This window comes from Burkholderiaceae bacterium (assembly GCA_024235995.1).
Classification (GTDB): Bacteria; Pseudomonadota; Gammaproteobacteria; order Burkholderiales; family Burkholderiaceae_C; genus Ottowia.
Genome location: JACKLI010000002.1, coordinates 112,072 through 155,346, shown reverse-complemented (window position 1 = coordinate 155,346; position 43,275 = coordinate 112,072). Strand labels below are relative to the sequence as shown.

The window sequence follows — 43,275 nt, the reverse complement described above, 5'->3', positions numbered from 1 at the left end:
CGACTCGGTGCGATTGGCAATATTTTCAACGGCAACAGCATCAATGCATCCGAAAAAGAATCGAAATATGCCGGCGTCGAGGGGTTGCCCTACATAGCAACCAAGGATGTTGGCTACGGTTTTGACCCGCTGGACTACGACAACGGTATTTGTATTCCTCCGGATGAGGGAAAATTCAGGATCGCACACCAGGGCGCTGTGCTTATTTGCGCTGAAGGTGGCAGCGCGGGAAAAAAGTGTGGTCTGACCGATCGCGATATCTGTTTTGGCAACAAGCTGTTTGCCAATGAGTTGTATGGGCAGATCCCGTCGCGATTCATCCTTTATGTTTATCTGTCCCCAGTCTTTCGTGCATCATTTACAGCCGCGATGACTGGAATCATCGGCGGCGTCTCCATTGCCAAGTTTGTCGAGATACCAATTCCGCTCCCACCGCTTGACGAGCAACATCGCATCGTCGCCCAAATCGACCGGTTGATGGCGCGTTGCGACGCGCTGGAAAATCTGCGAAATGAACGCGAAAAAAAGCGCTTGGCCACACACGCCGCCGCGCTCTCGCAACTGATCGACACCACCGGCAACCGCAGCACCAACGATGCTTGGGCCTTTATCACCCAACACTTCGGCGATTTATATTCAGTAAAAGAAAATGTCACCGAACTGCGTAAGGCCATTCTGCAGTTAGCCATATCGGGAAGGCTGACAGAATCGATAGATTCATCGTCAGCGCCAAAGTTAATATCCAAGTCGTCGGATAAGCCATTTCCCATACCTGCCCATTGGAGTTGGGTCCCACTTCAAGCAATATCGGATCAATCGAGAGGAATCACTTACGGAATCGTGAAGATGGAGAGCGAGCCATCTCATGGAGGGGTGTTCGCTCTTAGATGCAGTGATGTCAAATATCGCGAGCTTGATTTGTCTTCCGTTCGGAGAGTCTCGCCGGAAATATCTGATCAATATTCGCGCACCGTACTAAAGGGTGGCGAATTACTCTTAAATATCCGTGGAACGCTTGGCGGGTGCGCTGTGGTTCCGGAAAATATTGCTGGATACAACATCGCAAGAGAAATCGCGCTAATCCCACTAAATGACAAGGCAAATGCCGACTACATCCTAAATGTCATTAGTTCACCTTACTTTACAGAAGTTACCAATAGCAATCTTCGCGGCATTGCATATAAGGGGCTCAATCTTGGCACGCTCTCTAATTTTTTGGTTCCCCTTCCACCAAGAGATGAGCAGATGCTGATTGTCGAAAAGGTTAATCACTTGCTGGCTCTGTGCAATGTCTTAGAGACCAGAATTGATGCTGCCTCTGGCAAACAGGCCGAATTGCTCAGCGCAGTAATGGCACAGGTATGAAGGTGTCGGCATGCGCATGAAATCAGTCTTTATCGGCGACTACAAAAACCTGAAGAATTTCACGCTGGGTTTCGAAGGCACGAGCTTTATCGATGTATTCGTCGGTAAGAACGGAAGTGGCAAGTCGAATCTGTTCGAGGCTCTGGTGGAAATCTTTCGCCACATCTACGAGTTCGACAAGGAAAAGGGCGACCCCGGCTTCGACTACACCGTTAAGTACGAAGTCTCAGACAAGGAAACTGAGATCGTCTGGACGGCGGGCAAGCTCAGCATCAACGGCAAGATTCGCTCTACCATCGGCAAGACGCCGCTGCCAGACAATGTGCTGATCTACTATTCCGGCCACAACTACACCGTGGCCGGACTGGTGGAGAATTACGAAGCGAATTTCGGCAGACGCATCAAGAAGGCAGACTTTGATGAGAGTCGCCGCTTTATCGGGATCGGCCCTGAATACAAAGCCCTGCTGCTGGCCGTTTTGCTCATGCAAAAGCCGGAAAACAAGGCCAGATTGTTTATCCAGGAGAAGCTTGGCATCAAAACTGTCGCGCCAGAAGTGCGGCTGGAGCTTCGGCGCCCAGTTTATGCCACCGATGCGCGCTACAACATCGAAGACCTTTTGGCTGATCGCTACTGGAAGCCCGAAGGGATTACCAAGGTGTTTCTCGACCGGCTGTCGAACTGCATCAGCACGGCGAGCAGCGGGCCAATACGTTCCGAGGGTTACTTCGCCACCGATGACCGCTATACCCTGTACTTTGATATCGCCAAAATCCAACAGGAATTTGCCGACCTGAGCACCCAGGAACTGTTCCGGCAGTTGGACAACTTGAAAACCTTGGGCATGCTTGCGGATATTTCCATCCCACTCAAGCTAGCCAGCGGTCTCGACGCATCCATCGCCCATTTCAGCGACGGCCAGTTCCAGTCGGTTTACATCTATTCGATCGTTGAGCTATTCAAAGATCGTCACTGTCTCACACTGCTCGATGAGCCAGACGCGTTTCTTCATCCCGAATGGCAGTTCGCTTTTTTGAGGCAGGTAATAGAGATTACCGGCGCGGGCGCTACGAGCAATCATGTGCTTATGAGCAGCCATAGCGCGGCAACGTTGTGTAGCCTCGACGACCAGCAGATTAGTCTTTTCAAGATCGAAAATTCAGCTGTTTCCTGTTTCAAACGATCCAAGAAGGAAGTCATCCACGAGCTATCGGATAGTTTTATTCAATACACAGAGGACGAGAGCAAACTCCTAATTGATAACGTTATCCGGTCATCATTGAGACCCATTCTTTTTGTGGAAGGGCCTTCCGATGTCAGCATATTGAACACTGCCTATCGAAAACTGTACCCAGACGAGGACATTTCAATTTTGGTTCAGGATGCTTTTGACCGTGGATTTATTCGGACACTACTAGCACGCCAAGAAGTGTTCGCCACCTATCCCGATAAGCAGTTTTTTGCTCTATTTGATTTTGATGACGCCTATAACGATTGGCGTGATTTGGGAGGCGAATTTCAGATAACCGATATCAGTCTTGGGTTGTGTCGAAAGCTTGAAGGAAAGAATGCACATACCTTTTTACTCCCGGTTCCGCATAATGATTTGAAGAAACAGGTTTGGGACGAAAGCAACCCAACCGAAAAGATCAGGCCAAAGCCACACTTTTGCGTAGAGCATATTTTCTGGGGCATCGCAGGGTTGGACAACTGGTTTCGAACAGATGACAGCAGCGGTCTTATCAAATTCAAAAATGACAAGCACAAGGTCAAATTTGCCAAAGAGATTGTGCCAACCTTGGATGCCGCCTGCTTCGAACCATTCAGGCCAATTTTTGAGTTCATCAAATCCAAGTGTGCTGGAGCAGCTCCCGCATGAGCACCAAGCTTCCCATCAACCTTACAGACCTGCTGCGCCAGCGAACCGTCGAGGGTGAGCGCATCGAGTACAAGGCCGGGTGGAATCCTGACCCTATCATCCGCACCGTGTGCGCCTTCGCCAACGACTTCGAAAACCTCGGCGGCGGTTATGTGGTGATCGGGCAGGATTGTGATGCCAACGGCCAGCCGGTGTTTCCGCCCGTGGGGTTGGCCGAAAACCAGCTCGACAAAATCCAGCGGGAACTGCTGGCACACTGCCAGTTGATCCAGCCACCGTACTTCCCGGTGTTGAGCATCGAGGAAGTCGAAGATCGCAAGTTGATCGTGCTATGGGCGCCGGGCGGGCAAACCCGGCCCTACAAAGCGCCGGAAGCCGTCACTGCCAACAAGAAGACCTGGCGCTATTACATCCGGCGCTACAGCAGTACGGTCGAGGCTAAGGGCGATACCGAGCAGGAGTTGTTGAGCCTCGCAGCCAAGGTGCCATTCGACGACCGCTACAACCAGCAGGCCCGGATCGATGATTTGTCCAAGCCTTTGATGCAGGCCTTTTTGCAGGAGGTGGGCAGCGAACTCGCGGCTGATGCGCCGGGCCTGTCGGTCGAAGCCTTAGCGCGGCAGATGAACGTAGCAGGCGGCCCCACCGAATCACCGTGGCCCAAGAACGTGGGCCTGCTGTTTTTCAATGAATCACCAGAGCGCTTCTTCCCCGCCGTGCAGATCGATGTGGTCTGGTTTCCCGAGGGCGCTGGCGGTGACCGCTTCGAGGAAAAGATCTTCAAGGGTCCGCTGGCGCGGATGACGCGCGAGGCATTGAGCTACATCCAGCGCAACTTCTTGCGCGAGACGGTCATCAAGCATCCCGACCGGGCCGAGGCCACGCGGGTCTGGAACTTTCCCTACGCAGCCATCGAGGAAGCCTTGGTCAACGCGGTGTATCACCGGTCTTACGAGGAACGCGAGCCCATCGAGGTGCGCATCAGCAACGAAGAGCTGGTCATCTTGAGCTTCCCCGGCCCGGACCGGTCGATCCGGCTGGAGGACTTCCAGGCCGGGCGTGCGGTCAGCCGCCGCTACCGCAACCGGCGTATCGGGGAGTTCCTGAAAGAACTGGATATGACCGAAGGGCGCTCCACCGGCATCCCGAAAATTCTGAAGGAAATGGCAGTCAACGGTTCGCCCGCGCCATTGTTCGAGACGGACGACGACCGCCTCTCGTTCGTGATTCGTCTGCCGCGCCATCCCTTGTCGCTTGTTCCTACCGTTGGTGGCGGGGAAGTCACAGGGGAAGTCACAGGGGAAGTCACAGGGGAAGTCACAGGGGAAGTTGAACGTCTGTTGCGCGCCGTGGACGGCGAGATGTCTCGGCAGCAAATCCAGTCAGCTCTTGGCCTCAAGGGCGAAGAACACTTTCGCACTGCGTATTTGAAACCAGCACTGATCGCGAAGGTGATTGAGATGACCCTGCCTGATGCGCCCCGAAGCAGCAAGCAGCGTTACCGGCGGACTCGCCTTGGGCAACGTTGGCTGGATGCGCATCCCGGAAGCAAATGCCCATGAATCCTCCCAGTATTTCCACCTTCGGCGCAGCAGGCTCGATGGTGGGCTATCTCTACCAAGTTCGGCTGGGCTTGCTCTGGGCTATCCGCCGCAGCCGCACCAGCGACTTCACTGTCAGCATCGAAACGCTAGACGATGTGAGCTTCGAAGTCGGTGGTCAGCCAGATGCCGTGCTGCAAACCAAACACTCGCTCAACGCGGCGGCCAACCTGACCGACCTCAGCCCCGAGGTGTGGAAAACCTTGCGGATCTGGCTCGTCGGTCTGGCCAGCGGAGAGATCCCACCCGAGACAGCGCGCTTCTTGATCTCGACGGCGGATGCCCCCGCAGGCAGTGCTTGCGCTGCGCTGTGTGTTGAGGAAGCGGGACGCGATGTGGCCGAAGCCGCTAAGCGGCTCAAACACGCCGCCACGAGTTCGACCAACAACGAACTTAAGGACGCCTTTGAAGCTTTTCTAGGCCTGGATGAGGTTAAGAGAGAGGCTCTACTGGCGCGCGTCTATGTCGTGCCATCCCAGCCCGATGCTGCCGCTATTGAGGCGCAGCTGCAGTCCGAACTCTACCATGTCTCACTACACCATCAGGCTCAGTCCGTTCAGATGCTCGAAGGCTGGTGGTACAGGCGCGTGCTCCACGAGCTGGTCCACCCTGGCATCGGCATCCCACGCGCAGAGATTGATGCCCAGATCACGGAAATCCAGGAGTGTTGATTCATTTCCAAAGCTGGGCCATTTCGGGACGCATTCACGTTGAAATTTGAGCCACGTTGCCGCTCTATCCTGCTGAATTTTTCAGCACGGGGGAGCAGGAGTGATCAACGTGAGCACATTGAGCAAGTTACGCCGCCTCGTGCTGAGGCAGGACGTGTCGGTGCGCGAGGCCAGCCGGCGCCTGGGCATCTCGCGCAACACAGCCACCAAGTGGCTCAAAGACGGGCAGATGGCCGAACCCCGATACCCGCAGCGGGTGTCGGGCCCCAGCATCCTGGATCCGTACAAGGAGCAGTTGAGCCAATGGCTCAAGGCCGATAGCCATCGCAGCAAACGCGATCGACGCGGGATCAAGGCCATGTTTGAGGCGCTGCGCGCGCAGGGCTACAGCGGCAGCCGAGGGCCGGTCTACGCCTTTGCCCAGCGCTGGCAGCAAGAGCAAGGCAACGCTGCGCGTGGTGCGGGGTTCGTGCCGCTGAGCTTCGAGTTGGGCGAGGCGTTCCAGTTCGACTGGAGCTGCGAGTACCTGTTCATCGGCGGGCTGCGCCGCCGCCTGGAAGTGGCACACACCAAGCTGGCGGCCAGTCGCGCCTTCTGCCTGGTGGCGTACTACAGCCAAGCGCACGAGATGCTGTTCGATGCGCACGCACGGGCGTTCGCCCTCTTCGGTGGCGTGCCCCGGCGGGGCATCTACGACAACATGAAGACCGCTGTGGACAAGGTCGGCCATGGCAAACAGCGCAGCGTCAATGCACGCTTCGAGGCGATGACCGGGCACTACCTGTTCGAGCCGGAGTTCTGCAACCGGGCCGCCGGCTGGGAGAAGGGGGTCGTGGAGAAGAACGTTCAGGATCGGCGCAAGGACATCTGGCGTGAGGCCAGCGAGCGGCGCTGGGGGACGCTTGGTGAACTCAACGACTGGTTGCAGCAGGCCTGCGTGAAGGCCTGGGCTGAGATGAGTCACCCGGAATGGACTCAGCTCACGGTGGCCGATGTCTGGCAGGACGAACGTGCTCGTCTCATGCCCAACCCCCGTGCGTTTGATGGCTACGTGGAGCAGCCGGTACGGGTCTCTGCGACCGCACTGATCCACTTCCAGCGCAACCGCTACAGCGTGCCGTGTGAATGGATTCATGCGGTGGTCAGTCTGCGGGCCTACGCGGATGGCCTGCTGGTGGTCGGGCCCGATGGGCGACAGGTGCGCCTGGCGCGCAGCTTCGAACGTGATCAGACGCTCTACGACTGGATGCATTACATCGCGCTCATCGAGCGAAAGCCCGGCGCGCTGCGCAACGGCGCGCCCTTCAAGACCATGCCCGAGCCACTGCAGGAAATGCAGCGCCAGTTGCTGCGCCACAGCGGTGGCGACAGGGTGATGGCGCAGGTGCTCATGGGGGTGAGCCTGCATGGACTGGAGGCCGTGGTGGTGGCGGTAGAGCTGGCGCTGCAGTCCGGGCGGGTGAGTGCCGAGCACGTGCTCAACGTGCTCTCGCGTCTGAAGGAGCAGCGCGTGCCCGAGCCACCGGTGGCCACGATGCTCAAGCTCAACACGCCGCCACTGGCCAACCTGCAGCGCTACGACGCACTGCGCAACGTCCAGCCTCATGAGGCATCACCGGAGTCCGACCATGCATGACGTCATTGATGCCCTCAAAGCGCTGGGCCTGCACGGCATGGCCAGTGCCTGGCCGGAGGTACTGGGCACCGCCCGCATGAAGTCGCTGGATCATGAGGCCGTGCTGCACCAGCTCATCAAGGCCGAGACCGCTCAGCGTGAGGTGCGTTCCATGGCTTACCAGATGCGCGTGGCGCGCTTCCCTTCGCACCGTGACCTCGCCGGCTTTGACTTCGCCCACGCGCAGCTCGACGAAGCACTGGTGCGCCAGTTGCACACCCTTCGCTTCGTGGAGTCGGCGCACAACGTGGTGCTGGTTGGTGGCCCCGGCACGGGTAAAACCCACCTGGCCACGAGCCTGGGGATCGAGGCCATTCGCATGCATGGCAAGCGGGTGCGCTTCTTCTCAACGGTGGAGCTGGTCAACGCCCTGGAGCTGGAGAAGGCGCAGAACAAGGCCGGGCAAATGGCGCACCGCCTGATGTACGTCGATCTGGTGATCCTGGATGAACTGGGCTACCTGCCATTCACGCAGTCGGGCGGCGCGATGCTGTTCCACCTGCTCTCCAAACTCTATGAGCGAACGAGCGTGGTGATCACCACCAACCTCACCTTCTCGGAGTGGAGCAGCGTCTTTGGAGACGCCAAGATGACCACGGCCTTGCTTGACCGGCTCACGCACCATTGCCACATCGTCGAGACGGGCAACGAGAGCTGGCGATTCAAGCACTCCAGTGCCGCTGGCGCGGCTCCCCCAAAGCAACGCCCAAAGAGCCAGAAAGGAGATCGAAAAACAGCAGACCCGATAGACTTATCCACAACCGAATAGTCAAAGAATCCATCAACCCAGTGGCTCAATATTCAACGTGATCACTGGCTCAGTTGTGCTGATGAATCAACAAAGACTTACCTGAAGCGTCGCAGGTGCCTTCGGTCAGCGATCTCCGCGCAGCACAGGGCTACATTGGCGAGCGTAGCGGTGCAATGGACTCAGCGACACCTCGCATCGCGACAGCCATTCAGGAAGTGGAAGCCAAGCTCGCCGACGTACGGCGACGCCTCGACGACAACCGTACCCTACTTACGGCTGTCAAGCGCGGCAACCAGCGCCTGCAGCTAGCCGCAGACTCCGAGGCGCGGCGTGCCATGGTCCTGGGACGTATCAGCCTCTACATGGAAAATATCCCGCAGGTGCCTGATGTGAGTGGACAGCAAATACGACTGGCCGAATTGCGGGAGCAAGAGGCTCAGCTCACTGAAGTTGTCAGCACCGAGACCATCCAAGCCAGGGTGGAGTCCTGCCTGTCCAACGTAAACAGGCACTTGTCCGACTATGCTAAGCAAATCGACCTGGAATACTCAGATTCGCCGCTGCGCCTCGATCCACGCAATCTGACTATCGTCGCCGACACTCCTGAACGGGGGGTATCCATGCGCGAGATCGGTAGCGGCGAGAATCACGTCGGCTACCACATCGTCGCACACTTAGCTCTGCACACTTGGTTCGCTAGCCGAGGACGGCCGGTGCCCTCATTCCTGCTACTGGACCAGCTGTCGCAGGCACATTTCTCGCCGGATACGTTGCCCGGCAATGGCGTGACTCAGGAAAAGATCGACGCAGACCGCCAAGCCGTCAAGCGCCTCTTCCGGCTGATCTTCGACGTTGTGGAGAAACTAGGAGGCAAGTTCCAAGTGCTCATCACCGATCACCCAGACTTCAGCGACGATGTGCGTTTCCAGGCAGCGCTTCGCGAACGCTGGCGCGATGGGCTGAAGCTCGTACCTGAGGATTGGCCGCGTTCTGTGTGAGTGATTTAAACAGACTTGCCCGCGTGGAAAGTACCGTAAACGGGGTGCTGGCACAGAGGTGGTTCATTCAGTTGTCGCTGAATCAAGATGCTTTTTGCCTTCCTTCAGCAGCCTCCGGCAATAGCTCCATTCGACGACCTGACCATTGTTGAAGAGAACCAGCATCGCGCAGAGCATGGCAAGTGTCATGCTCTGCGAAAGATCTGGCAGAAAGCGCTGTGCGCCCTCGCTTTTCTCGCGCTGCACTGCATCATCTTGATCGATTTTTTGAAAATCATTGTTGATCTTGCAGGTCACCCCCAGCTTGCCCAATTGCTTCAGCAAGCCCGCGCCCTGCAGTCGCAGTGAAAACCGTTCAGATGTGCCAGAGGGCGTCTGACACATAGCGCCTATCAGGCCATCAATATCAGCAGCCAGCTGTCGCATCAGTTTCTTTTGCTGTTGCAAAGGCATGCTGTGTTGAAAGGCATCATCGAGCAGCAGTTCATCTATTTCCGAAAGCAGTGCAATGCTATTGGCAACCCGGCGATAACTATCGGCCAGTTTTTCGAGCTTGCGTATCCTAGGGCTATGTGTCTCCACCGAACAGTTGTTGGTGCCGAAGAGGGTGAGTTCAGCTAATTCCTCAAAGAAGCTCGACTGAGTTTCTTGTGGCAGCGCCTTGAAATCGCGATGTTGCTGAATTTTTGCAATCAGGCGCTCTCTGAATAGTGAGCGTCCTGCCTCCGTGTCCGGCAGGTATTCACTGTGTTCTACTGACTTCACCTGTGCTCTCCCGCTTCCAGATTTCGAGCTTGTCTGCCCATGCCTGCATCATGTCTCGCCGCTCTTCGAGGTAGGTGGCATGGTTATAGGTGCGGCGTACCGAGTTGGGTTCCGCATGGGCAAGCTGCGCTTCGATGGCGTCGGCGCGATAGCCTATTTCATTCAGCCGGGTGCTGCCCGTGGATCTGGTGCCGTGCGGGCTGTAGGTGCCGCTCCAGCCCAGCACCTTGAGCGCCTGCCGGATCGAATGCACCGACATCGGCCTGTTGCGGTCATCCCTGCCGGGAAATAGGTGCGTCCGATCACCGCTGATGGCGTGCAGGCGGCGCAACATCTCTACGGCCTGCGTTGGCAACGGCACTACATGTTCACGGCGGGCTTTCATGCGCCGGGCTGGGATCGTCCAAAGCGCGGCATCGAGATCGAATTCAGCCCATTCCGCTTCTGCCGCTTCGCTGGGACGCGCCAGTGTCCACCACATCAACTGGATGCAGAAATTGACCTGATAGCCGCAACGGTGGTTGTCGAAGTCGTTGAGCAGCTTGCCGATCTGCGCGGTGGTCAGTGCCGTCTTGTGTTGCGTCTTGTTGGCGGGCAAAGCCTTGCGGACGGGCCAGACGGGATCGTTGTCTGCCCGCAAGGTGGCAACTGCCAGCTCGAAGACACCGGACATGGTGCGCTTGGCTTCCGCAGCGACAGTCGGCGCACCGCGTTTCACGGTCTTGGTAAGGATGTCGAGAACGTGCGCAGGGGTGATGTCGCGCACCGGGAGCTTGCCGATGCTGGGGAAGACCACCCGCTCCAGCATGTCCAGGCGGCGTTTCTTGGTGATGTCCTCCCAGTCCCGCAGAGCCAGCCACTCTTTGGCGACGGTCTCGAAGGTATTGGCGGAATCCTCTTCGCGCTTGAGGCGCTCAAGCTGCCGGTGCTGGACGGGGTTGATGCCCTGCTTGACCAGCTTCCGCGCTTCCTCGCACTTGTCCCGCGCTTCGGCAAGGCTGACGGCAGGGTAGTCGCCCAGCGCGAACCACGACCCCTTGCCGCCCAGCTTGAAGCGGTAGCGCCAAGCCTTCACCCCATTGGGCTTCACTTCAAGGTAAAGGCCGCGAAGGTCATTCAGGCGGTAGAGCTGCTCCTTCGGTTTGGCAGCACGGCAGTGAGCATCTGTAAGCATGGTGTCACGGGGTCGGCAAGAAGGGGTGATGGATGGATCATATACACCTTATTTTGCTAGGTCTAATTTTCGTATACACCTACGTAGTCACTTTCCGCGGGCAAGGCCGGGCAATCTCATGCAACCCATGGAAACGAAGAACCCCGGATTTTCCGGGGTTCTGTCGCTGCTTCAGGGCTTCAAAGTAATCTTGTGAAATCCTGAGAAATGGCTTGTTTGGGTCAGACGTTGAACAGGAAGTTCATCACGTCCCCATCCTTGACGACGTAGTCCTTGCCCTCGGCGCGCATCTTGCCGGCGTCCTTGGCGCCCTGCTCGCCCTTGTGGTGGATGAAGTCGTCGAAGGCGATGGTCTGCGCGCGGATGAAGCCGCGCTCGAAGTCGCCGTGGATCACGCCGGCCGCCTGCGGCGCGGTGTCGCCGATGTGGATGGTCCAGGCGCGCACCTCCTTCACCCCGGCGGTGAAGTAGGTCTGCAGGCCCAGCAGCTTGAAGGCGGCGCGGATCAGGCGGTTCAGGCCCGGCTCGCTCTGGCCCATCTCCTGCAGGAAGATGGCCTTGTCCTCGTCGCCCATCTCGGCCATGTCGGCCTCCAGCTTGGCGCAGATAGCCACCACCGGAGCATTCTGGCTGGCGGCGTAGTCCTGCAAGCGCGCCAGCAGGGGGTTGTTCTCGAAGCCGTCCTCCGACACGTTGCCCACGAACATCGCCGGCTTGGCGGTGATCAGGCACAGCGGCTTGAGCAGCGCCTGCTCTTCTTTCGTGAGCGACAGCGTGCGCACCGGCCGGGCCTCGTTCAACGCGGCCTGCACCGGGCCCAGCACCTTGAGCATGGCGGCGGCCTCCTTGTCGTTGCCGCTCTTGGCGGCCTTTCCGTAGCGCTGCACGGCCTTTTCCACGGTGCCCAGGTCGGCCAGGCACAGCTCGGTCTGGATCACCTCGATGTCGGCGATCGGATCGACCTTGCCGGCCACGTGGATGACGTTGGCATCTTCAAAGCAGCGCACCACGTTGACGATGGCGTCGGTCTCGCGGATGTGCGCCAGAAACTGGTTGCCCAGGCCTTCGCCCTTGCTGGCGCCGGCCACCAGGCCCGCGATGTCGACGAACTCGACGATGGCCGGCACGATGCGCTCGGGCGTGATGATGGCCGCCAGTTGCTGCAGGCGCGGGTCGGGCACCTCCACCACGCCGGTGTTGGGCTCGATGGTGCAGAAGGGGTAGTTTTCGGCGGCGATGCCGGCCTTGGTGAGGGCGTTGAAGAGGGTGGACTTGCCCACGTTGGGCAGGCCCACGATGCCGCATTGCAGGCTCATGGCGCAGGTCTCGTCTGGATTCCGGGAAAGCCTTGATTGTACCGGCGCGACGGGGGTGCGCCGGCTGGCGGTTTATGATTCAAATCGGCCTTTGGCCGGCATCCATCATGCGCGAATAGCTATTGATTTGATAGTTTCAGTCGAATCGCCAATCGGCCTGCACCGCATCGCCCACGCGCAGCGTGCGGTCCACGCCGCCGAGGACGATGGCGTTCATGCCGAAGCTCAGCTGCCCGTCCACGCGCGCATCGGCGCGGTACTGGCTCAACGTGGCCAGCACCTCGGGGCTGCTCTCGGCCGTCCGCGGGTCGATGTTGGGGATGGGGCAGCGCGCGCAGGGCTTGACGGGCCTGAGCACCACCGGGCCGTCGGCGGTGGCGATGCGCAGCTCGGCCAGGCGGTCCTCGTCGTGCGCCTCCACGCCGGCCAGCACCAGGTTGGGCCGCAGCCGCTCGATGCCCACCGGCGCGTGGCCAGCGGCCTGCAGGCGGCGGTTGAGCTCGGCCAGCGAGGCCTCGCTGGTGACCAGGAAGGGGTAGCCGTCGGCGAACTGGTTGACGGCCTCGATGCCGCCCGTCCACTTCAGGCTGGACAGGCGCCGCACCTGCGGGTCGAAGCGCGCCAGCCGCAGGCCCGGCTGGCCCAGGAAGTCGCTGAACCACTGGCCGGCGACGTCGCCCATGTCCCAGGCGTCGACCTCGTCCGCCCACACCCGCACGCGCAAGGGGCGCTCGACCTCGTCGATGCCCAGATGCAGCGCCAGCATGCCCGGCGCGCGCAGCACCACCTCGCTCGTGCGGATCTGCGGGCGCACCAGCGCCATGCGCGGCCACTCGCGCTGCGTCAGGAACCGGCCCTGCGCGTCCACCACCATCCAGCTGCGGTCCAGGTCCAGCCCGGTCTCGGCCAGCAGCGCCTCGCCCAGCTCCACGCCCGCGCAGGACTTGACGGGGTAGACAAACAGGCGCGCCACGCGGGCGCGGACATCGGGTTCGGGCTGCTGCATGATGAGAAACGGGGCAGGAAAGGCCGCCATTGTCCGCGCAACGGCGACCGGCCCCGCGCGCTACCATGGCCGCCCATGATCCGCAAACTGTCCTGGCTCGTCGCCATCGTGCTGCTGGCCCTGGCCGCCTACTGCGGCGGCATCGGCTGGCAGCTGTCCAGCGGCCTCAAGCAGATGGTGACGGTGGGTGGGCCGTTCACCGACCGCGCGCTGCAAACGCGCGACCCGCTGACGCTGGACTACGACGGCGACCCGCGGCGCGCCTTCGGCTGGCCCTTCGAGACCCTCGCCATCGCCTCCGAACTGGGCCCCCTGCCAGCCTGGGTGGTGCCGCCCGAAACCGGCGCGGGCGAGGTCTGGATGATCTACACCCACGGCATCGGCGGCCGGCGCGAGGACGGCTACCGCGTGACCAGCGTGGCGCGGCCGCTGGGCATCACCACGCTGCTGTACGCCTACCGCAACGACGCCGGCGCGCCGCGCTCGCCCGACGGCATCTACCGCTTCGGCCTGAGCGAGTGGCGCGACCTGGACGCCGCGGTCGAGACCGCGCGGCGCCACGGCGCCAAACGCATCATCCTGGCGGCGCAGTCCATGGGCGGCGCCATCCTGGGCCAGTACCTGCGCCACGCGCCCCATGTCGGCGACGTCATCGCGGCGGTGCTGGACGCGCCGGCGCTGGATTTGCGCGCCACGCTGCAGCATTTCGTCGCCGCCAAGCGCCTGCCGCTGAGCGGCGCGGTGACCTGGACGGCCACGCAGATCACGCCCTGGCGCGTGGGCATCCGGCTGGACGACACGCTGACCCTGCCCCTGTTCGCCCGGCGGCCCCGGTTCCTGTTCGACGCGCACGGCGACACCGACGCGCTGGTGCCCATCGTCATCAGCGACGAGCTGCACCGCCTGCGCCCCGACATGAGCTACCTGCGCACCCACGCGCGGCACGTCGAGTCCTGGTCGGAAGACCCGGCGCGCTACCGGGCCGCGCTGCGCGGCTTCCTGCAGCGGGTGCTCGCGGCCGGGCCGTAGCACGCCCGGCGCCTCCCTACAATCGATGCATGGCCTTCGAGCATGACCTTTGCATTCGTGGCGCCGGCATCGTCGGGCGCACGCTGGCGCTGCTGGCCGCGCGCGAGCGCCTGCGCGTGGCCCTGGTGGCGCCACCCGGCGGCACGCCCGCGGCGGCCGACGTGCGCGCCTACGCCATCGGCCCCGCCGTGCAGGCCCTGCTGCAGTCGCTGCGCTGCTGGCCCGAGGGCGTGGCCGCCACCCCCGTGCTGGCCATGCAGGTGCAGGCCGACCGGCAGGGCAGCGTGCGCTTCAGCGCCCAGCAGCAGGGCGTGGCCGCGCTCAACTGGATCGTCGACGTGCCGCGGCTCGAGCAGCTGCTGGCCGAGGCCGTGCGCTACCAGAGCGCCATCGACGTGATCGAGGCGCCCGTGGCCGCGCCCCTGACGGTGGTGTGCGAGGGCCGCGCCAGCGCCACGCGTGCCGAGCTGGGCATCGAATACGACAGCGTGCGCTACCCGCAGCACGCCCTGGCCACCCGGCTGGACTGCGAGCGCCCGCACGAACAGGTGGCGCGCCAGTGGTTCACCCCCGAGGGCGACATCCTGGCCTTTCTGCCCCTGGGCGGCCCGGACGGGCGCGAGGTGGCGGTGGTGTGGTCGCTGGCCAGCGAGCGCGCCGAGCAGGTCAAGGCCTGGGACGACGCCGCGCTGGCCGCGCACCTGCACGAGCTGAGCGGCGGCGCCCTGGGCGCGCTGCAGGTGCAGGGCGCGCGTGCCAGCTGGCCGCTGGTGCTGGCGCACGCCCGCCGCTGGGTCGGCGCCATGCCCGGGCGCGTGGGCGAGAGCTTTGCGCTGGCCGGCGACGCCGCCCACGCCATGCACCCGCTGGCCGGCCAGGGGCTGAACGTGGGCCTGGGCGACGCCGCCGAGCTGGCGCGCGTGCTGGCCGCGCGCGAGCGCTGGCGCAGCGTGGCCGACCTGCGCCTGCTGCGCCGCTACGAGCGCGCGCGCCAGGGCCACTGGCTGCGCATGCGCTGGGCCACCGACGGCCTGCAGCTGCTGTTCGGCCACCCCGCGCCGCTGGCCGGGCCACTGCGCAACTGGGGCATGACGCTGTTCGACCACAGCGGCCCGATCAAGTCGCGCCTGGCCCGCCTGGCGATGCAAGCTTGAGCGGGGAACCGTCCGCACCTTGGCGGTGTCCCAGTTTGTCACCCCTTTCGATTCACCTCTTGAAGAAAAACCATCCATGAACCTCACCCCCACCCCGCGCCGCTGGCTGGCCGTCCTGGCGCTGGCCCTGCTGCCCCTGCTGGCCGGCGCGCAGGAGGCGACCCTGCGCAAGACCCTGATGGACCGCATCCCGGGCCTGACGCAGATCGACGAGGTCAGCAAGACGCCCATGCCCGGCCTGTTCGAGGTGCGCATCGGCAACGACATCCTCTACACCGACGCCGAGGGCAACTACCTGATCCAGGGCACGCTGATCGACACCCGCTCGCGCAAGAACCTGACCGAGGAGCGCATCGACAAGCTCACCGCCATCAACTTCAAGGACCTGCAGCTCAAGAACGCCTTCACCGTCGTGCGCGGCAACGGCAAGCGCAAGCTGGCGGTGTTCGAAGACCCCAACTGCCCTTACTGCAAGCGCTTCGAGGCCGACCTGGAGAAGATCGACAACGTCACCGTCCACACCTTCCTGATCCCCATCCTGGGGGCCGATTCGGTCGAGAAGTCCAAACAGATCTGGTGCAGCGCCGACAAGGCCAAGACCTGGGACGACTGGATGCTGCGCCACGTCGCGCCCAAGGGCACGTCCAAATGCGACACCGCCGCGCTGGACGCCAACGTCGCGTTTGCGCGCAAGTACCACATCACCGGCACGCCCACCCTGGTGTTCGTCGACGGCCACCGCGTGCCCGGCGCCATCAACGCGCAGCAGATCGAGCAACTGCTCGCCCGCTGACCTGCGCCCATGCCGGCCCCCATCCACTACCGCGTCGAAGCGGCCGACCTGAACGGCCATCGCTACGCCGTCGAGTTGCGCATCGCCAGGCCGGCGGCCGAGCAGACGGTGTCGCTGCCGGTGTGGATTCCAGGCAGCTACCTGGTGCGCGAGTTCGCCCGCCACCTGAACGGCCTGACGGCGTGGCAGGGCGACACCGCCCGCGCGCCGCGCCAGCTCGACAAGTGCAGCTGGCTCATCGCCTGCGACCCGCGCCAGCCGCTGGTGCTGCGCTACGAGGTCTACGCCTTCGACGCCTCGGTGCGCACCGCCTGGCTGGACGCCGAGCGGGGCTTCTTCAACGGCACCAGCCTGCTGCTGCGCGTGCACGGGCAGGACGGCGCCCCGCACCGGCTGACGGTGCCCGCCCCCAAGGCCGCCCCGCACTGGCAGCTGGCCACCGCCATGACGCCGCGGCGCGTGGATGCGCGCGGCTTCGGCGACTACGTGGCGCGCGACTACGACGAGCTGGTCGACCACCCCGTCGAGCTGGGCGCGTTCTGGAGCGGCACCTTCGAGGCCCGCGGCGTGCCGCACCGCTTTGTCGTGGCCGGCGCGCCCGCCTCCTTCGACGGCGCACGCCTGCTGCGCGACGCGCAGACCGTGTGCGAGACGGCCATCCGCTTCTGGCACCCCGAGGGCGCGCCGCCGCACGAGCGCTACGTGTTCATGCTCAACGCCGTGGAGGACGCCTACGGCGGCCTGGAACACCGCGCCAGCACCGCCCTGATCTGCAAGCGCGCCGACCTGCCGCGCATCGGCGCGCCCGACAGCGCCTTTGCTGTGGGCGAGGGCTACGTCACCCTGCTGGGCCTGATCAGCCACGAGTACTTCCACACCTGGAACGTCAAGCGCCTCAAGCCTTCTGAATTCGCCCCCTACGACTACACGCGCGAGAACCCCACCGAGCTGCTGTGGTTCTTCGAGGGCTTCACCAGCTACTACGACGACCTGCTGCTGCGCCGCGCCGGCCTGATCGACGATGCGGCCTACTGCAAGCTGCTGACCAAAACCGCCAACCAGGTGCTACAGGCGCCGGGGCGGCGGGTGCAGTCGGTGGCGCAGGCCAGCTTCGACGCCTGGCTGCGCTACTACCGCCCGGACGAGAACACGCCCAACAGCACCATCAGCTACTACACCAAGGGCGCGCTGGTGGCGCTGTGCCTGGACCTCACGCTGCGCGGCGAAGGCCGGGCGACGCTGGACGACGTGATGCGCGCACTGTGGCGGCGCTGCCAGGGCGGCCCGCTGCGCGAGAGCGACGTGGCCGCCGTGCTGGCCGAGCTGGGCGGGCGCAGCTACGCGCCCGAGCTGGCGGCCTGGGTGCACGGCACCGACGAGCTGCCGCTGGAGCGGCTGCTGACGGCCCATGGCGTGCAGGTGCTGCAAGACCCCGCGCCGCTGGCGCAGGCGCTGGGCCTGCGCGTGAGCGAGCAGGCCGCCGGCATCACCGTCAAGGTGGTGCTCGACGGCAGCCCCGCCGCCGCCGCTGGCCTGGCCGCCGGCGACGAGTGGCTGGGCCTGGAGGTGCCAGGCCCCGTGCCACGCAGCGCACGCCCGGCCCGCAAGGGCCAGGCCGCCGCCGCGCCCGCGTGGCGCCTGCGCCGGCTGGACGACGTGCCCCTGTTTGCCGGCCCGCAGCGCCAGGTCACCGCCCTCGTCGCGCGCGGCCAGCGCCTGCTGCGCCTGCCGCTCGCCCTGCCCGCCCCCTCGACCACCTGGCGCCTGGCGCCGCGCCCCCCTGCCGACAGCGCCGCCCCATCGTGGCCCGGCGCCTGAGCGGTCACCCATCCCCCGCGGCGCCCGGCCTGGCGGAGCGCGGCCGCCGTGACCGCCGCACGCTCGGGCTCATCCTGATCGGGGTGCTGCTGGCGCACGCCCTGGTGCTGAGCTGGCTGCGCGGCCTGCTGCAGCCACCCAGCCTGCTGGCGCAGATGACCGCGCCCCTGTACACGCGCACCATCACCGTGCAGGCGCCGGCACCCACACCGGCGCCGGGCGAGCCCGCCCCGCAGCGTTCGGAGCCAAACAGGCCGACAGCCCGCATCCACCATGCGCCGTCAGCTACCAAAAACAAAGCAGCCAAGGCCCCGGTGCGGCCCGCCAGCGCCCCACGGCCGGCTGCCGCGCCCGAACCCGTGCCATCCACTCCGGACGAGGTGGCCGACACGCCCGGAACGGACCAAGCCGTCGCCGCGGCCGACGCGGCCAGCGCGCCGCAGGCGGCCGCCTCGGCGCCCACCCCGGCCGCAAGCGAGGCCGGCACCGCCGAGCCCGCCTTCCTGGCCGGCTGGCCCACCGACACGCGCCTGGCCTACACCCTGGGCGGCAACTACCGCGGCGAGCTGCACGGCAGCGCCCAGGTGCTGTGGCAGCACACCGGCACGCGCTACCAGGCGGCGGTGCAACTGGACGTCGGCATCCTGCTGTCCATGCGCTTCACCAGCCAGGGCGAGATCACCGCCCAGGGCCTGGCGCCCGAGGTGTACGAGGAGCAGGTGCGCCAGCGCCGGCGTGGCGTGCGCATCGGCGACGCGGTGCGCCTGAACGACGGCCGGAGCGTGCCGCGGCCCGAGGGCGTGCAGGACACGGCCAGCCAGTTCGTCGAGCTGGCGCACCGCTTTGCCAGCGGCCAGATCGCCCCGGCGCCCGGCGCCAGCATCCGCCTGTGGCTGGCGCGCCCCGGCGGCGTGGACGAATGGACCTACGACGTGGTGGGCGAGGACACGCTGCACCTGCCGCGCCTGGGCGCCGTGCCCGCGCTGCACCTCAAGCCCCGCCCGCTGGACAAGCCGCGCGGCCCGATCAGCGCCGAGATCTGGTTCGCCCCCACGCTGCAATACCTGCCGGTGCGCATCCACCTGACGCAGGGGCCGGACACCTGGATGGACCTGGTGGTGGAGACGATCGAGCAGCAGTGAGGCGCTACTTCTTGCGCAGGTCGATCACCCGCCGCGCCTTGCCCACGCTGCGCTCGATGCCGCCCTCGGGCTTGAGCTCGATCTCCACGCTGGAGCCCACGTAGATCTTGATCTCGTGCTGCAGCAGCTTGGCGGCCGCGCGCGCCTCGATGCCCTCGGGGCTCAGGCCCGGCGCGGTCTCCACCGCCACCTTCAGGTTGTCCAAGGCCCCCTCGCGCGTCAGCACGCACTGGTAGTTGGGCGACAGCTCGGGGCGCTTCAGGATCAGCTCCTCGATCTGCGTGGGGAACACGTTCACGCCCCGCACGATCATCATGTCGTCGCTGCGGCCCGTAATCTTCTGCATGCGGCGCATGGTGCGCGCGGTGCCGGGCAGCAGGCGCGTCAAGTCGCGCGTGCGGTAACGGATGATGGGCAATGCCTCTTTCGTCAGGCTGGTGAACACCAGCTCGCCCTCCTGGCCGTCGGGCAGCACCTCGCCCGTGTCGGGGTCGATGACCTCGGGGTAGAAGTGGTCCTCCCAGATGGTGGGGCCGTCCTTGGTCTCGATGCATTCGTTGGCCACGCCCGGGCCCATCACCTCCGACAGGCCGTAGATGTCCACCGCGTCGATGGCCATGCGCTGCTCGATGGCATGGCGCATCTCGTTGGTCCAGGGCTCGGCGCCAAACACGCCGATGCGCAGGCTGAGCTCGCGCGGGTCCAGTCCCATGCGTTCGACCTGCTCGGCAATCGCCAGCATGTAGCTGGGCGTGACGGTGATGATGTCGGGCTTGAAGTCCAGGATCAGCTGGATCTGCTTTTCGGTCTGGCCACCCCCAAAGGGCACCACCGCCAGGCCCAGCCGCTCGGCCCCGTAGTGCGCCCCCATGCCGCCCGTGAACAGGCCGTAGCCATAGCTCTGGTGCAGCATGTCGCCAGGGCGCGCGCCCGCGGCGCGGAACGAGCGCGCCACCACGTCGGCCCAGGTGTCGATGTCCTTGCGGGTATAGCCCACCACCGTGGGCTTGCCCGTGGTGCCACTGCTGGCGTGGATGCGCACGATTTGGTCGCGCGGCACGGCGAACATGCCGAACGGGTAGTTGTCGCGCAGATCGTGCTTGGTGGTGAACGGAAACTTGGCCAGGTCCGACAGCTGGCGCAGGTCGTCGGGGTGCACGCCGGCGGCGTCGAACTTGGCCTTGTACACCGGCGAATGCGCGTAGGCGTGCGCCAGCGACCACTTCATGCGCTGCAGCTGCAGGGTGCGCAACTCGTCGATGCTGGCCTTTTCGATCGGCTCCAGCGCAAAGGTCTTGGTGCTCGCGTTCATGCCTGCGTCTCCTGTGCTTCGTTGTCTTCGGGAATCACCTGGCCCTTGATCTGCGCGCTCTTGCCGCGAAACAGGGCGATCGCGTGGCCGTGCTGGTTGGTCACGCGCATGTCGTACACGCCGTGGCGGCCGCTCTGCGCCTGCTCCACGCCCTCGCAGGTCAGCACGTCGCCGGCGTGCGCGGGCTTCAAAAACTCGATGCTGCAGCCCGCCGCCACGGTGTTGTGGTTGCGGCTGTTGCAGGCAAAGGCAAAGGTGGAGTCGGCCAGCGTGAAGATGAAACCGCCGTGGCAGATCTGGTGGCCGTTCAGGTGCAGCGGCTGCACCGCCATGCGCATCACGGCGCGGCCGGGCTCGCAGGCCAGCAGCTGCATGCCCATGGTCTCGCGCGAGGCGCGGTCGGCGGCGAACATGGCCGCGCCCACGCGCTCGGCCAGGGCCCTGGCAGTATGGGTGTCGCTCATGCTCATTCGCCCTTGAACTGCGCCGGGCGTTTTTGCAAAAAGGCCGTCACGCCCTCGATGTAGTCGTGCGTGAAGCCCAGGCGCGACTGCACGTCGCGCTCGATGTCCAGCTGCTCGTCCAGGCTGTGCGTGTGCGCGCCGCGCAGCAGGTGGCGCGTGGCCACCAGCGCGCGCGTGGGCATGGCGGCCAGGCGCTCGGCCATGGCCTTGGCGGCGGCCAGCGCGTCGTCCTGCACGTCCCAGATCATGCCCATGGCCTTGGCGTCCTGCGCTGTCAGCTTGTCGCCCGTCAGGCACAGCGCCATGGCGCGCGCCAGGCCCACGCGCTGCGGCAAAAACCAGGTGCCGCCGCTGTCGGGCACCAGGCCGATCTTGCTGAAGGCCTGGATGAAGCTGGCCGTGGGCGCGGCAATGGTGATGTCGCAGGCCATGGCCACCGACGCGCCCGCGCCCGCCGCCACGCCGTTGACCGCGCACACCGTGGGCACGCGCACCTGCAGCAGGCGGCGCGTGGTGGGGTTGAAGGCCTGGTCGATCACCGGGCCCGGGTCGGCGCGCTTTTCGAGGTTGGGACCTTCGCTGAAGTCGAACTCCGACAGATCCGCGCCGGCGCAAAAGCCGCGCCCCGCCCCCGTCAGCACCAGGGCGCGGATGGCCTTGTTGGCCTCCACCTTGTCCAGCGCCGCCCACAGGTCGCGGTGCATCCGGCGCGTGAAGCTGTTGAGCGCGGCGGGACGGTTGAGCGTGAGGACGGCGACGGCGCCATGCTCCTCGTACAGGACGTCTTGGGAAGCGGTCTGATTCATGGGGTGGGTCTCCGGAACGTGGAATCTACCATTAACCAACCAACGGGTCGGTTAACCGATCGGTGCGGACAGGCGGGCTCGCTATAGTCGCTGATTTCATCGCATCGAACCACGAGGAACCGCCCATGGCCTACGAATTCATCCAGGTACGCACCGAAGGCGAACGCGTCGGCGTCATCATGCTCAACCGCCCCAAGCAGCTCAACGCCCTCAGCCCCGCGCTGATGGTGGAGCTGGGCCAGGCGCTGAAGGCCTTCGACGCCGACGACGCCATCGGCTGCATCGTCCTCACCGGCAGCGAAAAGGCCTTTGCCGCCGGCGCCGACATCGGCGCCATGGCCACCTACGGCTTTGCCGACGTGTACGGCGACGACTACATCACGCGCGACTGGGAAACCATCCGCTCCATCCGCAAGCCCGTGATCGCCGCCGTCAGCGGCTTCGCCCTGGGCGGCGGCTGCGAGCTGGCCATGATGTGCGACTTCATCATCGCCGCCGACAACGCGCGCTTCGGCCAGCCCGAGATCAAGCTGGGCATCATCCCCGGCGCCGGCGGCACCCAGCGCCTGCCGCGCGCCGTGGGCAAGGCCAAGGCGATGGACCTGGCGCTCACCGGCCGCATGATGAACGCCGACGAGGCCGAACGCGCCGGCCTGGTCAGCCGCGTGGTGCCGCTGGACAAGCTGATGGACGAAACCCTGGCCGCCGCGCTGAGCATCTGCGGCATGGGCCGCCTGGCCGTGATGGCCGCCAAGGAATGCGTCAACCGCGCCTTCGAGGGCACGCTGGCCGACGGCGTGATGTTCGAGCGGCGCATGTTCCACGCCCTGTTCGCCACCGAAGACCAGAAGGAAGGCATGGACGCCTTCGTCAACAAGCGCGCGCCGCAGTTCAAGCACCGTTGAGCCGAAGGCGTGCCGGTTTGCCCCTATAATGCTGGGCTTTCGGTGGTATAGCTCAGTCGGTTAGAGCGTGGGATTCATAACCCCAAGGTCGGTGGTTCGATTCCACCTACCACCACCAACCTTTCAAAATGCCAGCCCTTTGCGGCTGGCATTTTTTTGCCTGCTGGAAACTCCATGCCAGCCCTGCGCCCATCGGGATCACGCACCCGATGCGAACAAAACCGGATGTCTCAAAGCGCTCCACGGCATAAGGTTTTCCATATTCTCCCTATATGGACGAACACGGTGGTTCCCCGCGTTTTCCCGGGCGTTCACGACCCGTGACCGCGTGATACATTGCCCGCGGTTCAACGTCTGCCAGCCCTTCGCCAAAGCCTGCCCGTGCCCGAAGAAACCTCCACCCCGCCACGGCTCGAGCTGGTCGGCATCAGCAAGCGCTACCCCGGCGTGCTGGCCAACGACCAGGTTTCGCTGACGGTGCAGCCCGGCGAGATCCACGCCGTGCTGGGCGAGAACGGCGCCGGCAAGAGCACGCTGATGAAGATCATCTACGGCGCCGTCAAGCCCGACGCCGGCGAGGTGCGCGTCAACGGCCAGGCGGTGGCCGTGCGCAGCCCGCAGGAGGCGCGCCAGCTGGGCATCGCTATGGTGTTCCAGCACTTCAGCCTGTTCGAGACGCTCAGCGTGGCCGAGAACGTGTGGCTGGGCCTGGACAAGTCGCTGTCGCTGCCCGAGGTGGCGCGCCGCATTGCCGACACGGCCGCGGCCTACGGCCTGGACGTGGACCCCGAGCGCCCGGTGCACACCCTGGGCGTGGGCGAGATGCAGCGGGTGGAGATCATCCGCGCCCTGCTGGCCCACCCGCGCCTGCTGATCCTGGACGAGCCGACCTCGGTGCTGACGCCGCAGGCGGTCGACAAGCTGTTCGTCACGCTGCGCCAGCTGGCGGCCGAGGGCTGCTCCATCCTGTACATCAGCCACAAGCTGCACGAGATCCGCGCGCTGTGCACCGCCTGCACGGTGATGCGCGCCGGCCGCGTGACCGGCGTGTGCGACCCGCGGCAGGAGACCAACGCCTCGCTGTCGCGCCTGATGATCGGCGCCGAGCCGCCGCCGCTGGAGCACCACGCGCACACGCCGGGCCCGGTGGTGCTGGCCGTCAACGGCTTGAACCTGCCGCGCGAATCGCCCTTCGGCGTGGACCTGCAGGGCGTGTCGCTGCAGGTGCGCGCGGGCGAGGTGGTGGGCATTGCCGGCGTCTCGGGCAACGGCCAGCGCGAGCTGCTGTTTGCGCTGTCGGGCGAGGACCGGCGCGCGCCAGCAGCTTCCATAACCATAGCGAGCACCGCGGCCGGGGCACTGCGCCCGGCGCGCCGGCGCGCGCTGGGCCTGCACTTCGTGCCCGAGGAGCGCCTGGGCCGCGGCGCCGTGCCCGACATGAGCCTGGCGCACAACCTGCTGCTGACGCGGCGCGAGAGCGTGGGCCGCCTGGGCTGGCTGCGCGTGAAGGCGCTGCGCGCGCAGTCGGTGGGCATCATCGAGCGCTTTCGCGTCAAGGCCCATGGGCCGGACGCCCCCGCGCGCTCGCTGTCGGGCGGCAACCTGCAAAAGTACCTGATGGGCCGCGAGATCGACGCCAAGCCCCGGCTGCTGATCGTCTCGCAGCCGACCTGGGGCGTGGACGTGGGCGCCGCCGCGCAAATCCGCGCCGCGGTGCTGGCGCTGCGCGACGCCGGCTGCGCGGTGCTGGTGGTGAGCGAGGAGCTGGACGAGCTGTTCGAGATGAGCGACCGCCTGCACGTGATCGCCAGGGGCCAGCTGTCGCCCAGCCTGGCGCGCCAGGAGGCCACGGTCGAGCTGATCGGCCAATGGATGAGCGGGCTGTGGCCCGGCGCCGAAGCCGGCGCGGGCCCTGCGCAGGAGGTGGCCCATGCTGCGGCTTGAGCTGCGCCCCGCGCCCTCGCGCACCTGGGCCTGGGCCTCGCCCGTGCTGGCGCTGGCCATCACCGTGGTGCTGGGCGTGGCCCTGTTCTCGCTGATGGGCAAGGACCCGGTCAAGGGCCTGGGGGTGTTCTTCTGGGAGCCCGTCAAGTCGGTCTACGCGCTGGGCGAGCTGGGCGTCAAGGCCACGCCGCTGCTCATCATCGCGCTGGGGCTGGCGGTGTGCTTTCGCTCCAACATCTGGAACATCGGCGCCGAGGGCCAGTACATCATCGGCGCCATCTGCGCCGGCGGCATCGCCCTGCTGGCGGACAAGGACACGGGGCGCTGGATCGTGCTGGCCATCCTGCTGGCGGGCGTGCTGGGCGGCATGCTGTGGGCGGGCATCACGGCGCTGCTGCGCGACCGCTTCAACGCCGGCGAGATCCTGGTCAGCCTGATGCTGGTGTACGTGGCGGTGCAGGTGCTCAACTACTTCGTGTTCGGCCCCTGGAAGGACCCGGCGGGCTACAACTTTCCGCAGACGCGCACCTTCGAGGCCGTCACGCGCATTCCGCGCCTGATGGCGGGCTCGCGCGTGGGCATCGGCGCGCTGATCGGCCTGGCGGGCGCCGCGCTGCTGTGGCTGTACCTGTTTCGCACGCGCAGCGGCTTTGCCCTGCAGGTGGGCGGGCTGGCGCCGGCGGCGGCGCGCTACGCCGGCTTCTCGTCGCGCCGCGCGCTGTGGACGGCGCTGCTCATCTCCGGCGGCGCGGCCGGCCTGGCGGGCGCGCTGGAGGTGGCGGGCCCGTTGGGCCAGCTCACGCCCTTCGTGCCGGCCGGCTACGGCTTTGCCGCCATCATCGTCGCCTTCGTGGGCCGGCTGCACCCGCTGGGCATGGTGCTGGCGGCCATCCTGATGAGCATGTTCTACATCGGCGGCGAGCTGGCGCAGTCGCGCCTGGGCCTGCCCAAGTCGCTGACCGACGTGTTCCAGGGCCTGCTGCTGTTCTCGCTGATGGCCTGCGACACGCTGGTCAACTACCGCATCCGGCGCACGGCTGCGCGCCAAGGAGCCCGCTGATGGAGGCCTACCCGCTGCTGTTCGCGTCCACGCTGAGCGCCGGTACCGTGCTGGCGCTGGCCGCGCTGGGCCTGCTCGTCAACGAGAAGTCGGGCATCGTCAACCTGGGGGCCGAGGGCATGATGCTGTGCGCGGCCATCGCGGGCTTCGCCACCGTCATCCACACCGGCAGCGACTGGCTGGGCTTTGCCGCCGGCATGGCCGCCGGCGCGGTGCTGGCGGCGGCCTTCGGCGCCCTGGTGATCTGGCTCAACGCCAACCAGTACGCCACCGGTCTGGCGCTGACGCTGTTCGGCGCCGGCTTTTCGGCCTTTGTCGGCATCGGCTACGTGCAGGCCAAGATGCCCGAGCGCCCGCGCTTCAACTGGCTGGGCCTGGGCGACGTGCCCATCGTCGGCCCGGCGCTGCTGCGCCAGCACCCGCTGGTGTACGGCGCCATGCTGCTGTGCGTCGGGCTGATCTGGTTCCTGTACCGCACCCGCGCCGGGCTGGTGCTGCGCTCGGTGGGCGAGTCGCCCGAGTCGGCGCACGCGCTGGGCTACCCGGTGCGGCGCATCCGGCTGGCGGCCGTCGTCGCCGGCGGCGCGCTGTGCGGGCTGGCCGGCGCCTTCCTGTCCATCATCTACACGCCGCTGTGGGTGGAGGGCATGGTGGCCGGCAAGGGCTGGATCGCGCTGGCGCTGACCACCTTCGGCACCTGGCGGCCGGCGCGCGTGCTGCTGGGCGCCTACCTGTTCGGCGGCGTGACCATGCTGCAGTTCTACCTGCAGGGCCAGGGCGTGCAGATCACCAGCCAGCTGCTCACCGCCATGCCCTACCTGGCCACCATCGTGGTGCTGGCGCTGATCTCGCGCAACCCCACCTGGATCCGCGTGAACATGCCCGCCTCGCTGGGCAAGCCGTTTTACCCCGGCTGAACGGCGATCCCTAAAATGACCCCTTTTTCCACCCCCGTACCCGGAGGCTTTTCGATGATCGACCTGAACAAACGCACCGCCCTGCGCCTGGCGGCGCTGTCGGCCGCGGCCCTGACCCTGGCCGCCTGCGGCAAGAAGGAAGAGGCCGCGGCGCCCGCACCCGCCCCGGCGCCGGCGGCAGCGGCCGCCCCCGCCGCGGCCGAGCCGCTGAAGGCCGCCTGGATCTACGTCGGCCCGGTGGGCGACGGCGGCTGGAGCTTTGCGCACGACAACGCGCGCAAGGCGGTGCAAAAGGAGTTCGGCGACAAGATCGTCACCAGCTTCGTCGAGAACGTGCCCGAGGGCGCCGACACCGAGCGCGTGGCGCGCGACCTGGTGGCCCAGGGCAACAAGCTGATCTTCGGCACCAGCTTCGGCTTCATGGAGCCGATGGTGAAGGTCGCGGCCGACAACCCCGGCGTCAAGTTCGAGCACGCCACGGGCTACAAGTCCAGCGAGAACATGCGCACCTACGACAGCCGCACCTACGAGGGCGCGTACATGGCGGGCGTGATCGCCGGCGCCATGACCAAGTCCAACGTGCTGGGCGTGGTCGCCACGGTGCCGATCCCCGAGGTGGTGCGCAACGTCAACAGCTTCACGCTGGGCGCGCAGCTCACCAACCCCAACATCAAGACCAAGGTGGTCTGGATCAACGAATGGCACAACCCGCCCAAGGAGACCGAGGCCGCCACCTCGCTCATCAACGGCGGCGCCGACGTGCTGTTCCAGAACACCGACTCGCCCTCGGTGCTCAAGACCGCCGAGTCGATGGGCAAGCGCGCCTTCGGCTGGGACTCGGACATGACCGCCTACGGGCCCAAGGCGCACCTGGGCTCGGCCATCATCAACTGGGAGCCCTACTACAAGAAGTCCGTCTCCGAGGTACTGGACGGCACCTGGAAGACCGGCCCCAACCAGTGGTGGGGCGTCAAGGAAGGCGCCATCGACCTGGTGTCGGTGGCCGATGACGTGCCGGCCGAGACCAAGGCCAAGCTCGACGAGGTCAAGGCCGGCCTGAAGGCGGGCACCTACCACATCTGGAAGGGCCCGCTGCTGGACAACGACGGCAAGGAAGTGCTGGCCAAGGACCAGGTCGCCGACGACAAGTTCCTGGGCGGCGTCAACTTCTTCGTCAAGGGCGTCGAAGGCAAGGTGCCCGGCGCCAAGTAAGCGGCCAACGACCGGCTGGCATCCAGGCAACGGCGGGGCAACCCGCCGTTGCCTTTTGCGCCGCCGCCCGGCAACACCCATGGAGAACCCCGCATGAGCTGGAGCATGCCCCCCATCGCCCGCGCGCGGCTGCCCGCCCTGCTGGCCGCCATGCCCAAAGCCGAGCTGCACATCCACATCGAAGGCTCGCTCGAGCCCGAGATGGCCTTTGCCCTGGCCGCCCGCAACGGCATCACCCTGCCCCACGCCAACGCCCAGGCCCTGCGCCAGGCCTATGCCTTCGACGACCTGCAGAGCTTTCTCGACCTGTACTACCAGGGCGCCGGCGTGCTGCAGACCGAGCAGGATTTCTACGACCTGGCCCGCGCCTACCTTGCGCAAGCCGCTACCGATAACGTAGCAAATGCCGAAATCTTCTTCGACCCGCAGACGCACACTGCGCGCGGCGTGGCGATGGAGACGGTGATCCACGGCCTGGCCCGCGCCCGCGACGAGGCGCGGCGCGAGCGGGGCATCTCCAGCGCACTCATCCTGTGCTTTCTGCGCCACCTGAACGAGCGCGAGGCCTTCGAGACGCTGGAGCAGGCCCTGCCCTTTCGCGAGCAGTTCATCGGCGTCGGGCTGGACTCCAGCGAGCGCGGCCACCCGCCCGAGAAGTTCGCCCGCGTGTTTGCCCGCTGCCGCGAGCTGGGCCTGCACATCGTCGCCCACGCCGGCGAGGAAGGCCCGCCCGCCTACATCTGGCAGGCGCTGGACGTGCTGAAGGCCGAGCGCATCGACCACGGCGTGCAGGCCGTGCACGACGCGGCCCTGATGCAGCGCCTGGCCGCCGAGCGCATCCCGCTCACCGTCTGCCCACTGTCCAACCAGAAGCTGCAGGTGTTCCCCGACCTGTCCCGCCACAGCCTGCCGCAGTTGCTGGCCGGCGGGCTGTGCGCCATGGTCAACAGCGACGACCCGGCCTACTTCGGCGGCTACGTCAACGCCAACTTCCAGGCCGTGTTCGACGCCACCGGCCTGGATGCGCAAGCGGCGTACCAACTGGCTGCCAACAGCTTCGAGGCCAGTTTTGCCGACGCCGCGCAAAAGCAGCGCTGGATGCAGCAACTGCAGGAGTGCTTCGAGCGCGCGCACGACGCCGGCCGGTAAAATCGCCCATCGCAGCGCCGCCGCCCCGACGGCGCCGCGTCTTCATCCACTCGGGGCCATGTCGAGGACAACCATGTACAAAAACCTCGTGGCCGCGCTCGCGGCCGCCTGTTTTTTTGCTCCCCTGCACGCCCAGACGCCCACACGCGCGGCCTGGGTCTATGTCACCCCCATCCTGGACACCGGCTGGACGCACCAGCACGAGCTGGGACGGCTGGCGGTGCAAAAGGAATTCGGCCCCCAGGTCGTCACCACCCACGTGGACAACGTGGCCGAAGGGCCCGATGCCGAACGCGTGATCCGCGACCTGGCGCGCCAGGGCAACGACATCATCTTCACCACCAGCTTCGGCTACATGGAGCCGGCGCTGAAGGTGGCGCGGGAATTTCCGCAGGTGAAGTTCGAGGTCGTCACCGGCGTCAAGCGCGCGCCCAACGTGGCCACCGCCAACGCGCGCTATTACGAAGGGCGCTACCTGTCGGGCATCGCCGCAGGGCGCATGACGAAGACGGGCGTGGTGGGCTACGTGGCGGGTTTTCCCATCCCCGAGGTGCTGCAGGGCATCAACGCCTTCACGCTGGGCCTGCGCAGCGTCAACCCCAAGGCCAGCGTCAAGCTGGTGTGGCTCAACGAGTGGTTCAACCCGCCGCGCGAGCGCGACGCCGCCATGACCCTGATGGACCAGGGCGCCGACGTGCTGGCCTTCCACACCGCCTCCACCGCCGTCATGGCCGCCGCCGAGGAGCGCGGCAAGCTGGCCATCGCCTACCACTCCGACATGCGCGGCGTGGCCCCGCACGCGCAGCTGGCCGCCGTGACCCACCACTGGGAGGCCTACGACATCGCCCGCGTGCGCGCCATCCGCAACGGCAGCTGGAAAAGCGGTGACACCTGGGGCGGCGTGAAGGAGGGCATGGTGCGCATCGAGGCCTTCGGCCCCCAGGTACCGGCCAAGGTGCGCGACGAGGTGCTGGCGCGGCAAAAGGACATCGCCGCCGGCCTCCTGCATCCCTTTGCCGGACCCGTGACGGACAACACCGGCAAGCTGCAGGTGCCCAGGGGCCAGGTCCCCAGAGACGCGCAGATCCTGCAGATGAACTACCTGGTCGAGGGCGTGCAGGGCGCCCTGCCCAGGTGAGCGCCAGACTCAAGGCAAAATAGGCAGGTTGCGCACGGTGTTGCTGCGCAACCAGCTATCAATACATGAGTGAGGCCGCATGAGCATCAAGAGCGACAGGTGGATTCGCCGCATGGCGCAGGAGCACGGCATGATCGAGCCCTTCGAGCCCGGCCAGGTGCGCCAGGTGGATGGCCGCAAGATCGTCAGCTACGGCACCAGCAGCTACGGCTACGACATCCGCTGCGCGCCCGAGTTCAAGATCTTCACCAACATCCACAGCACGGTGGTGGACCCGAAGAACTTCGACGAAAAGAGCTTTGTCGACTTCACGGGCGACGTCTGCATCATCCCGCCCAACAGCTTTGCGCTGGCGCGCACGATGGAGTACTTCCGCATCCCGCGCAACGTGCTGACCATCTGCCTGGGCAAGAGCACCTACGCGCGCTGCGGCATCATCGTCAACGTCACGCCTTTCGAGCCGGAGTGGGAAGGCTACGTGACGCTGGAGTTCTCCAACACCACCCCGCTGCCGGCCAAGATCTACGCCGGCGAGGGCTGCGCGCAGGTGCTGTTCTTCGAGAGCGACGAGGTGTGCGAGACCAGCTACAAGGACCGCGGCGGCAAGTACCAGGGACAAGTCGGGGTGACCTTGCCCAAGACCTGAGTCACCCGCGCATCGCCAGCCGCGCGGCCGCCAGATCCCAGCCGGCCCAGCCGCAGCTCTTGAACAGCACCGGGCCCATCGATGCGCCGGGCGCCACGTCGGCCAGCGTGGGCATCGCCGCCACGTCCAGGCCGGCCTGCAGCAGATCGCCCGCCTCGTGCCCGGCATCGCGCGTATCCACCACGATGCGGCCCACCTCGGCCATGTGACGGCACAACTCCGGTGCCAGCTCCACCATCTGCGGCGTGAAGGCGCCCACGGCGGCGATGAACCCATCGGCACGCGGATGCGCGCGCAGCACCACGCCGCTGGCTGGCGTGCAGGTGACGGCCAGCGGGCAATCGGCCAGGGCGGCATCCGCATCGGGCGCCACCTCGGCCTGCAGGCCCAGCGTGCGCGCGTGATCGACCAGCGCCTGCGCGCTGGCGGCGCTGCGCGACGCGATCAGAAAGCGCCGCACCCCCAGCGCGGCGGCAAACGCCTGCAGGTGCGCGCGGCCCTGCACGCCTGCGCCCACGATCAGCATCGGCCCGGCTCGGTTGGGCGCCAGCCGGCGCGCGGCCAGGGCCGACACGGCGGCGGTGCGCCGCGCGGTGACGGTGGGGCCGTCCAGGATCAGGCGCCGCGCGCCGCTGGCCACGTCGAACACCGCCACGTCGCCCTGGATGGTGGGCGTGGCCGTGCCGACGTTGGCGGAGGTGAAGCTGATCAGCTTGGTCATGGCCACGCGCGCGTCGCGGGCCGGCATGACGAACAGCACGGCGCCGTGCGCGGTGGGCATGACGATGCGCTCGGGCACCCGCACGCTGGCGTCGCCCAGCAGCGCCTCGATCTCGTCCACCAGCGCGGGCCAGGGCAGGCGCTCGGCGGTTTCTTGCGCTGTCAAGGTACCGGCCATCAGTCCACCGCCCCCGCTCCGTGCCGCGCATCGTTCACCGTCGTCAGCGCCGTGCGGATGCCGATGCGCAAGCCCTCCACCATCTGCGCCAGCGGCATGCCGTGCGCGGTCTGCTCGGGCAGTGGCGGCACATGGATGAAGCCGCCGCGCGTGCGCGCAAAGCCGCGGGTGGTGGCCAGGTGGTGCATCAGTCCGTAGAAGACATGGTTGCAGACGAAGGTGCCGGCCGTCTGCGACACCTCCACCCCGATGCCGGACGCCTGGATGGCCGCGTGCATGGCCTTGATGGGCAGGCGCGAGAAGTAGGCCACGGGCGCATCGGCCACTACAGGGGTGTCGATGGGCCGTGCGCCCGCGTTGTCGGCGATGCGCGCGTCGTTGATGTTGATGGCCACGCGCTCCAGCGACAGCGCGCCGCGGCTGGCGGCCAGGCCCAGGCAGATCACCAGCGCCGGCCGGTGTTCGGCCAGCAGCGCGCGCAGGCGCGCCAGCGAGGCGCCGAACTGCGTGGGCAGCTGCGCCGCCACCACCGCGTGGCCGGCGATGCGCCGCCGGTGCAAGGCGCGCGCGGCCAGCCAGCTGGGGTTGATCGGGTCGCCGCCGAAGGGGTCGAAGCCCGTGAGTAACACCGGCTTGCATTCGACGGTCTTTTTTGGCGGGGTGCGGGATGAAGATGGCGCTACCATCACGCCAATTTAGCGCAAGCCGCGCGAGTGGGAGCCTGGCATGAGATGGGAAGGTCAACGCGAGTCGGACAACGTCGAGGACCGCCGCAGCGGCGGGGGCGGTGGCTTCGGCATTGGCGGGCGCAGCATCGGCATCGGCACCATCGTGCTGGCGCTGATCGGCTGGGGCGTGTTCGGCATCAACCCGCTAACCACCATCGGCGTGCTCTCGGGCGGCGGCGGCACGTCGCAGCAGCAACAAGGACCGGCCCAGGCCCCGCCCGCCAACGACAGGAACGCCGCCTTCGTCTCCACCGTGCTGGCCTCCACCGAGGACGTGTGGGGCCAGATCTTCCAGCAGGCCGGCCAGCGCTACCCGGCGCCCAAGCTGGTGCTGTACCGCGGCGCCACGCCCACGGCCTGCGGCACCGGGCAGTCGGCGATGGGGCCGTTCTACTGCCCGGGCGACCAGAAGGTGTACCTGGACATGGACTTCTTCGACACCATGACGCGCCAGCTGGGCGCGCCGGGCGAGTTTGCCCGCGCCTACGTGGTGGCGCACGAGGTGGGCCACCACATCCAGAACCTGCAGGGCATCACCGACAAGGTGGACAGCATGCGCGGGCGCACCAGCGCGGCGCAGCAGAACGCCCTGTCGGTGCGGCTGGAATTGCAGGCCGACTGCTACGCCGGCATCTGGGCCAACCGCTCCAACCAGGCCAAGCAGTGGCTGGACGCGGGCGACATCGAGTCCGCCATCAACGCCGCGCAGCAGATCGGCGACGACACGCTGCAAAAGCGCAGCCAGGGCTACGCCGTGCCCGACAGCTTCACCCACGGCTCCAGCGCCCAGCGTGTGCGCTGGTTCACGCAGGGCTACAAGACCGGCAGCGTGCAAAGCTGCGATACCTTCAACGCGCAGGGCCTGTGATGGCGCCGCGGCGAGATTAGAGCGCGCCGTCAGGCCCGAAACAGGCCGAAGTGCGACAATAGAAGGTTAATGACAAGCAAATACTCCGATCTGGCGCTGGCCGAGCCGCTCAAGCGCGCCGTGGCCGACATGGGCTACGAGACCATGACCCCCATCCAGGCGCAGGCCATTCCGGTGGTGCTGGCGGGCCAGGACGTGATGGGCGCGGCGCAAACCGGCACCGGCAAGACGGCGGCCTTTTCGCTGCCGCTGCTGCAGCGCCTGCTCAAGCACGAGACCGCCTCGCTCTCGCCCGCGCGCCACCCGGTGCGCGCGCTGGTGCTGCTGCCCACGCGCGAGCTGGCGGTGCAGGTGGCCGACCAGGTCAAGCAGTACGCCAAATACACGCAGCTGCGCAGCGCCGTGGTGTTTGGCGGCATGGACATGAAGCCGCAGACCGCCGAGCTGCGCCAGGGCGTGGAGGTGCTGGTGGCCACGCCGGGGCGCCTGCTGGACCACATCGAGGCCAAGACCGCCGTCCTCAACCAGGTCGAATACGTGGTGCTGGACGAGGCCGACCGCATGCTGGACATCGGCTTTCTGCCCGATTTGCAGCGCATCCTCAGCCACCTGCCCAAGAGCCGCACCACCCTGCTGTTTTCGGCCACCTTCTCGCCCGAGATCAAGCGCCTGGCCGAAAGCTATCTGCACGACCCCATCACCATCGAGGTGGCGCGCCCCAATGCCACCGCCTCCACCGTCGACCAGCACTTCTACCTGCTGGACGACGAGGACAAGCGCCGCGCCATCCGCCAGGTGCTGAAGGACAAGGAACTGCGCCAGGCCTTCGTGTTCTGCAACAGCAAGCTGGGCACGGCGCGGCTGGCGCGCGCGCTGGAGCGCGACGGCCTGAAGACCACCGCCCTGCACGGCGACAAGAGCCAGGACGAGCGTCTGAAGTCGCTCGAGGCCTTCAAGCAGGGTGAGGTCGACCTGCTGGTGGCCACCGACGTGGCCGCGCGCGGGCTGGACATCAAGGACGTGCCCGCCGTCTTCAACTACGACGTGCCCTTCAACCCCGAGGACTACGTGCACCGCATCGGCCGCACCGGCCGCGCCGGCGCCTCAGGCCTGGCCGTCACCCTGGTCACCCGGGGCGACCAGCGCCTGATGGGCGAGCTGGAAAAGCTGCTCAAGACCAAGATCGAGCTGGAGCACCTGGAGTTCGAGGGCGAGCGCCCGCACGGCCGCGCCAACGACGGCCGCCGCCGCTGGCAAGGCGAGGAAACCGGCGACAGCCGCGACGACGCCCGGCGCGCCCGCGGCGAGCGGCGCGGCACCACCCCGCGCGGCGCCCCCAGCGCCCCCGCCGACCCCTTCTTCAACCAGCCCTACACCGCCGAGGCCAGCGCCGAGCAGGCCCCGCCGGCCTGGGACACCCCCCAGCGCCCGCGCGCCGGCCGCTCGGCCAACATCAAGCCCAAGCGCGCCGTGGCAGCCCTGTTCAAGGCGCCCGAGCCGAGCACCGAGCCGGCGTCCTGAACGCCTGCCTGTTTCAAACCAAATAGGGCTACGGCCCGTATGCACAGAGCGCGAGCAGCTATATAAAAAATAGCTCACGCAGCCATGCCGTCATGGGCAGGGCCAGCGCGGCGTGCTTCATGCCCGGCCCGGCGCCTGCGCCTGCGCGCAGCGCACCTGGATGCGCTCGGCCACGCGGCCAGCGCCGTCCAGCCGCGCGGCGCTCAGGCATCCGCCCCACACGCAGCCGGTGTCCAGCGCAATCAGCCCGGGCCGCTCGATGGCGCCCAGCGTGGACCAATGGCCGAAGGCGATCGACTCGCCCGCCGTACGGCGCGCCGGCACGTCGAACCAGGGCAGGTAGCCGGGAGGCGCCGCCGCCGCCCCGCCCTCCTTGGTGGCGAACTCCATGCGGCCCTCGGGCGTGCAAAAGCGCAGCCGTGTGAGGGCGTTGACGATCACGCGCAGGCGCTCGGCGCCCTGCAGCTCGTCATGCCACCGGTCGGGCTGGTTGCCGTACATCTGCTGCAAGAACACCATCCAGTCGGCGCCGCGCAGCACCGCCTGCACCTCGCCAGCCAGGGCCAGGGTCTGCTCGGCCGTCCACTGCGGCAGCACGCCGGCGTGCACCAGCAGCACGCCCTGCTCGCGCTGCGCCAGCGGGCGCTGGCGCAGCCAGTCCAGCAGCGCGGCGCGGTCGGGCGCGGCCAGGACGTCGCCCACGGTGTCCAGCCGGTGCGGCGCGCGCGCGCCGCTGGCCAGCGCCAGCAGGTGCAGGTCGTGGTTGCCCAGCAGGCTCTGCCCGGCGGCGCCCAGCGCCACCAGCCGGCGCAGCACGGCCAGCGAGGCCGGCCCCCGGTTGACCAGGTCGCCCAGCACGATCAGCCGGTCGCGGCTGGGAGAAAACGCCGCCGCCGCCAGCAGCCGGCCCAGGGCGTCGTCGCAACCCTGCACGTCGCCGATAAGATAAAGTGCCATGGCCCAATTTTCCACCGGGCTCGCTCCCGGCCGGCATGGACTTCTTCCTGATCGTTTTTCTCACCCTGCTCAACGGCCTGTTCGCCATGTCCGAGCTGGCCGTGGCCTCCAGCCGCAAGGCCCGGTTGGCCGCCATGGAGGAAAGCGGCGACGCCGGCGCCACGGCCGCCCTGGCGCTGATGGAGCGCCCCACGCAGTTCCTGTCCACGGTGCAGGTGGGCATCACCTCGATCGGCATGCTCAACGGCATCGTGGGCGAGGCGGCCTTCAGCGGCCCGGTGGCGGCGTGGCTGGCCGAGCTGGGCCTGAGCCCGGGCGTGGCCTCGTTTGCCGGCACGGCGCTGGTGGTGGCGATCATCACCTTCACCACCATCGTGTTCGGCGAGCTGGTGCCCAAGCGCATCGGCCAGATGTTTCCCGAGGCGGTGGCGCGCTGGATCGCCCGGCCCATGACCTGGCTGGCGCGCCTGGCCAAGCCCTTCGTGTGGTTGCTGTCGGTGTGCACGCAGGGCATGCTCAAGCTACTGCGCATCGACGAAACACAGGGCCGGCGCGTGACCGAGGAGGAAATATCGGCCAGCCTGGAAGAAGGCGTGGACGCCGGCCTGATCGAGGCGCACGAGCACCAGATGGTGCGCAACGTGTTTCACCTCGACGACCGCCCTTTGACCTCGCTGATGGTGGCGCGCGGCGACATCGACTGGCTGGACGCCGGCCTGAGCGTGGCGCAGGCGCTCGATTATGTGGCGCGCCACGGTGAAAACAGCGTCCATTCCTGGTATCCGGTTTGCCGCAATGGCCTGGACGAGGTCAAGGGCGTGATATCCGTGGCGCGTCTGCTCGCCTTGGGCCCGCATGTCGACGGCCCCATCGATACCCATGCCGAGCCGGCCCGATTCCTGCCAGAAACCCTGAGCGGGCTGGAAATGCTGGAGCAATTGCGCGCCAGGTCAGGGCGGCTGGCCTTTGTGGTGGATGAATATGGCGTGGTGCAGGGCATGATGACGCCACACGATTTGCTGGAAGCCATTACGGGGGAATTGAAGCCGGACGCCGATGTCGAAGCCTGGGCCACGCCCACGCCCGATGGCAGCTGGCTGCTGGACGGGCTGATGCCGATCAGCGAACTGAAAGCCCGGCTGGATATCGATGAATTGCCGGCAGAAGACAAAAACCGCTACAACACCCTGGGCGGCCTGCTGATGTCGGTGCTGGGCCGCATGCCGCAGGCCGGCGAGCAAATCGAATGCGCGGGCTGGATTTTCGAGATTCGCCGGATGCAGGGCCGGCGGATTGATAAAATCAAGGCTCACCCTGCGTTGGTGGCCGATACCGAAATATGAAAATGTTACTGATCGTTTGGCCTTGAATATCGCCCTTGCGGTGATATATTCTGGCTCCTTTCATTTCACGGGATTCAATGATTATGGCGAGTTACAAGGAACTGCTGCAAAAGCAGAAAGAACTGGCTGTTCAAATCGAGGAAGCGCGCAAGCGCGAGATTGCCGACGCCGTGCACAAGGTGCGCGAACTGGTGGCCGAATATGGCCTGACGGCGCAGGACGTGTTTCCGAGCCGCCGCAGCGGCAAGGCCGCATCCGCCGGCAAGGTGGCGCCCAAATACCGCGATCCGGCCACCGGCGTGACCTGGACCGGCCGCGGCAAGCCCCCGCGCTGGATCGAGGGCAAGGACCGCAGCGCTTTCGCGATTGCCTGACCCCGGTTCGCTGTACCGATGGCAGGGCGCCTAGTCCAGTGAAACGGTGAAATCGGGTGTGCGTGAATGCCTGGCAGGGCCGCAATCGAGGCGTCGGGCGCAGCCGGGTTGGACACCCGGCGAGCACGGCAACGACGAGTGCGGCCCTGCCAGGCATTCACCCGAAGGGCTGGAGCCGCAACAGGCGCATGCCGGCGTTGCGCACCTTGCCAAGGCAGCCAGCCTTGGCTGCGGCGCGCGCCTTGTCCTGCACCTGTTGCGGTTCCAGCGCACAGCCGATTTCACCGTTTCACTGGACTAGGGGCGCCCTTGTTTTTCATCCAGCCTCGCGCCCCATGGGGTTGCGCCCGAAATGGGATAATTCACACTTCGCGCAACAGGAAGCACCATGACGGATTCAAACACCCAGCAACGCATCGAGCAGCTCGTCAAAGGTCATGACCTCGTACTGTTCATGAAGGGCGACGCCCATTTTCCGATGTGCGGCTTTTCGGGCCGCGCCGTCCAGATCCTGAAGGCCGTCGGCGTCGACACCGGCGCGCTCACCACCGTGAACGTGCTGGAGGACGAAGCCATCCGCCAGGGCATCAAGGACTACAGCCGCTGGCCCACCATTCCCCAGCTCTACGTCAAGGGCGAATTCATCGGTGGCGCCGACATCATGATGGAGATGTACGAGTCGGGCGAGCTGCAGCAGCTGGTGGGCGCCAACGCCGCCTGACACCACCCTCTCGCTGAGCCCAAAAGCAAAACGGACGCCTGAGGCGTCCGTTTTTCATGGCCGCCGCGCCGCCTCAGGCGCGCGTGTCGCCCGAGACCACCGCCGATGCGGGCGTCTCGGGCTCGGATGCAGCAGGTGCTGCCGCCGCCGGCACCGCTCCTTCGGAAGCGGGTGAGGCTGGCTCGGACGCGGCCGGTGCCGCTGCCGGCGCTGCGGGTGCCGCCTCGGCGGGCGCCGATGCCGGCGCGGAGGCCGCCGGCGGGGTGGCGCTGCCCTTGTCCTTGCCGCAGTAGCTCAGGCCAAACAGCGCGGCCAGCACCACCACCACCCAGGGCAGCCAGCTGAGCAGGCCGCCGCCGATGCCGCCGGAGGTCAGCTCCGCCGGGGCCGGCGCCGCCAGCAGCTGCTGACCGGCCTCGGCCAGGCTCTGCACCTCGGGCGGCAGGCTGGAGGGCATGCTGCCACCCGGCGTGAGTTTGCCCACCAGGGCCGGCAGCAGGTAGCCCAGGGCCGAGGTCACGTTGTCGCGCCCCAGTTCCAGCTTGCCGCTGATCAGCGACAGCAGGCCGCCGCTGGAGCCCAGCACCGTCTCGAGCTGGCTGTTGCCGATCGGCTGGGCGCTGGGCCCGCCGCCCAGCCAGGACTGGATGACCGGCCCCAGCCCGGCAGCCTTGAATTTTTCGAGAAAGCCAACCAGCCCCCCGCTGTCTTTGGCCGTCATGTAGGCCAGCAGCATCTGCAGCACCGGCAGCGCCTTGTCACCCAGGCCAAAACGCACGGCCGCCTCGCGGATCAGCACCTCATACATCACGAACCTCGCTCGTCAGCAGTTATGGAAAGGGGCGGCGCCCCGGAACCCCGGCGCGGCCGCACCCCCGAAAAAATTATAGTCAGCCCCTCACGCCACCCCGAACGGCCTGCCTGGCGCGCGATTGCCCCTACACTGGCCCGGCGTGCCCGCCGCATCCTGCGCGGGGCAGCCAACTCCCCATCGTCCCTGCCCTCATGAGCTTCACGCAGAGCCTGCTGCTGATTGTGCTGCTGATCGTGGTCAGCGCCTTTTTCGCGCTGGCCGAGATCGCGCTGGCGGCCTCGCGCCGGCTGCGGCTGCGCTCGCTGGCCGACGCGGGCAACGCGCGGGCGCTGCGCGTGCTGCAGGTGCAGGAGCAGCCGGGCGACTATTTCACCACGGTGCAGATCGGCGTCAACGCGGTGGCCATTCTGGGCGGCATCGTGGGCGAGGGCCTGTTCGGCCCGCCGCTGGCGCGCCTGCTGGCGCTGTGGCTGCCGGTGGAGCTGGCGGGCGACGTGGCCTTTGCCGCGTCGGTGCTGGTGGTGACCTCGATGTTCGTCGTGTTTGCCGACCTGCTGCCCAAGCGCCTGGGCATGGCCGAGCCCGAGCGCGTGGCCATGGCCCTGATCGGCCCCATGCACGCGGTGCGGCTGGCGCTGCGGCCGCTGGTGTGGCTGTACGCGCGCTGCACCGACGCGCTGATGCGCGCCCTGGGCCTGCCGCTGCGGCGCGACGAGCGCATCACGCCCGACGACATCCTGGCGCTGGCCGAGGCCGGCACGCAGGCCGGCGCCATCGACCGCCCCGAGCAGCAGGTGATCGAGAACCTGCTGGAGCTGGAGACGCGTGCCGTCAGCAGCGCCATGACGCCGCGCGACCGCATCGCCTGGCTGCACCACGACGACCCCGCCGAGGTGGTGCGCGCGCGCATCGCCGCCGAGCCCTACTCGACCTACCCGGTGTGCCGCGGCGAGCTGGACCAGACCCTCGGCTACGTGGACGCCAAGGAGCTGTTCCAGCGCGTGCTCAACGGCCAGCCGATCCGCCTGACCGACGACACCCTGCTGCACAAGCTGGTGGTGGTGCCCGACCGCCTGAGCCTGTCGGAGGTGCTGCACCAGTTTCGCCAGCAGCGCGAGGACTTTGCGCTGATCGTCAACGAATACAGCACGGTGGTGGGCCTGGTCACGCTCAACGACGTGATGAGCACGGTGATGGGCGAGCTGGTGACGCAGGAGGACGAGGAGATGATCGTGCGGCGCGAGGACGGCAGTTGGCTGATCGACGGCCTGACGCCGATGTCCGACGTGCTGCGCGCGCTCGAGCTGAACGAGCCGCCGCACATGGGCGAGTACGACACCCTGGCCGGCTTCCTGATGGTGATGCTGCGCCGCGTGCCGCGCCGCACCGACCGGCTGACGTGGGACGGGCACCGCTTCGAGGTGATGGACGTGGACAACCACCGCATCGACCAGGTGCTGGTCACGCGCGAGGCGCCGGCGCCCCACGTTGCAGCGGGCGATTGACTACTGTTTTTATAGCTTGCTGGGCATGATCGACGCCGGCTGGCGGTCGAAATGCCAGTTTTTTTGCGCCCCGAACACCGCATTCGGATACGGCGCCTGCCCACGCGAGCCGTTGTAGCGCCCCAGCGCCAGGTACAGGTTGCCCTGCTCGCGGTCCAGGTAGTGGCGCAGGATGACGCAGCCGAAGCGCAGGTTGGTCTGCATGTGAAACAGCTTGCCCGGATCGCCGTCGCCGATCACCCGGCTCCAGAAGGGCATGACCTGCATGTAGCCGCGCGCGCCCACGCTGGAGACGGCGTATTTGCGAAACGCGCTCTCGACCTGCACCAGGCCCAGCACCAGCGAGGTGTCCAGCCCGGCGCGGTGGGTCTCGTACCACAGGGTCTGCAGGAACCCGATGCGCGTGTCGAAGTCCTTCATGCGCCCGTACAGCCGGTCGCTCATGTGCGAGAGCCAGCGCAGGTAGGCCAGCCGCGCCTCGGTGTTGTCGAACACCGGCACCGGCGGCGCGTCGTTGGCGATGGCCGCGCTCAGCGCCGTGCGCACGGCGTCGGCCAGGGGCTCCTCCAGCTGTCCGCCGGCCTGGGCGCCGCGTGGCCCCAGCAGCGCGCCGCCGGGCAGCGCCAGCAGGGTGCGCAGCAGGGCGCGGCGGCTTCGGGCGGGCATCGTCACCCGGCCAGACGGCCCTTCACGAAGGCGGCGATGTCGGCCAGCGGCACCCGCGTGGCCGCCGTGTCGCGGCGGTGCTGGTATTCGAGCTGGCCGTCCTTCAGGCCCTTGTCGCCAATGGTCACGCGGTGCGGCACGCCGATCAGCTCCCAGTCGGCAAACATGGCGCCGGGGCGCTCGCCGCGGTCGTCCAGGATCACGTCCACGCCCGCGGCCCGCAGATCGGCGTAGAGCGCCTCGGCGGCGGCCTTGACGGCCTCGCTGCGGTCCATGCCCACCGGGCAGATGACCACGGTGAAGGGGGCGATGGCGTCGGGCCAGATGATGCCGCGCTCGTCGTGGTTCTGCTCGATGGCCGCGGCGGGCAGGCGCGTGACGCCGATGCCGTAGCAGCCCATCTCGAAGGGCTTGGGCTTGCCGTCCTCGTCCAGGAAGGTGGCGTTCATCGCGCGGCTGTACTTGGTGCCCAGGTAGAACACGTGGCCGATCTCGATGCCGCGCTCGATCGCCAGTTGCCCACGGCCGTCGGGCGCGGCGTCGCCCGCCACCACGTTGCGGATGTCGGCCACCACGTCCGGCTCGGGCAGATCGCGTCCCCAGTTGGTGCCGGTGAAGTGAAAGTCCTCGGCGTTGGCGCCGCACACCCAGTCGGCCATCAGCGCCACCTCGCGGTCGGCCACCACCTTGACCGGCTTTTTCAGGCCGATGGGGCCCAGGTAGCCGGGCCTGGAGCCGAAGTGCGCCTCGATCTCGGGCAGGCTGGCAAAGCGGAAACCGGCGTCCAGCCCCGGCACCTTGCTCACCTTGACTTCGTTCATGTCGTGGTCGCCGCGCAGCAGCAGCAGCCACACCTGCGACTGGGTGACGACACCCTGCTCGTCCAGCGTGTCGGTGGCCAGCACCAGCGATTTCACCGTCTGCGTCAACGGCAGATTCAACAGCGCGGCCACGTTGGCGCAGGTGCTCTTGCCGGGCGTCGGCATCTTGACCAGGGCCTGCGCGGGCGCGGGGCGTGGGCCTTGCGGCGCAGCCGCCTCGGCCTTTTCCAGGTTGGCCGCGTAGTCGCTGCCGGTGGCATACACGATGGCGTCCTCACCGGTGGCGGCGATGACCTGGAACTCCTCGCTTAAATCGCCCCCGATGGCGCCCGAGTCGGCCGCCACGGCGCGGTAGCTCAGGCCAAAGCGGTCGAAGATGGCGCGGTAGGCCTTGGCCATCACCTGGTAGCTGCGCTTGGCGCCGGCCTCGTCGCGGTCGAAGCTGTAGGCGTCCTTCATGATGAACTCGCGCCCGCGCATCAGGCCGAAGCGCGGGCGGCGCTCGTCGCGGAACTTGGTCTGGATCTGGTACAGGTTCTTGGGCAACTGCTTGTAGCTCTTGAACTCCTGGCGCGCGATGTCGGTCACCGCCTCCTCGCTGGTGGGCTGCACCACGTAGTCGCGCTCGTGGCGGTCCTTCACGCGCATCAGCTCGGGGCCCATTTTCTCGAAGCGCCCGCTCTCGTTCCACAGCTCGGCCGGCTGGATCACGGGCATGGTGCATTCGATGGCGCCGGCGCGGTTCATCTCCTCGCGCACGATGGCCTCGACCTTGCGGATCACGCGCAGGCCCATGGGCATGTAGGTGTAGATGCCGGCCGACAGGCGCTTGATCATGCCGGCGCGCATCATCAGCCGGTGGCTGACCACTTCGGCATCGGCGGGCGCCTCTTTGAGGGTGGAAATCAGGAACTGGGAGGCTTTCATGGACACCCGGCGCCCGCGGGGCGCCGCACAGGGGGTTTGTGCCCACTTGCCCAGCGTTTCATGCCGTGCATAATGGTCACAACTTATTGAATTTGAGGTTTGATTATGCTTGACCGGGAAGGCTTTCGCCCGAACGTCGGCATCGTCTTGCTCAACCAGAAAAATCAGGTATTTTGGGGCAAGCGCATCCGCACCCACTCCTGGCAGTTTCCGCAGGGCGGCATCGATCGGGGCGAATCGCCCGAGCAGGCCATGTTCCGCGAACTGCACGAGGAAGTGGGCCTGCTGCCGGAGCATGTGCGCATCGTGGCCCGAACCCGTGACTGGTTGCGCTACGAGGTGCCCGACCGGTTCATCCGCCGCGACGCGCGCGGCCATTACAAGGGCCAGAAGCAGATCTGGTACCTGCTGCAGCTGGTGGCGCAGGACTGGCAGCTGAACC

Annotated in this window: 39 protein-coding genes, 1 tRNA gene and 1 pseudogene (1 of these 41 only partly in view); 28 read left to right on the top strand and 13 right to left on the bottom strand. The window is 66.6% G+C overall.

Annotation, left to right across the window (positions count from 1 at the left end):
* The 7 genes from H6927_18455 to H6927_18425 all read left to right on the top strand — a co-directional run.
* A partial coding sequence (locus tag H6927_18455) for a restriction endonuclease subunit S (GenBank protein ID MCP5220063.1) occupies positions 1 to 1,365 on the top strand: 1,365 nt, incomplete at its 5' end.
* Positions 1,366 to 1,375: 10 nt separating this feature from the next.
* Positions 1,376 to 3,244, top strand: a complete 1,869-nt coding sequence (locus tag H6927_18450; protein MCP5220062.1) for an AAA family ATPase — start codon at positions 1,376 to 1,378, stop codon at positions 3,242 to 3,244.
* On the top strand, positions 3,241 to 4,806 hold the full coding sequence (locus H6927_18445) for a putative DNA binding domain-containing protein (GenBank protein MCP5220061.1): 1,566 nt from the start codon (positions 3,241 to 3,243) through the stop codon (positions 4,804 to 4,806). Before H6927_18450 ends, H6927_18445 begins: the two co-directional genes overlap by 4 nt.
* On the top strand, positions 4,803 to 5,516 hold the full coding sequence (locus tag H6927_18440) for a hypothetical protein (protein ID MCP5220060.1): 714 nt from the start codon (positions 4,803 to 4,805) through the stop codon (positions 5,514 to 5,516). The genes H6927_18445 and H6927_18440 overlap by 4 nt, the downstream gene beginning before the upstream one ends.
* Before the next feature lie 109 nt (positions 5,517 to 5,625).
* Entirely contained in the window at positions 5,626 to 7,152 is a 1,527-nt protein-coding gene (locus tag H6927_18435; GenBank protein MCP5220059.1) for an IS21 family transposase, read from the top strand.
* On the top strand, positions 7,121 to 7,960 hold the full coding sequence (locus H6927_18430) for an ATP-binding protein (GenBank protein MCP5220058.1): 840 nt from the start codon (positions 7,121 to 7,123) through the stop codon (positions 7,958 to 7,960). The genes H6927_18435 and H6927_18430 overlap by 32 nt, the downstream gene beginning before the upstream one ends.
* Positions 7,961 to 8,055: 95 nt before the next feature.
* Positions 8,056 to 8,940 carry a DUF3732 domain-containing protein gene (locus H6927_18425; protein ID MCP5220057.1) on the top strand — a complete coding sequence of 295 codons (885 nt, stop codon included), beginning with the start codon at positions 8,056 to 8,058 and terminating at the stop codon, positions 8,938 to 8,940.
* Positions 8,941 to 9,003: 63 nt separating this feature from the next.
* On the opposite strand, the gene H6927_18420 is transcribed toward H6927_18425, so the two are convergent.
* From H6927_18420 to H6927_18405, 4 genes are all read right to left on the bottom strand, one after another.
* Positions 9,004 to 9,705 (bottom strand): hypothetical protein, encoded by a 702-nt coding sequence (locus H6927_18420; GenBank protein MCP5220056.1) that lies wholly within the window; start codon positions 9,703 to 9,705, stop codon positions 9,004 to 9,006.
* A complete protein-coding gene (locus H6927_18415) occupies positions 9,683 to 10,879 on the bottom strand; it encodes a tyrosine-type recombinase/integrase (GenBank protein ID MCP5220055.1) in 1,197 nt (398 codons plus the stop codon). The genes H6927_18420 and H6927_18415 overlap by 23 nt, the downstream gene beginning before the upstream one ends.
* A gap of 221 nt (positions 10,880 to 11,100) precedes the next feature.
* Positions 11,101 to 12,195, bottom strand: a complete 1,095-nt coding sequence (ychF, locus tag H6927_18410) for a redox-regulated ATPase YchF (GenBank protein ID MCP5220054.1) — start codon at positions 12,193 to 12,195, stop codon at positions 11,101 to 11,103.
* A 136-nt stretch (positions 12,196 to 12,331) separates the two neighbouring features.
* Positions 12,332 to 13,201 carry an MOSC N-terminal beta barrel domain-containing protein gene (locus tag H6927_18405; protein MCP5220053.1) on the bottom strand — a complete coding sequence of 290 codons (870 nt, stop codon included), beginning with the start codon at positions 13,199 to 13,201 and terminating at the stop codon, positions 12,332 to 12,334.
* A gap of 75 nt (positions 13,202 to 13,276) precedes the next feature.
* Here H6927_18405 and H6927_18400 point away from each other — a divergent pair, with 75 nt between their 5' ends.
* From H6927_18400 to H6927_18380, 5 genes are all read left to right on the top strand, one after another.
* Positions 13,277 to 14,230, top strand: a complete 954-nt coding sequence (locus H6927_18400; GenBank protein ID MCP5220052.1) for an alpha/beta fold hydrolase — start codon at positions 13,277 to 13,279, stop codon at positions 14,228 to 14,230.
* A 29-nt stretch (positions 14,231 to 14,259) separates the two neighbouring features.
* Positions 14,260 to 15,384: an FAD-dependent monooxygenase gene (locus H6927_18395; GenBank protein MCP5220051.1), complete on the top strand. Its 1,125-nt coding sequence runs from the start codon at positions 14,260 to 14,262 to the stop codon at positions 15,382 to 15,384.
* Between the two features lie 76 nt (positions 15,385 to 15,460).
* Entirely contained in the window at positions 15,461 to 16,177 is a 717-nt protein-coding gene (locus H6927_18390; protein ID MCP5220050.1) for a DsbC family protein, read from the top strand.
* Between the two features lie 9 nt (positions 16,178 to 16,186).
* Positions 16,187 to 17,995, top strand: a complete 1,809-nt coding sequence (locus H6927_18385) for a M61 family metallopeptidase (protein ID MCP5220049.1) — start codon at positions 16,187 to 16,189, stop codon at positions 17,993 to 17,995.
* A complete protein-coding gene (locus tag H6927_18380) occupies positions 17,980 to 19,137 on the top strand; it encodes a DUF3108 domain-containing protein (protein MCP5220048.1) in 1,158 nt (385 codons plus the stop codon). Before H6927_18385 ends, H6927_18380 begins: the two co-directional genes overlap by 16 nt.
* Positions 19,138 to 19,141: 4 nt before the next feature.
* Here H6927_18380 and paaF read toward each other — a convergent pair whose 3' ends face one another.
* Genes paaF through H6927_18365 form a run of 3 tightly spaced genes read right to left on the bottom strand, consistent with a single transcriptional unit; the run spans position 19,142 to position 21,719 of the window.
* On the bottom strand, positions 19,142 to 20,449 hold the full coding sequence (gene paaF, locus H6927_18375) for a phenylacetate--CoA ligase (protein MCP5220047.1): 1,308 nt from the start codon (positions 20,447 to 20,449) through the stop codon (positions 19,142 to 19,144).
* Positions 20,446 to 20,919, bottom strand: a complete 474-nt coding sequence (gene paaI / locus H6927_18370) for a hydroxyphenylacetyl-CoA thioesterase PaaI (GenBank protein MCP5220046.1) — start codon at positions 20,917 to 20,919, stop codon at positions 20,446 to 20,448. Before paaI ends, paaF begins: the two co-directional genes overlap by 4 nt.
* Positions 20,916 to 21,719, bottom strand: a complete 804-nt coding sequence (locus H6927_18365; GenBank protein ID MCP5220045.1) for a 2-(1,2-epoxy-1,2-dihydrophenyl)acetyl-CoA isomerase — start codon at positions 21,717 to 21,719, stop codon at positions 20,916 to 20,918. The genes paaI and H6927_18365 overlap by 4 nt, the downstream gene beginning before the upstream one ends.
* Positions 21,720 to 21,844: 125 nt before the next feature.
* Here H6927_18365 and H6927_18360 point away from each other — a divergent pair, with 125 nt between their 5' ends.
* The 9 genes from H6927_18360 to H6927_18320 all read left to right on the top strand — a co-directional run bounded on the left by H6927_18360 (position 21,845) and on the right by H6927_18320 (position 30,690).
* Positions 21,845 to 22,624 carry an enoyl-CoA hydratase gene (locus tag H6927_18360; GenBank protein MCP5220044.1) on the top strand — a complete coding sequence of 260 codons (780 nt, stop codon included), beginning with the start codon at positions 21,845 to 21,847 and terminating at the stop codon, positions 22,622 to 22,624.
* Positions 22,625 to 22,665: 41 nt separating this feature from the next.
* Positions 22,666 to 22,742 (top strand) — tRNA-Met (locus H6927_18355).
* Between the two features lie 257 nt (positions 22,743 to 22,999).
* On the top strand, positions 23,000 to 24,568 hold the full coding sequence (locus H6927_18350; protein MCP5220043.1) for an ABC transporter ATP-binding protein: 1,569 nt from the start codon (positions 23,000 to 23,002) through the stop codon (positions 24,566 to 24,568).
* Positions 24,555 to 25,628, top strand: a complete 1,074-nt coding sequence (locus tag H6927_18345) for an ABC transporter permease (GenBank protein ID MCP5220042.1) — start codon at positions 24,555 to 24,557, stop codon at positions 25,626 to 25,628. The genes H6927_18350 and H6927_18345 overlap by 14 nt, the downstream gene beginning before the upstream one ends.
* A complete protein-coding gene (locus H6927_18340) occupies positions 25,628 to 26,545 on the top strand; it encodes an ABC transporter permease (GenBank protein ID MCP5220041.1) in 918 nt (305 codons plus the stop codon). The genes H6927_18345 and H6927_18340 overlap by 1 nt, the downstream gene beginning before the upstream one ends.
* Before the next feature lie 54 nt (positions 26,546 to 26,599).
* Entirely contained in the window at positions 26,600 to 27,757 is a 1,158-nt protein-coding gene (locus H6927_18335) for a BMP family ABC transporter substrate-binding protein (protein ID MCP5220040.1), read from the top strand.
* A gap of 93 nt (positions 27,758 to 27,850) precedes the next feature.
* A complete protein-coding gene (locus H6927_18330; protein MCP5220039.1) occupies positions 27,851 to 28,906 on the top strand; it encodes an adenosine deaminase in 1,056 nt (351 codons plus the stop codon).
* 73 nt (positions 28,907 to 28,979) lie between these two features.
* Entirely contained in the window at positions 28,980 to 30,044 is a 1,065-nt protein-coding gene (locus tag H6927_18325; GenBank protein MCP5220038.1) for a BMP family ABC transporter substrate-binding protein, read from the top strand.
* Positions 30,045 to 30,123: 79 nt separating this feature from the next.
* Positions 30,124 to 30,690 carry a dCTP deaminase gene (locus H6927_18320; GenBank protein MCP5220037.1) on the top strand — a complete coding sequence of 189 codons (567 nt, stop codon included), beginning with the start codon at positions 30,124 to 30,126 and terminating at the stop codon, positions 30,688 to 30,690.
* Position 30,691: 1 nt separating this feature from the next.
* Here the strand turns inward: H6927_18320 and H6927_18315 are convergent, their stop codons facing one another.
* Together H6927_18315 and pcp are read right to left on the bottom strand one after the other, a co-directional pair.
* Positions 30,692 to 31,588: a delta(1)-pyrroline-2-carboxylate reductase family protein gene (locus tag H6927_18315; protein ID MCP5220036.1), complete on the bottom strand. Its 897-nt coding sequence runs from the start codon at positions 31,586 to 31,588 to the stop codon at positions 30,692 to 30,694.
* The gene (gene pcp, locus H6927_18310) at positions 31,588 to 32,274 is read right to left on the bottom strand and encodes a pyroglutamyl-peptidase I (GenBank protein MCP5220035.1); all 687 of its coding nucleotides are present in this window, start codon (positions 32,272 to 32,274) and stop codon (positions 31,588 to 31,590) included. The genes H6927_18315 and pcp overlap by 1 nt, the downstream gene beginning before the upstream one ends.
* A gap of 40 nt (positions 32,275 to 32,314) precedes the next feature.
* Between pcp and H6927_18305 the strand changes: the two genes are divergently transcribed.
* Both H6927_18305 and H6927_18300 read left to right on the top strand, forming a co-directional pair.
* Positions 32,315 to 33,184, top strand: a complete 870-nt coding sequence (locus H6927_18305; GenBank protein ID MCP5220034.1) for a neutral zinc metallopeptidase — start codon at positions 32,315 to 32,317, stop codon at positions 33,182 to 33,184.
* A gap of 69 nt (positions 33,185 to 33,253) precedes the next feature.
* Positions 33,254 to 34,705 (top strand): DEAD/DEAH box helicase, encoded by a 1,452-nt coding sequence (locus H6927_18300; protein ID MCP5220033.1) that lies wholly within the window; start codon positions 33,254 to 33,256, stop codon positions 34,703 to 34,705.
* Between the two features lie 117 nt (positions 34,706 to 34,822).
* Here the strand turns inward: H6927_18300 and H6927_18295 are convergent, their stop codons facing one another.
* Positions 34,823 to 35,662 (bottom strand): symmetrical bis(5'-nucleosyl)-tetraphosphatase, encoded by an 840-nt coding sequence (locus H6927_18295; GenBank protein ID MCP5220032.1) that lies wholly within the window; start codon positions 35,660 to 35,662, stop codon positions 34,823 to 34,825.
* A 35-nt stretch (positions 35,663 to 35,697) separates the two neighbouring features.
* On the opposite strand from H6927_18295, the gene H6927_18290 reads away from it, so the two are divergent.
* The 3 genes from H6927_18290 (at position 35,698) to grxD (ending at position 38,100) form a co-directional block, all read left to right on the top strand.
* Positions 35,698 to 37,005: an HlyC/CorC family transporter gene (locus H6927_18290; GenBank protein ID MCP5220031.1), complete on the top strand. Its 1,308-nt coding sequence runs from the start codon at positions 35,698 to 35,700 to the stop codon at positions 37,003 to 37,005.
* Between the two features lie 83 nt (positions 37,006 to 37,088).
* Positions 37,089 to 37,379 (top strand): H-NS histone family protein, encoded by a 291-nt coding sequence (locus H6927_18285; protein MCP5220030.1) that lies wholly within the window; start codon positions 37,089 to 37,091, stop codon positions 37,377 to 37,379.
* 388 nt (positions 37,380 to 37,767) lie between these two features.
* Positions 37,768 to 38,100, top strand: coding sequence for a Grx4 family monothiol glutaredoxin (gene grxD / locus H6927_18280; GenBank protein ID MCP5220029.1), 333 nt, complete (start codon positions 37,768 to 37,770; stop codon positions 38,098 to 38,100).
* A gap of 73 nt (positions 38,101 to 38,173) precedes the next feature.
* Here grxD and H6927_18275 read toward each other — a convergent pair whose 3' ends face one another.
* On the bottom strand, positions 38,174 to 38,908 hold the full coding sequence (locus H6927_18275) for a DUF937 domain-containing protein (protein ID MCP5220028.1): 735 nt from the start codon (positions 38,906 to 38,908) through the stop codon (positions 38,174 to 38,176).
* Between the two features lie 197 nt (positions 38,909 to 39,105).
* On the opposite strand from H6927_18275, the gene H6927_18270 reads away from it, so the two are divergent.
* Positions 39,106 to 40,419, top strand: coding sequence for an HlyC/CorC family transporter (locus H6927_18270; protein MCP5220027.1), 1,314 nt, complete (start codon positions 39,106 to 39,108; stop codon positions 40,417 to 40,419).
* A 9-nt stretch (positions 40,420 to 40,428) separates the two neighbouring features.
* On the opposite strand, the gene H6927_18265 is transcribed toward H6927_18270, so the two are convergent.
* Both H6927_18265 and H6927_18260 read right to left on the bottom strand, forming a co-directional pair.
* Complete coding sequence (locus tag H6927_18265; protein MCP5220026.1) at positions 40,429 to 41,085, bottom strand: lytic transglycosylase domain-containing protein; 657 nt, start codon at positions 41,083 to 41,085, stop codon at positions 40,429 to 40,431.
* 2 nt (positions 41,086 to 41,087) lie between these two features.
* On the bottom strand, positions 41,088 to 42,833 hold the full coding sequence (locus tag H6927_18260; GenBank protein ID MCP5220025.1) for a proline--tRNA ligase: 1,746 nt from the start codon (positions 42,831 to 42,833) through the stop codon (positions 41,088 to 41,090).
* A 105-nt stretch (positions 42,834 to 42,938) separates the two neighbouring features.
* Between H6927_18260 and H6927_18255 the strand changes: the two are divergent.
* Positions 42,939 to 43,275, top strand: a pseudogene (locus H6927_18255) (RNA pyrophosphohydrolase); it runs 307 nt beyond the window's last position.

Bases quoted from the DNA above. Each gene is read 5' to 3' on its own strand.
- grxD (MCP5220029.1), top strand. From the start codon at position 37,768: ATGACGGATTCAAACACCCAGCAACGCATCGAGCAGCTCGTCAAAGGT.
- H6927_18385 (MCP5220049.1), top strand. From the start codon at position 16,187: ATGCCGGCCCCCATCCACTACCGCGTCGAAGCGGCCGACCTGAACGGC.
- H6927_18390 (MCP5220050.1), top strand. From the start codon at position 15,461: ATGAACCTCACCCCCACCCCGCGCCGCTGGCTGGCCGTCCTGGCGCTG.
- H6927_18445 (MCP5220061.1), top strand. From the start codon at position 3,241: ATGAGCACCAAGCTTCCCATCAACCTTACAGACCTGCTGCGCCAGCGA.
- H6927_18275 (MCP5220028.1), bottom strand. From the start codon at position 38,908: ATGTATGAGGTGCTGATCCGCGAGGCGGCCGTGCGTTTTGGCCTGGGT.
- H6927_18450 (MCP5220062.1), top strand. From the start codon at position 1,376: ATGCGCATGAAATCAGTCTTTATCGGCGACTACAAAAACCTGAAGAAT.
- H6927_18260 (MCP5220025.1), bottom strand. From the start codon at position 42,833: ATGAAAGCCTCCCAGTTCCTGATTTCCACCCTCAAAGAGGCGCCCGCC.
- paaF (MCP5220047.1), bottom strand. From the start codon at position 20,449: ATGAACGCGAGCACCAAGACCTTTGCGCTGGAGCCGATCGAAAAGGCC.
- paaI (MCP5220046.1), bottom strand. From the start codon at position 20,919: ATGAGCATGAGCGACACCCATACTGCCAGGGCCCTGGCCGAGCGCGTG.
- H6927_18320 (MCP5220037.1), top strand. From the start codon at position 30,124: ATGAGCATCAAGAGCGACAGGTGGATTCGCCGCATGGCGCAGGAGCAC.
- H6927_18285 (MCP5220030.1), top strand. From the start codon at position 37,089: ATGGCGAGTTACAAGGAACTGCTGCAAAAGCAGAAAGAACTGGCTGTT.
- pcp (MCP5220035.1), bottom strand. From the start codon at position 32,274: ATGGTAGCGCCATCTTCATCCCGCACCCCGCCAAAAAAGACCGTCGAA.
- H6927_18395 (MCP5220051.1), top strand. From the start codon at position 14,260: ATGGCCTTCGAGCATGACCTTTGCATTCGTGGCGCCGGCATCGTCGGG.
- H6927_18335 (MCP5220040.1), top strand. From the start codon at position 26,600: ATGATCGACCTGAACAAACGCACCGCCCTGCGCCTGGCGGCGCTGTCG.
- H6927_18295 (MCP5220032.1), bottom strand. From the start codon at position 35,662: ATGGCACTTTATCTTATCGGCGACGTGCAGGGTTGCGACGACGCCCTG.
- H6927_18345 (MCP5220042.1), top strand. From the start codon at position 24,555: ATGCTGCGGCTTGAGCTGCGCCCCGCGCCCTCGCGCACCTGGGCCTGG.
- H6927_18270 (MCP5220027.1), top strand. From the start codon at position 39,106: ATGAGCTTCACGCAGAGCCTGCTGCTGATTGTGCTGCTGATCGTGGTC.
- H6927_18290 (MCP5220031.1), top strand. From the start codon at position 35,698: ATGGACTTCTTCCTGATCGTTTTTCTCACCCTGCTCAACGGCCTGTTC.
- H6927_18305 (MCP5220034.1), top strand. From the start codon at position 32,315: ATGAGATGGGAAGGTCAACGCGAGTCGGACAACGTCGAGGACCGCCGC.
- H6927_18430 (MCP5220058.1), top strand. From the start codon at position 7,121: ATGAGGCATCACCGGAGTCCGACCATGCATGACGTCATTGATGCCCTC.
- H6927_18340 (MCP5220041.1), top strand. From the start codon at position 25,628: ATGGAGGCCTACCCGCTGCTGTTCGCGTCCACGCTGAGCGCCGGTACC.
- H6927_18325 (MCP5220038.1), top strand. From the start codon at position 28,980: ATGTACAAAAACCTCGTGGCCGCGCTCGCGGCCGCCTGTTTTTTTGCT.
- H6927_18330 (MCP5220039.1), top strand. From the start codon at position 27,851: ATGAGCTGGAGCATGCCCCCCATCGCCCGCGCGCGGCTGCCCGCCCTG.
- H6927_18440 (MCP5220060.1), top strand. From the start codon at position 4,803: ATGAATCCTCCCAGTATTTCCACCTTCGGCGCAGCAGGCTCGATGGTG.
- H6927_18315 (MCP5220036.1), bottom strand. From the start codon at position 31,588: ATGGCCGGTACCTTGACAGCGCAAGAAACCGCCGAGCGCCTGCCCTGG.
- H6927_18365 (MCP5220045.1), bottom strand. From the start codon at position 21,719: ATGAATCAGACCGCTTCCCAAGACGTCCTGTACGAGGAGCATGGCGCC.
- H6927_18400 (MCP5220052.1), top strand. From the start codon at position 13,277: ATGATCCGCAAACTGTCCTGGCTCGTCGCCATCGTGCTGCTGGCCCTG.
- H6927_18300 (MCP5220033.1), top strand. From the start codon at position 33,254: ATGACAAGCAAATACTCCGATCTGGCGCTGGCCGAGCCGCTCAAGCGC.
- ychF (MCP5220054.1), bottom strand. From the start codon at position 12,195: ATGAGCCTGCAATGCGGCATCGTGGGCCTGCCCAACGTGGGCAAGTCC.
- H6927_18405 (MCP5220053.1), bottom strand. From the start codon at position 13,201: ATGCAGCAGCCCGAACCCGATGTCCGCGCCCGCGTGGCGCGCCTGTTT.
- H6927_18415 (MCP5220055.1), bottom strand. From the start codon at position 10,879: ATGCTTACAGATGCTCACTGCCGTGCTGCCAAACCGAAGGAGCAGCTC.
- H6927_18360 (MCP5220044.1), top strand. From the start codon at position 21,845: ATGGCCTACGAATTCATCCAGGTACGCACCGAAGGCGAACGCGTCGGC.
- H6927_18265 (MCP5220026.1), bottom strand. From the start codon at position 41,085: ATGCCCGCCCGAAGCCGCCGCGCCCTGCTGCGCACCCTGCTGGCGCTG.